The 57,671-nt window shown below is 53.5% G+C and carries 49 protein-coding genes and 3 tRNA genes (1 of these 52 running past the window's edge); 38 read left to right on the forward strand and 14 right to left on the reverse strand.

The features are described from left to right. The first annotated feature begins 75 nt into the window (after positions 1–75). Positions 76–7,908: a Calx-beta domain-containing protein gene (locus ACFQO0_RS06965; protein WP_382233293.1), complete on the forward strand. Its 7,833-nt coding sequence runs from the start codon at positions 76–78 to the stop codon at positions 7,906–7,908. A 138-nt stretch (positions 7,909–8,046) separates the two neighbouring features. On the opposite strand, the gene ACFQO0_RS06970 is transcribed toward ACFQO0_RS06965, so the two are convergent. Next, positions 8,047–9,948 (reverse strand): bifunctional diguanylate cyclase/phosphodiesterase, encoded by a 1,902-nt coding sequence (locus tag ACFQO0_RS06970; protein ID WP_382233294.1) that lies wholly within the window; start codon positions 9,946–9,948, stop codon positions 8,047–8,049. 32 nt (positions 9,949–9,980) lie between these two features. Beyond that, the gene (locus tag ACFQO0_RS06975) at positions 9,981–10,616 is read right to left on the reverse strand and encodes a transglutaminase-like cysteine peptidase (RefSeq protein WP_382233295.1); all 636 of its coding nucleotides are present in this window, start codon (positions 10,614–10,616) and stop codon (positions 9,981–9,983) included. A gap of 286 nt (positions 10,617–10,902) precedes the next feature. Between ACFQO0_RS06975 and ACFQO0_RS06980 the strand changes: the two genes are divergently transcribed. From ACFQO0_RS06980 to ACFQO0_RS07040, 13 genes are all read left to right on the forward strand, one after another. After that, positions 10,903–12,837 (forward strand): TolC family outer membrane protein, encoded by a 1,935-nt coding sequence (locus ACFQO0_RS06980; protein WP_382233297.1) that lies wholly within the window; start codon positions 10,903–10,905, stop codon positions 12,835–12,837. A 201-nt stretch (positions 12,838–13,038) separates the two neighbouring features. Continuing rightward, on the forward strand, positions 13,039–13,548 hold the full coding sequence (locus ACFQO0_RS06985) for a hypothetical protein (protein WP_382233298.1): 510 nt from the start codon (positions 13,039–13,041) through the stop codon (positions 13,546–13,548). Positions 13,549–13,676: 128 nt separating this feature from the next. Continuing rightward, positions 13,677–14,759, forward strand: a complete 1,083-nt coding sequence (hemE, locus tag ACFQO0_RS06990; RefSeq protein ID WP_382233299.1) for a uroporphyrinogen decarboxylase — start codon at positions 13,677–13,679, stop codon at positions 14,757–14,759. Positions 14,760–15,962: 1,203 nt separating this feature from the next. Then, complete coding sequence (locus ACFQO0_RS06995) at positions 15,963–18,011, forward strand: primosomal protein N' (RefSeq protein WP_382233300.1); 2,049 nt, start codon at positions 15,963–15,965, stop codon at positions 18,009–18,011. Positions 18,012–18,044: 33 nt separating this feature from the next. Then, on the forward strand, positions 18,045–18,296 hold the full coding sequence (locus tag ACFQO0_RS07000; RefSeq protein WP_382233301.1) for a DUF2164 domain-containing protein: 252 nt from the start codon (positions 18,045–18,047) through the stop codon (positions 18,294–18,296). 2 nt (positions 18,297–18,298) lie between these two features. Beyond that, positions 18,299–18,700 carry a lysozyme inhibitor LprI family protein gene (locus ACFQO0_RS07005; RefSeq protein ID WP_382233302.1) on the forward strand — a complete coding sequence of 134 codons (402 nt, stop codon included), beginning with the start codon at positions 18,299–18,301 and terminating at the stop codon, positions 18,698–18,700. A 16-nt stretch (positions 18,701–18,716) separates the two neighbouring features. After that, positions 18,717–19,190 (forward strand): GNAT family N-acetyltransferase, encoded by a 474-nt coding sequence (locus ACFQO0_RS07010; RefSeq protein WP_382233303.1) that lies wholly within the window; start codon positions 18,717–18,719, stop codon positions 19,188–19,190. A 162-nt stretch (positions 19,191–19,352) separates the two neighbouring features. Continuing rightward, on the forward strand, positions 19,353–19,823 hold the full coding sequence (locus ACFQO0_RS07015; protein ID WP_382233304.1) for a MarR family winged helix-turn-helix transcriptional regulator: 471 nt from the start codon (positions 19,353–19,355) through the stop codon (positions 19,821–19,823). Between the two features lie 109 nt (positions 19,824–19,932). Continuing rightward, on the forward strand, positions 19,933–20,460 hold the full coding sequence (ectA, locus tag ACFQO0_RS07020) for a diaminobutyrate acetyltransferase (protein ID WP_382233305.1): 528 nt from the start codon (positions 19,933–19,935) through the stop codon (positions 20,458–20,460). A gap of 62 nt (positions 20,461–20,522) precedes the next feature. After that, entirely contained in the window at positions 20,523–21,818 is a 1,296-nt protein-coding gene (ectB, locus tag ACFQO0_RS07025) for a diaminobutyrate--2-oxoglutarate transaminase (protein ID WP_382234053.1), read from the forward strand. Then, a complete protein-coding gene (locus ACFQO0_RS07030) occupies positions 21,815–22,264 on the forward strand; it encodes an ectoine synthase (RefSeq protein ID WP_382233306.1) in 450 nt (149 codons plus the stop codon). Before ectB ends, ACFQO0_RS07030 begins: the two co-directional genes overlap by 4 nt. Before the next feature lie 4 nt (positions 22,265–22,268). After that, positions 22,269–23,195: an ectoine hydroxylase gene (gene thpD, locus ACFQO0_RS07035; protein WP_382233307.1), complete on the forward strand. Its 927-nt coding sequence runs from the start codon at positions 22,269–22,271 to the stop codon at positions 23,193–23,195. A 79-nt stretch (positions 23,196–23,274) separates the two neighbouring features. Continuing rightward, entirely contained in the window at positions 23,275–23,889 is a 615-nt protein-coding gene (locus ACFQO0_RS07040) for a MarC family protein (protein ID WP_382233308.1), read from the forward strand. Positions 23,890–23,956: 67 nt separating this feature from the next. Here ACFQO0_RS07040 and ACFQO0_RS07045 read toward each other — a convergent pair whose 3' ends face one another. After that, complete coding sequence (locus ACFQO0_RS07045; protein ID WP_382233309.1) at positions 23,957–24,478, reverse strand: hypothetical protein; 522 nt, start codon at positions 24,476–24,478, stop codon at positions 23,957–23,959. Positions 24,479–24,813: 335 nt separating this feature from the next. On the opposite strand from ACFQO0_RS07045, the gene ACFQO0_RS07050 reads away from it, so the two are divergent. Beyond that, on the forward strand, positions 24,814–25,152 hold the full coding sequence (locus tag ACFQO0_RS07050) for a BON domain-containing protein (protein ID WP_382233310.1): 339 nt from the start codon (positions 24,814–24,816) through the stop codon (positions 25,150–25,152). Between the two features lie 97 nt (positions 25,153–25,249). On the opposite strand, the gene ACFQO0_RS07055 is transcribed toward ACFQO0_RS07050, so the two are convergent. Then, a complete protein-coding gene (locus ACFQO0_RS07055) occupies positions 25,250–25,723 on the reverse strand; it encodes an SRPBCC family protein (RefSeq protein WP_382233311.1) in 474 nt (157 codons plus the stop codon). A gap of 231 nt (positions 25,724–25,954) precedes the next feature. Here ACFQO0_RS07055 and ACFQO0_RS07060 point away from each other — a divergent pair, with 231 nt between their 5' ends. From ACFQO0_RS07060 to ACFQO0_RS07090, 7 genes are all read left to right on the forward strand, one after another. Further along, positions 25,955–26,605: a potassium channel family protein gene (locus ACFQO0_RS07060; RefSeq protein WP_382233312.1), complete on the forward strand. Its 651-nt coding sequence runs from the start codon at positions 25,955–25,957 to the stop codon at positions 26,603–26,605. Further along, positions 26,602–27,963: a TrkH family potassium uptake protein gene (locus tag ACFQO0_RS07065; protein WP_382233313.1), complete on the forward strand. Its 1,362-nt coding sequence runs from the start codon at positions 26,602–26,604 to the stop codon at positions 27,961–27,963. The genes ACFQO0_RS07060 and ACFQO0_RS07065 overlap by 4 nt, the downstream gene beginning before the upstream one ends. A 154-nt stretch (positions 27,964–28,117) precedes the next feature. Next, positions 28,118–30,172 (forward strand): UvrD-helicase domain-containing protein, encoded by a 2,055-nt coding sequence (locus ACFQO0_RS07070; RefSeq protein ID WP_382233314.1) that lies wholly within the window; start codon positions 28,118–28,120, stop codon positions 30,170–30,172. Positions 30,173–30,288: 116 nt separating this feature from the next. Further along, the gene (locus ACFQO0_RS07075) at positions 30,289–31,653 is read left to right on the forward strand and encodes a chloride channel protein (RefSeq protein ID WP_382233315.1); all 1,365 of its coding nucleotides are present in this window, start codon (positions 30,289–30,291) and stop codon (positions 31,651–31,653) included. Between the two features lie 33 nt (positions 31,654–31,686). Further along, positions 31,687–31,893, forward strand: coding sequence for a SlyX family protein (locus ACFQO0_RS07080; protein ID WP_382233316.1), 207 nt, complete (start codon positions 31,687–31,689; stop codon positions 31,891–31,893). 55 nt (positions 31,894–31,948) lie between these two features. Next, positions 31,949–32,275: a DUF2288 domain-containing protein gene (locus ACFQO0_RS07085; RefSeq protein ID WP_382233317.1), complete on the forward strand. Its 327-nt coding sequence runs from the start codon at positions 31,949–31,951 to the stop codon at positions 32,273–32,275. Positions 32,276–32,286: 11 nt separating this feature from the next. Further along, the gene (locus tag ACFQO0_RS07090; RefSeq protein WP_382233318.1) at positions 32,287–32,514 is read left to right on the forward strand and encodes a VF530 family protein; all 228 of its coding nucleotides are present in this window, start codon (positions 32,287–32,289) and stop codon (positions 32,512–32,514) included. Positions 32,515–32,561: 47 nt separating this feature from the next. Here ACFQO0_RS07090 and ACFQO0_RS07095 read toward each other — a convergent pair whose 3' ends face one another. Continuing rightward, positions 32,562–33,272 (reverse strand): hypothetical protein, encoded by a 711-nt coding sequence (locus ACFQO0_RS07095; RefSeq protein ID WP_382233319.1) that lies wholly within the window; start codon positions 33,270–33,272, stop codon positions 32,562–32,564. A 235-nt stretch (positions 33,273–33,507) separates the two neighbouring features. On the opposite strand from ACFQO0_RS07095, the gene ACFQO0_RS07100 reads away from it, so the two are divergent. The 3 genes from ACFQO0_RS07100 to dinB all read left to right on the forward strand — a co-directional run bounded on the left by ACFQO0_RS07100 (position 33,508) and on the right by dinB (position 35,806). Continuing rightward, a complete protein-coding gene (locus ACFQO0_RS07100) occupies positions 33,508–33,843 on the forward strand; it encodes a hypothetical protein (RefSeq protein ID WP_382233320.1) in 336 nt (111 codons plus the stop codon). 127 nt (positions 33,844–33,970) lie between these two features. Next, a complete protein-coding gene (locus tag ACFQO0_RS07105) occupies positions 33,971–34,420 on the forward strand; it encodes a hypothetical protein (RefSeq protein WP_382233321.1) in 450 nt (149 codons plus the stop codon). A gap of 231 nt (positions 34,421–34,651) precedes the next feature. Continuing rightward, positions 34,652–35,806: a DNA polymerase IV gene (dinB, locus tag ACFQO0_RS07110; protein WP_382233322.1), complete on the forward strand. Its 1,155-nt coding sequence runs from the start codon at positions 34,652–34,654 to the stop codon at positions 35,804–35,806. A gap of 90 nt (positions 35,807–35,896) precedes the next feature. Here the strand turns inward: dinB and ACFQO0_RS07115 are convergent, their stop codons facing one another. Next, complete coding sequence (locus ACFQO0_RS07115) at positions 35,897–36,583, reverse strand: epoxyqueuosine reductase QueH (RefSeq protein ID WP_382233323.1); 687 nt, start codon at positions 36,581–36,583, stop codon at positions 35,897–35,899. A 355-nt stretch (positions 36,584–36,938) separates the two neighbouring features. Between ACFQO0_RS07115 and ACFQO0_RS07120 the strand changes: the two genes are divergently transcribed. Further along, positions 36,939–39,098 (forward strand): TonB-dependent siderophore receptor, encoded by a 2,160-nt coding sequence (locus ACFQO0_RS07120; protein WP_382233324.1) that lies wholly within the window; start codon positions 36,939–36,941, stop codon positions 39,096–39,098. A 156-nt stretch (positions 39,099–39,254) separates the two neighbouring features. Here the strand turns inward: ACFQO0_RS07120 and ACFQO0_RS07125 are convergent. Both ACFQO0_RS07125 and ACFQO0_RS07130 read right to left on the reverse strand, forming a co-directional pair. Next, positions 39,255–39,331: transfer RNA gene (locus ACFQO0_RS07125), tRNA-Asp, on the reverse strand. A gap of 37 nt (positions 39,332–39,368) precedes the next feature. Further along, positions 39,369–39,444: transfer RNA gene (locus ACFQO0_RS07130), tRNA-Val, on the reverse strand. Positions 39,445–39,683: 239 nt separating this feature from the next. Here ACFQO0_RS07130 and ACFQO0_RS07135 point away from each other — a divergent pair. The 10 genes from ACFQO0_RS07135 to ACFQO0_RS07180 all read left to right on the forward strand — a co-directional run bounded on the left by ACFQO0_RS07135 (position 39,684) and on the right by ACFQO0_RS07180 (position 46,966). Then, positions 39,684–40,112: a PACE efflux transporter gene (locus ACFQO0_RS07135; RefSeq protein ID WP_382234055.1), complete on the forward strand. Its 429-nt coding sequence runs from the start codon at positions 39,684–39,686 to the stop codon at positions 40,110–40,112. 147 nt (positions 40,113–40,259) lie between these two features. Further along, on the forward strand, positions 40,260–41,231 hold the full coding sequence (pip, locus tag ACFQO0_RS07140; RefSeq protein ID WP_382233325.1) for a prolyl aminopeptidase: 972 nt from the start codon (positions 40,260–40,262) through the stop codon (positions 41,229–41,231). 111 nt (positions 41,232–41,342) lie between these two features. Continuing rightward, on the forward strand, positions 41,343–41,801 hold the full coding sequence (locus ACFQO0_RS07145) for a TonB family protein (RefSeq protein ID WP_382234057.1): 459 nt from the start codon (positions 41,343–41,345) through the stop codon (positions 41,799–41,801). 81 nt (positions 41,802–41,882) lie between these two features. After that, positions 41,883–42,653 (forward strand): YdcF family protein, encoded by a 771-nt coding sequence (locus ACFQO0_RS07150; protein WP_382233326.1) that lies wholly within the window; start codon positions 41,883–41,885, stop codon positions 42,651–42,653. Positions 42,654–42,850: 197 nt separating this feature from the next. Further along, the gene (locus tag ACFQO0_RS07155; protein ID WP_382233327.1) at positions 42,851–43,246 is read left to right on the forward strand and encodes a hypothetical protein; all 396 of its coding nucleotides are present in this window, start codon (positions 42,851–42,853) and stop codon (positions 43,244–43,246) included. Positions 43,247–43,488: 242 nt separating this feature from the next. Continuing rightward, positions 43,489–43,974 carry a hypothetical protein gene (locus ACFQO0_RS07160; RefSeq protein ID WP_382233328.1) on the forward strand — a complete coding sequence of 162 codons (486 nt, stop codon included), beginning with the start codon at positions 43,489–43,491 and terminating at the stop codon, positions 43,972–43,974. A 56-nt stretch (positions 43,975–44,030) separates the two neighbouring features. Beyond that, entirely contained in the window at positions 44,031–45,464 is a 1,434-nt protein-coding gene (locus ACFQO0_RS07165; protein ID WP_382233329.1) for a dihydrolipoyl dehydrogenase, read from the forward strand. Between the two features lie 358 nt (positions 45,465–45,822). Continuing rightward, complete coding sequence (locus ACFQO0_RS07170) at positions 45,823–46,125, forward strand: ElaB/YgaM/YqjD family protein (RefSeq protein WP_382233330.1); 303 nt, start codon at positions 45,823–45,825, stop codon at positions 46,123–46,125. 16 nt (positions 46,126–46,141) lie between these two features. After that, entirely contained in the window at positions 46,142–46,534 is a 393-nt protein-coding gene (locus ACFQO0_RS07175) for a phage holin family protein (RefSeq protein WP_382233331.1), read from the forward strand. A 15-nt stretch (positions 46,535–46,549) separates the two neighbouring features. Further along, on the forward strand, positions 46,550–46,966 hold the full coding sequence (locus tag ACFQO0_RS07180) for a hypothetical protein (RefSeq protein ID WP_382233332.1): 417 nt from the start codon (positions 46,550–46,552) through the stop codon (positions 46,964–46,966). 115 nt (positions 46,967–47,081) lie between these two features. Here the strand turns inward: ACFQO0_RS07180 and ACFQO0_RS07185 are convergent, their stop codons facing one another. After that, a complete protein-coding gene (locus ACFQO0_RS07185) occupies positions 47,082–47,630 on the reverse strand; it encodes a c-type cytochrome (RefSeq protein WP_382233333.1) in 549 nt (182 codons plus the stop codon). 203 nt (positions 47,631–47,833) lie between these two features. Between ACFQO0_RS07185 and ACFQO0_RS07190 the strand changes: the two genes are divergently transcribed. Next, positions 47,834–47,909 (forward strand) — tRNA-Arg (locus ACFQO0_RS07190). Between the two features lie 44 nt (positions 47,910–47,953). Here ACFQO0_RS07190 and ACFQO0_RS07195 read toward each other — a convergent pair. From ACFQO0_RS07195 to ACFQO0_RS07215, 5 genes are all read right to left on the reverse strand, one after another. Further along, entirely contained in the window at positions 47,954–50,308 is a 2,355-nt protein-coding gene (locus ACFQO0_RS07195; RefSeq protein WP_382233334.1) for a putative bifunctional diguanylate cyclase/phosphodiesterase, read from the reverse strand. Further along, positions 50,305–50,919, reverse strand: a complete 615-nt coding sequence (locus tag ACFQO0_RS07200; protein WP_382233335.1) for a methylamine utilization protein — start codon at positions 50,917–50,919, stop codon at positions 50,305–50,307. Before ACFQO0_RS07200 ends, ACFQO0_RS07195 begins: the two co-directional genes overlap by 4 nt. Next, positions 50,916–51,839 carry a DUF4394 domain-containing protein gene (locus ACFQO0_RS07205; RefSeq protein WP_382233336.1) on the reverse strand — a complete coding sequence of 308 codons (924 nt, stop codon included), beginning with the start codon at positions 51,837–51,839 and terminating at the stop codon, positions 50,916–50,918. Before ACFQO0_RS07205 ends, ACFQO0_RS07200 begins: the two co-directional genes overlap by 4 nt. A 334-nt stretch (positions 51,840–52,173) precedes the next feature. After that, entirely contained in the window at positions 52,174–54,741 is a 2,568-nt protein-coding gene (gene cphA / locus ACFQO0_RS07210) for a cyanophycin synthetase (RefSeq protein WP_382233337.1), read from the reverse strand. A 131-nt stretch (positions 54,742–54,872) separates the two neighbouring features. Then, complete coding sequence (locus tag ACFQO0_RS07215) at positions 54,873–57,044, reverse strand: cyanophycin synthetase (RefSeq protein ID WP_382233338.1); 2,172 nt, start codon at positions 57,042–57,044, stop codon at positions 54,873–54,875. 230 nt (positions 57,045–57,274) lie between these two features. On the opposite strand from ACFQO0_RS07215, the gene ACFQO0_RS07220 reads away from it, so the two are divergent. After that, positions 57,275–57,671: the 5' portion of a cyanophycin metabolism-associated ABC transporter gene (locus ACFQO0_RS07220; protein WP_382233340.1), read on the forward strand. It continues 1,862 nt past the right edge of the window; only the first 397 of its 2,259 coding nucleotides appear in the window; its start codon is at positions 57,275–57,277; its stop codon lies beyond the right edge, outside the window.

Consider the following 57,671-nt stretch of genomic DNA (forward strand, 5'->3'; position numbering starts at 1 on the left):
ACAGGTTTCGTATTAGCAGGCAACACGTTCTCGATCCCTGTACCAGGCAGCGGCCTGGTCGCCGATGGCGACAAAGTGATCGACGCGAGCGTGACGACGACAGATGCGGCGGGCAATAGCGCCACAGCGACCGACACCGAAGGCTACACAGTCGATGTCACTCCACCAGTACCAACGATTACTTTAAGCAGCAATATCACAGCCGATGACGTAATCAATGCAACCGAGGCTGGCCAAACCATCGCGATCACAGGCTCGGTTGGTGGCGATGCTAAAGTGGGCGACACAGTCACGTTAATAGTTAATGGTCATACCTATATCGGAACAGTAGCAGCAGGACTTGGTTTCAGTATCGACGTGCCGGGATCGGATTTGGTCGCTGATGGCGACAAGATTATTGATGCACAAGTAACAACGACAGATACTGCAGGCAATACAGGTACAGGCACAGACACAGAAAGCTATACAGTCGATACGACTGCACCCACTGTTGTGGTCAATATTGTCGATAGCGCGCTGAATCTTGCCGACAATGTGTCAGATGTCACCTTCACATTCAGCGAAGTGCCAGTCGGATTTACCTCTGGCGACATTACAGTTGCCGGCGGCACTATCAGCGGCTTGACGGCAACGGGCAATCCACTGGTGTGGACCGCGACGTTTACGGCGACTCCTGGTTATAACGGCACGGGTACGGTAACAGTAACCGCTGGCAGTTATACCGATGCGGCAAACAATGCGGGCGCAGGTGGTAGTGATAATGTGACTATCAACACTGCTCCTGCATTGCAAGTTGCGGTGAATGACGCACTCAACAACTACAACCTTACTGAAGGCAACGGTTTCGCGCACTTCACGGTTTCGTTGTCTGCGACCAGCTCCGTAGCGACCACTATTTCGCTGGCACTGAGCAACGGTACTGCCGCAGGTAGCGGCGTCGATTATGGTTCGACCGGCGCAAATAATCTGCAAGTGTCCTTCGATGATGGTGCGACATGGAGCAACGCGACATCGGCTACGATTCCAGCAGGATCGACGAGTTTTGTGGTGCGTACCCCAGTGATTGATGATGCCCTCAATGAGTTCAATGAGACATTCTCGCTGACAGCAACGAAAACTGCCGGTGTCACCAGCAACACCAGCGATAGTGCGACAGCCACAATTCTGGATAACGATTACACCGCGCCTAACATCACGATCAATGATGTCAGTGTGAATGAGAGTGCCGGCACAATTACGTTCACGGTCTCCTTGTCTTCTGCTAGCGGCAAACCGATCAGCGTCGATTATGCGACACGCGATGGCAGCGCAACAGCAGGTCAGGATTATGTCGGAGGCAATGGCACGGTGAACTTCGCCGCAGGTGAAACAACAAAAACCATCACCATCGGTATTAACGAAGATGTGGTCTTTGAAGGCAACGAAAGTTTCTTCATCGATCTGTCGAATGCTGTGCACGCGCAGATTACCGATCCTATCGGGCAGGGTACGATTTTCGATAACGAAGGTGCACCTGCCATCAGTGTCGGCAATGTATCTGTGCAGGAAGATGGTGGCTATGCCGTATTCACAGTGTCACTATCCGGAGTCAGTGGTAGCGCAACCAACTTCTGGTTAGGATTGAATAACGGTACTGCAACGCTGGGTCAGGATTTCACCAGCGCGCTGCAAATTTCGATTGACGGCGGTGCGACTTGGACGACAACGTCGAACGGCAGCATACCCGCCGGCAGTAGCAGTGCACTGGTGCGTGTGCCTGTTATCAACGATACCTTGAATGAAGTCGGTGAAAATTTCACGCTGACAGCCAACGTTACTTCGAGCAATACCAGCAATGCATCTGCAAGCGGTGTCGCAACGATCGTCGACAACGATGCGCAACCAAGCCTGTCGATCAACGATGTGACAGTAAATGAAGGCGCCGGTACCGCGACCTTCACGGTGACCTTGAGTGCAGCTTCCGGTCAAACGGTTACTGTAAGCTACAACACCAGCAATGGTACGGCTACGGCAGGCAGTGATTACACTGCTGTAGCGAATACGCTAACCTTTGCTCCTGGCGAAACTACCAAGACCATTACCGTCAATATTACGAATGACACTGTGTATGAAGGTACAGTAGGGGAGACATTTAATGTCAATCTGACCGCGCCAACTAATGCAACCATCGGTGACAATCTTGGTGTAGGCACGATTGTCGATAACGATGCCGCACCAGTGATCAGCAGTATCAGCAGCCCGTCGGTAGTGGAAGGTGGAGCGTTGGTGTATACCGTCAACGTCACCGGCACTTCCAGTACCGGCACGACCTTCACCTACAACCTGGGTGGCGGGTCGGCAACGGCAGGTACTGATTACACGGCGACACCAACCTTTACCAATGGCGTAACGCTGGTCGGCAACGTCTTGACTGTACCTGCAGGGGTCACCAGCTTTACCGTTTCTATCCCAACGGTCAACGACGTATTGAACGAAGCTAGCGAGACGGTTCCATTGACGATTGGTGCGGCTACCGGAACCGGAGTTATTACCGATAACGATGCGCAACCAAGTTTGTCGATCAACGATGTGACGGTCAACGAAGCAGCAGGTACCGCGACCTTCACGGTGACCTTGAGCGCGGCTTCTGGTCAAACGGTCACAGTTGGCTATAACACCAGCAACGGTACAGCGACCGCAGGTAGCGATTACACGGCCGCTTCCAACACGCTGACGTTTGCTCCTGGTGAAACAACGAAAACCATCACTGTCAGCATCATCAACGATACGGTGTATGAAGGCGCCACTGGTGAGACATTCAATGTCAATTTAACGTCGCCGAGCAATGCGACCATCAGCGACAATCTGGGTGTAGGTACCATTACCGACAACGACGCTGTCCCAGTAATTGGCAGCATCACGAGTCCTTCGGTAGCCGAAGGTGGTATCTTGGTTTATACCGTCAGCGTTACCGGCACTTCCAGCACCGGCACAACTTTCACCTACAATCTGGGTGGTGGGTCTGCGACTGCCGGCACCGATTACACGGCGACTCCAACCTTTACCAATGGCGTCACGCTGGTTGGTAATGTGTTGACTGTGCCGCCGGGTGTCACCAGCTTCACGATCAGTATTCCTACCGGGAATGATTCACTGGTTGAGCCGGATGAGACCGTGAACCTCACTCTGGGTGGCGTGGTTGGAATCGGTACTATTCTCAACAACGACTACGCGCCAGTGCTGGATCTGGATGCTTCCGGTGCCGGTACCGGTTACACCACGACCTTTACCGAAAACGGTGCTGCGATTTCGATTGCTGACATCGATATCTCGATTACGGATCTGGATGGCTCGAATATTCAGGGCGCAACCATCACGTTAACCAATCCGCAAACCGGCGACTCTGGTAATTTCGGCAGTCTGCCAGCCGGCATCACCGGCAGCATTGTCGGCAACTCGGTTGTACTGACCGGCTCTGCAAGTCTGGCTGCTTATCAAACCGCGATTCGTTCGCTGACCTTTATCAATACCAGCGAAACCCCGGATACCACGCCACGCGTGATCACCGTCGTTGTTACCGATGGCACCAATACCAGCAACACCGCGACAACAACCATCAACGTTATTTCCGTCAATGATGCTCCAGTGAATACGGTGCCGACTTCGATTGCAGTGACCGAAGACGTTGCAACCAAGCTGACCGGTATCAGCGTAGGTGACGTCGATGCCGGCTCCACCAATCTGCAAGTTACCCTGAGCGTACCGACTGGCACCTTGACCTCCGTTGCCGTGCCTGGCGTAATCGTTAGCGGTTCTGGTACTGGCACGATTGTGCTGACCGGCACGCAAGCCGCGATTAACAGCTTCCTTGCCGGAACGGGCGTAAGTTACACGACGGCTGCCAATGCAAACGGTAACGTCAATCTGACGATCACCACCAACGATCTGGGCAATACTGGTAGCGGCGGGGCGAAGTCGGATACAGATACCGTTGCGTTGAACATCACACCGGTCAACGATGCACCTATCGGTACGGATGATACCTACAATGGCGCGAATAGCGTGGTTGAAGGCAAGACTGTCGTACGTGGCAGTGTGCTGATCAATGACACGGATATCGATTCCGCCACCTTGACCGTAGGTCAGTTTGCCAGCAACAGTGGTGCGACTGCAGCGACGGCGAATGGCAGTAATTCGATCACGACTGCTCTTGGCGGCACCGTCGTCATGAACGCCGATGGCACTTTTACCTATACCGCACCGGTGCGCAATCACGCAGATGCTACCGCCGACGTCGATAGTTTTGTCTATCGTGCATCGGACGGCAGCCTGAACTCCGGCTGGACCACCGTCAATATCAACATCACGGATTCAGCCCCGGTCGCAAATAACGACGTGGACAGCGTTGGCATCGGTTCAAGCATTACTGGCAACGTCATTACAGGTGCGGGTGGCAATGTGGTCGGTGGCGCAGATACCTATAGCGACGGACCGACTACCGTCACATCCGTCACTTTCGGTGGAACCAGCTATTCAATTCCGACCGGTGGACGCACGATCACGACAACCAATGGCGAGTTGGTGATTCAGCAGGATGGTAGTTATACGTATAGCTCTACCTATCAAACCAATGCACTTGCGGCAAGCGGAACTGCGAGTGTGAGCGAGTGGACGAATGCTGGCTTCACGGTATATGGCTTTGAAGGGCAAACCCTGTATGGCAGTAACACAAATAGTATTGTTACCGCCAATCTTGATGGCGCTGCTGCGGGGCGCGTGAGAGTAAGAAATGAAACCGGAACAAATGATGATGGTATAGGGGTTGATAATAGCAACACTACAGGCACAAACGCGCGCATCCAAAGTGGCGAAAATCTGGTCATTGATATTGGCTTCTCTACGAAATCGTCAAGCGTCACGCTCACCTCCTTGAGTAGTGGCGAGACAGCTGTATGGCGTGCATATAACGCTAGCGGAGCTATCGTTGGCAGTGGCACGATTGGCGGAGCTAACGGTGATATCGTGACGTCGACAATTGCAACGTCAAGTGGTTATAAATACTTGGTGTTTACATCAACATCGAGCGGAACGAATTATCTCGTCAACGGCCTTACTGCGCAGCCAGATTTGTCCAACATCACGCCGGATCAATTTGGATACACATTGACTGATGGCGACGGCACATCATCCAATTCTGCCACCTTGACGGTGACCACCGACAGCACGATATCGGCAACAGCGGATAGTGCAACAGTGTATGAATCCGGTCTTGCGTCTGGTACGCAGCCTGCTGCGGCTTCGTTGCCAACGGTTGCGACGGGCAATCTCTTTGCCAATGATGCGGGTATTACATCGAGCACAACGGTGACCAGCATCAATGGCACTGCAGCATCCGGTGGCACGATCACGATTACGAATGCCACAGGTACATTGGTTGTCAACTCAAGCACAGGCGCTTATACCTACACGCTAAATGCAGCGACGACCGAAAGTGTAAATGACAAGCCTACTTTCAGTTATACGTTGCAAGATAGCGTAACGGGCCAAACCACCACTGCGAATCTGGTAGTAAACATTGTCGATGATGCGCCGATAGGCGGTGATATAACTCAGACCTTGCAAGCCGCTTCGAATGCTGCCTTGACCTACAACTTGGTGATTGTGCTGGATCGCTCTGGCAGTATGACCACGGATGCGAACGGCAATTGGTCGAACGAGGCTGGATTTGATCCAACTACTGTTCGTATGGATATTGCCAAAGAGGCGCTGGCGAAACTGATCGAGCGTTATGACGGTTTGGGCAACGTCAACGTGAAGATCATCGACTTCGCTGATGGTGCCAATGAAACCAGCTGGTTCATCGACGACAAGAGCAATGCGATCAGCTATATCAATACCGTACAAGCCGGTGGTGGTACGCAGTATCAAACAGCGCTGAATGAAGTCATGAGCGGTTTTACCAAACCGGTAGCGGACAAGACACTGGTCTACTTCATTACTGATGGTCAACCAAGCGATGGCGGTTTGAATACCACGACATTGCAAACCAATTGGCAAAATTTTGTCGCGGCGAACGCCGATATCTCATTCGGTATCGGTATCGGTAGCGCATCTCTCGCAGCGCTGTTGCCAATTGCCTATCCAAACACAGATGCGGATGGCAATGGCAGTGAAGATTATGCGATCAAGGTTGCTAACGCGGCCGATTTGACCGATACCTTGCTGGCCACGGTCAATTCCGGCATCGTACAAGGCAACGTGACAGTGTTGACGGGTAACGGCACCAGCGGTTTCCTGCTGGGTGCAGATGGCGGCACGCTCACCAGCATCGAAGTGGATGGGATTATCTATAGCTACAACGGTACCGGTACCAGTGTCTTTGTCATTGATACAGCCAAGGGCGGTGAATTGACCGTGGATTTTGTCACCGGTACATACAATTACGAATTGACTGTCAACAAGACGATTCAAAATCAACAGGAGACCTTCAAAATCACGGCAGTGGATGCCGATGGCGATGCCAAGACGATCAACCTAAATGTCAATCTCGACTATATTGCCAACCTGGATGCGAACCAGGACATCATCCTGACCAACGTTCAGAACGGTACGCCAATTGTTGTCTCTTCCGACGCGCTATTGCATAACGATTCAATAGGTAGTAGCGCGAGCGTCACCAGCTCACAAAACGCAGTGAACGGCTCGGTAAGTGGCAGCACAAATATCACGTACACCCCGGGTACAGTGCCGACGCAGACCATCAGGGTATTGACCGAAGCGCCTTATGACGCATCGTCGCAGCGTCAAAGCGATGTGCGTGAAAACGCGATTGACTTGACTGATCGCAGCAAGTTTGGCACTCAGATTCCTGCTGGCACGAATACCTGGGCGATAGATGCAGGTGTGACCGGTTACACGCAAGTGTTCAAAGGAAATTTGACCAATAACGCTACCGGTACTGCTGGTCGCGATATAGATTTTGTTGCGGTTCACTTGTATGCCGGTGAACGAATTTATGTCGATGTCGATAATAACAGCAACACGATCAGCAGACAGATTCAGTATCAGGACGCGGCAGGTGTGTGGCAGACGGCATCCCTTGGTACGACGGATGGTTGGTATACAGCGACGGTGAGTGGAGAGTTCTACATCCAGCTGCAGACAAACAATACCAACACCAACAATACTAACTACAGTACTGCTTACGATCTGGTGCTTACCATCGATCAGGTCAATGGTCCAATTGGTCCGGATGCAGGATCGTTCGATTACACCGTGACGGAAAACGGTTTAACTTCCGGCGCGACTGCTGAAGTTATTCATGTGGCCGGCAACACGATCAATGGTACCGATTCCGATGAAATCATTATCGGCGGCGGCACTAACGACATTCTGCGCGGTGGAGGTGGTAACGATGTATTGATAAGCGGCGATGGAAACGATCAGTTGTTTGGTGGTAGCGGTGTTGATCGTCTGGAAGGCGGCGCAGGTAACGACACTCTTGATGGTGGTACCGGCAACGACATCCTTATAGGTGGCGCGGGCAACGATATGCTGACGGGTGGTTTGGGTGCCGATACCTTTAAATGGTCGTTCGCAGACAAGGGCGCGGCTGGTACGCCAGCCGTTGATACCGTCACTGATTTCGATACGGCGACTGGCAGTGACAAACTTGATTTGCGCGATTTGTTGCAAGGGGAAATCAGTCAAGGCGTGGGTAGCAATCTGGATAGCTACTTGCACTTTGAGAAGTCAGGTACTGACACCATCGTGCATGTCAGCACCAACGGTGGTTTCCATGACGGCTATAACGCAGCGAATGAAGCGCAAACCATCGTCTTGAAAGGTGTTGATTTGATGGGCGGTATGACTACCGATCAGCAAGTCATTCAAGATATGATCACGAAGGGCAAGTTGATTACCGACTGATCCATCTGCGCCAAGTTGGTAAATAGAAAAAGCCGTTCAGGTTTAACTGAACGGCTTTTTTATTAGTGGAAGTAAAGTAATCAGTTTTGCTGAAACCAGCAGCCTGGCACCTTCTTTATCGGTTGTTCGTTGCGCTACTTATTTCACAACCGGCCCAGTGATGCCATCAAAGCCCAGCGTCGCCAGCATGTCGACTTCTTGCTGCGAGATCACACCTTCGGCAAATACTTTCATGCCGATATTGTGAACAATATTCGTCAGGCCTTTCAAAAATACCTGATTGCCCTGGTTGTCTTGAATATCACGAATAAAGCTCGCATCGATTTTCAGGTAATCGAGTCCGAGGTCGTGCAGCTTGCCAATGTGGCTGAACTGATTGCCAAAATGTTCGATGCCGAGGCGGCAGCCGCTGCCTGCAAGCTGTTGGCAAAAATTACGGAAGGCCGGCAGATACGCAAGTGCGCCATATTCCGGCACTTCCAGCCATAGGCGCTTGCTCGCCGAAGGTTGCGTTGTCAGCAAGGCGAGCAGTTTTTGGCAGAATGCGGGCTCATGGATGGAATGGCCGGAAAGATTGATCGCAACACCTGGCAGTTGTGGATCTTTTTCCAGCTCTGCCAATCCGAGTTTCACCACTGCCAAATCTAGTTTCGCAGTCATGCCTATGCGTTCTGCCGCAGGCAGGAAGCGGCCGGCCGGCAACCATGGGCTACCCGGCGTCAACATCAGACGCAATGCGCTTTCTCTGTGGATGAGCTGGCCGGAAAAATCCACGACCGGGAACAAGGCGATTTTAGTCAACGCATTATCCAGCGCATGCTCGATTTGACGTCCCCATTGCTCGGCACTACTAGGCCCATCATCACTATGAGAAACAGCTTCGCGCAGATTATTGACGCCAGTTGCCTCGGCGCTGGCCATCGCGCTGTCAACCTGTGTCAAGAGTTCACCCATCGCATGTTGCGGATGGAACGCGCCAGTACCGATAAAGGCAATCGGCTCATTTTGCAAAAAAGCGCGGCTGCCGTCGATCAGTTTCTGCAGTAATTCATCACCCATCGCAAGCGCATCCCATTGTCCGGGCACCATCAGGGCAAAATCTGCGCCGTTCAAACGAGCCACCAATGCATCAGGCAAGCCGGTGCCAAACTCCTCGATAGTTTTGCCTGCGGTTTGCAGTAGCGCGTCGGTGGATTCGCGACCCAGGCGACGATTGATTTCAGCCAGGTGGGCGATACGGATCAAGAACAATTGACCGCCCGGACCTTCTTCCGTTTCCAGTGCGGCGCGCAGGCGCGCCATGAAATAGTCGCGATTGGCGAGGCCGGTCAAGGGATCGTAGTTAACTTCCTGGCGTACTGCCTCCAGACGCCTGGCTTCCTCGTCAAACATGCTCTTCAGGCGCACAACCGAGGAGTTCATGGCGGCGACCAGCTGGCGTAGTTCGGGTACCTTGGGTTCCGGGGTGGTGAAAAAGCGTCGCTCGCTAATGCCGCGCGCCTGTTCTATGACTTTTGCCAGCGGACCTTTCAGACGGCGCAAAATCAGTGTGCCAAGATAGCCGCCCAACAAGCCCGCAAAGAACAATGCGGCCATTAATTCCTTGGTCGCCGCCCATAAAGTTTTGTATGCGTGCGATGTCTGGCTCGACAATACGACGGTGCCCAGTTGTTTCCAGCCGTCGGTAATATTTGCCACGCCCGGTTGCGCCACGATAGGGAGACTGCTCACAAACCATTGTGGCGCGCTGTCCTGAACTTGCGCTGCAACGCGTTCAACGATGACTGCACCTTTCGGGTCGAGGATTCTGATCGATTGAAAATATCCGCTATCGAACAGTGCGGCAGCACTCAATTCCATTTCGATTGCATCGACACCGCCGCGACTGAGCGACAGCGCCAGTGCGGCGGCAGTGTCATTGTTTTTCAGTCTCAGCTGTTCTTCAAGATAGACGCGCGCGCCGAGCGTCGATGCGAGAAAGCCCCCGACCAGTGACAGCGTCGTGCTGAGAATAAGTGCAAGCCAAAGTTGGCGGTACATCGACATATTGGTGCCCCTCTTTGTTACATGAATCAATCGAAACCTTCAGCGCGCGCACGTTGCAATAACTCGCTCCAGCGTGACAGTTGCGTGACGCCGCCTGTCTCCGGTTTGGTTTTTGCGTCGACGCCCCTGAAGATGCCTTGACTGTTAAAACTGAAAACCGGCGACAGATCCATGCGGCGTGATGCCGGCCGTATATCCGTAATCAGATTATCGAGAACCTGTGGTTCTGCATCCGGCGATTCGTAATAAGCAAGCACCATGTGTGCCTGTTGCAGATTGCTGTTCATGCCGCCTATGCGTGCCTTGACGTAGATCAGGCGCAGTTGCTCGACTGGGACACCAGCGTTCAGCAAGGTAAAATATTTTGCAATAGTGAAGTCTTCGCAGTCGCCCGCGCCCTTCGCCAGAGTTTCCATCGGGGTCGCCCAATAGTCCGATTGATGCCAGATTTCCTGGTCGCTGGAAAAACGGATGCGACGGTTGAAAAATTCATTGACGCGCTTCAGACGGGCGGCGATGGGAAGTTCTTTACTTTCCTGCAGCATCTGCTGCCAGTCGGCTAAGGACTTTGGATTGCCGCCGAGTTTGCGTAAGCTGGCCTGTAGCTGTGACACATCAAATGCGGCGACCGGATGCGGAGGCAGCAGCAGCGTACCCGCCATGATGAGCAGCAGGATGTGCAGCAAGCACGGCGATCGTCGGATGCAATTGATCAAGGGAGAGAGCTGGGTGAATGCTTGCGATGTCTATGAATGCTCGAGCAATTTGATCATAGCATTCGCCGGAAAAGGCGGGTGTTACGGAGCATTTTCGCCATATGGATAGTACAAGAAGCGTCGTATTATCGATACGCTATTCACAAAAATTAACATTCCACCATCGAAATGTCTTGTATAAAGAAGGAATTTTATTTTCGTCAGTCTATTGGACAGACACAAGTAAGGCCCTATGCGTAAAATTTACTGGAGTTTATTGCTGCTGCTACCGCTAGGCGTGTCGGCGCAGACTTTGAAAGATGCCGCGCAGCAGGCGGTGCTCACTAATCCCGAAATCGAAGCGCGGGTTCACGCGTTTGAAGCCGCCGACGGCGAGCGCGATGTGGCTTTCGGTGCTTTTCTGCCGCGGCTGGACGTCGCGGCCGGTGTTGGCCGCGATCAGTATCAGCAGCCGGTACAGACGCGCAGCAACCGCAATTCCACAACGGTTACGTTGACGCAGCTGATTTATGACGGCTTTGCTACCAGCAATGAAGTCGATCGGCTGGATTTTGCGCGTCGCGTGCGCCTGTTTGAGTTGTACGACATGACTGAAAGCACGACGCTGGAAGTCGTACGTGCCTATGCGGACGTGTTGCGCCATCGCGCATTGACCGCCTTGTCTGAAGAAAACTACGTACGGCATCGTTCGGTATTTTCGCAAATCAGTGAGAAAACCAATGCTGGTGTGGGCCGTCGCGTGGATCTGGAGCAGGCCGCCGGTCGTCTTGCCCTCGCCGAATCGAATCTATTGATCGACACTTCTAATTTGTACGATGTCAGCGCGCGCTTTCAGCGTCTGGTCGGCACCGCCCCTGGCCAAAATATGGCAATGCCCGGCGATTTGAACAAGAACATGCCGCCAAATCTGAATGCGGCATTGAAAATCGCCGACCGTAATCCGGCTTTGCTGGCGGCGATCGAGAATGTCCGTTCCGCCAACAGTTCGGCAAAAATCCGCAATGCTGCCTTTCAGCCGCGTTTCGATTTTCGTTTGCGTAGCGATCGAGGCGACAACCTGTCGAGTAATACCGGTCCTACCGGCGAAAGTAGAAGCAATTCCGCTGAAATCGTCATGACCTGGAATCTGTTCAATGGCGGCAGCGATCGCGCCCGTGTGCGTCAGTACGCAGAGCAGATCAACGTTGCGCGCGACCTGCGCGATAAAACCTGCCGCGATCTGCGCCAGACCTTGTCGATCGCTTATAACGATACCCGCAAGCTGACGGAGCAGTTGATCTATCTGGACCAGCATCAGCTATCGATTGAAAAAGCGCGCGATGCCTATCGCATGCAGTTCGATATCGGCCAACGTAGTTTGCTTGACGTGCTGGATACCGAAAATGAATTATTCCAGGCCAAGCGCGCCTATGTGAATTCCGATTTTGATTTGAGTGTTGCCTATGCACGTACCAACGCCGGCATGGGTACTTTGTTCGCCAGCCTTGGCCTGGCGCGCCAGGCGGTATCCAAATTGCCGGATATTTCAGAAAGCGGCGAAGCGCCGTCCGGTTGCCCGCCATTAGGACCGGACAGCTATGTCGTCGACAAAGATGCGTTGAACGTACGTGCAGAACAATTGGTACGTGAATCGGCGGCTGTTGCAGCATCGGCGGCCGCAGCGCGCGCAGCGGCCGCGAACTCAACCACGCCTAATGGCTCGATCGCAGTACCTGGCACTGTTGGTACGTCGGCGACAGCGCCGGTTGTTGCGCCGCTGGTTGCAAGTCAGGATGTAAAACCAGCAGCAAAGCAGGATGAAAGTCCAGCTGCATTACGTAAAGCATTGATCGAATCAATGTCGGCATGGGTGCATGCATGGTCTGGCCGCAATGTTGCCGATTACCTGCAGGCGTATTCCAAAAATTTCAAACCGCCACGCGGCATGACGCGTGATGCATGGGTTGCCCAGCGTACAGCATCGATTTCGAACGCACAGAAAATTGAAGTTGTGCTCAGCGATATCAATGTTGACGTCAAGGGCGCAAAAACGGCGACCAGTACTTTTGTACAAAATTATCGTTCCTCGTCTTATAAGGACACTGTGCAAAAAACATTGGAATGGGAAAATCTCGATGGCCGCTGGCAAATCATCAGCGAGACCAGCCAGCCGGTGGTCGCAAAATAAAAGACAGAAACTCGACATGCATCATGGATAGGCCTCAAAAATACGGTGCTCAGGCGCCGTATTTTTTTGTCTGCCGATTTTTGGTCGCGATGGATGTGGCGTTGAGAATCGCTGCCGGGATCGCTGTTGTGACCAGATACAGCGCACGATGACCGATGCGCACGGTACACTGAAGTTTCTTCTGACCTGCCACATGCACACATGAATTTCATACTGGATCCGGGATTCTGGGAACTCGCCAGCTTCGTAGTAACGGCGCTCGCCTTGCCGTTTGCAATATTTCTTTTTCTCTACGAACAGCGCAAGGAGCGCGACTCCGAAGATGAAGAGGCCTATCAGCTGCTGCAAAATGCGTACAACGATTTCCTGAAGATCGTGCTCGACAATCCGGACTTGCAATTACGCAGCGCCACGTCGAAGACGGACTTGAGTGAAGAACAAAAAGAACGTGCGCTGATTATTTTCGAGATGTTGATTGCCTTGTTTGAGCGTGCCTACATCGTTTCATACGAGCCCGATTTGCGCGGCTTGCCCTTGCGGCGCTGGGGTTCGTGGGACGATTACATGCGGGAATGGTGTCGACGCCAGGATTTCTATTATTTGCTGCCTCAATTGTTGCGCGGTGAAGATGAGGACTTTGCCAACTACATCCGCGCCATCGCAGAGGAAGAGCGCGCCGACAAATTGCTCAATATCGGCCACCGGGAATAAATCTGCAGCCTCCGCAGAGGCACCGCCAGCCGCATTGCGGTCCCGGCACACCCTCTTTCGGCGATAATAGCGGCTCGTTTCCAGATCCAACCTCATGCCATGTATTCATACCGAGAAACTCAGTCCTGATGCCTACACAATTTGCTCCGCTCCAGAACGACACCTTTCTACGTGCATTACTGCGTCAACCGACCGAATACACGCCGCTGTGGCTGATGCGGCAGGCAGGACGCTATCTGCCTGAATATCGCGCCACGCGCGCGCGCGCCGGCTCCTTTCTTGGCCTGGCGAAAAATCCCGATTACGCAACCGAAGTGACCTTGCAGCCGCTGGACCGTTACGATCTGGATGCCGCAATCCTGTTTTCCGACATTCTGACAGTGCCGGATGCCATGGGGCTCGGCCTGTATTTCATCGAAGGCGAAGGGCCGAAGTTCGAGCGTCCTTTGCGCGATGAAAAAGCGGTGATGGCGCTGAGCGTTCCGGAGCTGGGTTCGCTGCAATACGTGTTCGATGCCGTGACGCAGATACGCACCGAGCTTAAGGGGCGTGTACCGCTGATCGGTTTTACCGGCAGCCCCTGGACGCTGGCGTGTTACATGGTCGAAGGCGGCGGTTCGGACGACTTCCGCACGGTCAAGGCAATGCTGTATAACCGCCCGGATCTGATGCACCACATCCTGCAAACCAACGCCGTCACGATTGCCGGTTACCTGAATGCACAGATTGATGCCGGCGCCCAGGCGGTGATGATGTTCGACACCTGGGGTGGCGCTTTGGCCGATGGCGCCTATCAACAGTTCTCGCTGCATTACATGCGGGAAGTCATGAAGCACGTAAAGACGGAAAAAGACGGAGTGCGTATTCCTAGCATCGTCTTTACCAAAGGTGGCGGTTTGTGGCTCAACGACATTGCCGATGTCGGCGCCGATGCGGTGGGTCTGGATTGGACCGTGAACCTGGCGGCAGCGCGCGCGCAAGTGGGTGATCGGGTTGCCTTGCAGGGCAATCTGGACCCGACGATCCTGTTTGCGCAACCGGATCAAATCCGGGCGGAAGTCGCCAAGGTGCTGGCATCCTATGGCAAGCACGCGGCAGGCTCCGGCCATGTATTTAATTTAGGGCATGGCATTTCGCAATTCACACCGCCGGAAGCGGTCTCTGTCCTGGTGGATGCTGTGCACGAATTCAGTCGTCCTTTGCACGCATAAAGTCCGTTGCGCATGTTCGCGGAGCATGCGCACCATATGCAAGCCCTGGTGTTTGGCAAGGCACAATAAAGCACAGACTTGACCCTATGAACGCTCGGTTTTGGCGCGCAGTAATTAACCTTATGCACAGAAATTGTAATTAGACAGAGTGTTGTCAATTTGTATTGTGTTTAACGATTCTTAACAAAGTGAATTTTTTAAGTCTTTGATTTTAATGGAAAAATATTTTGCTTTTTGTTTTGGCATTTTATTGAAACCCGCATGGAATCTGGCAAAAATGGGCATTTTCCGGGCTTATCCACAAAGTTATCCACAGGAATTGTGGATAGATAAAAAAGAGCTTTAGAAACGTGGAGTTAGCGCATTTGCTGATACTTCACATGAGGTGTGGCCAGCGCGTGTTTCATCGCGAATAGTTAACATCCAACGCGAGCCGTGGAAAAAAAGATGCACTAAAGCAGCACTTCACAATGTGAGCGGAAAAGAGTATTTAACAAAAAGCTTGCTTAATAGATATTTTAATGACGGTAACCTTACTAGCTTATTCACAAAATAGTGCGAGGAGCTAACAAGAATACTTATTATCTGGATATTGTGTTGCATCAAGGTATTTTCAGTAAATCCTTGATTTATATAAAATTATTTATTGTCTGCACGTGGATTAAATATCGCGCATCAAATTGTAGAAGTTGCCTGGCAGAATGCCGCCCGATTTGTCCACAAAGTTATCCACAGGAATTGTGGATAGTTGGTAAAAACCATACAAAATCGGGACTTAGCGGATTTTCTTCATCCCGCATCAAGCTCTTGTGCTCTTTCAAGAAAACGCCTGCCGGCGCTTTTTGTTAAGTGGAAACAATGGCGTGTCAAAACAGTAATTGAAAATGCATATTTAATTTGTTTTGATGACATCTTTTGTCCGACAAACAAAAACTTATTCACAAAAAATAACTTGTGCGTAGCAACATGATTTATTTCGTAAATTTATTAATTATAAAAATCTCTTATTTGTAAGTCATTGATTAAATACAGTTAAATTTATGCTTTGGTTTTAAGCAATCTGTTGAAGCCCGCATAAATACTGGCCTCTCCGGCTGTCAAGGGGCTGTTATCCACAAAGTTATCCACAATCGCTGTGGATAGATAAAAAAGCGCTTATGAAACGGGTAGTTAGACCACTTCCTCAGGTATTACATTAACTCCGTGGAACATTGCATCCTTAAAGTCGCTCTCGACACACCGCTTGATTTCTGCTTCGACTATGTTTGGCCGATCGAGGATGGCCTTGTTCGGCCATTGCCCGGCCAATTGGTACTGGTGCCTTTTGGTCGGCGCGAAGTAATGGGCTTGATCGTTTCTGTGCACGATACGACGGATGTGCCGCTGGACAAGCTCAAGCAGGCTATCGCAGTGCGTACGCAATTAACGCCGCTGTCCGCCGAGTGGATCGCGTTATGCACATTTGCCGCTGATTATTACCAGCGGCCTTTGGGCGAAGTTGCGATTCCCGGCTTGCCGAAAAATCTGCGCGCGCTCAAAACCACATCGCTGGATAAAGCCGTCAAGAAGCTGGGTAAGGTCGGTGCCGCGCATGATGCCACGCCGCTTGCGATGCCGCAGCTGAATCCGGCGCAACAAGCTGCGGCTGATGCAATTGCCGGTGCGCAGGGTTTTGCGCCGACCTTGCTGTACGGCGTAACTGGCAGCGGCAAGACCGAAGTGTACTTACAGGCAGCCGCACAAATTCTGGCGCACAGCATAGACGAACACAATCCGGCGCAAATTCTGATTCTGGTGCCGGAGATCAATCTAACGCCGCAACTGGAAGCAAATGTGCGTGCGCGTTTCCCCGGTGTTGCGATTGCCACCCTGCATAGCGGTCTGGCCGAAGGCGAGCGGATGACGCATTGGCTGGCCGCCCATCTGGGTCAGGCACGCATTATTCTCGGCACGCGCCTGGCGATTTTGTCATCGCTGCCGCATCTGAAGTTGATCATCGTCGATGAAGAGCATGATCCTTCCTACAAGCAGCAGGAAGGCTTGCGCTATTCGGCGCGCGATCTGGCTGTCTGGCGCGCGCATCAATTGAGTATTCCGATCGTGCTCGGTTCGGCCACGCCATCGCTGGAAACCTGGCATCATGCGCAGTCCGGGCGTTATCGCAAGCTGGAATTGCGCGAGCGTGCCGTCAAGGATGCGGTATTGCCCAAAGTCGGCCTGATCGATCTGGAGCGCAAGGCGCCGCGCGAACAAATGGTCGAAGGCATCAGCGCTACCTTGATCGCGGCATTGAAGTTGCGCATGGAGCGCGGTGAACAATCGCTGCTGTTCCTGAATCGACGCGGTTATGCACCCGTGATCTCTTGCGATTCCTGCGGCTGGGTCAGCAATTGCACGCGTTGCAGCGCCTTCCTGGTTTTGCACAAACTCGACAAGCGCTTGCGTTGCCATCATTGCGGTTTCGAACAGCGCATCCCGCGATCCTGCCCGACTTGCGGCAATGTCGATCTACAGCCTCTCGGACGTGGCACGCAACGGGTCGAAGAAAACCTGCAGGCAATATTTCCCGAGGCACGCATCTTGCGCATCGATGCCGATTCGACGCGGCGCAAGGGGAGTGCGCAGGAAGCCTTCGATAGCGTGCACCGGGGCGAGGTCGATATCTTGATCGGTACGCAAATGGTGGCGAAAGGACATGACTTCCAGAATCTGACCCTGGTCGGCGTGCTGAATCCTGATACGGCCTTGTTCTCGCATGATTACCGTGCCAGCGAGCGCCTGTTTGCACAATTGATGCAGGTGGCAGGGCGTGCTGGTCGCGTCGCGCAGAAGGAAGGGGGCAGCGTGAGTGAGGTGTTAATACAGACACGTTATCCGCAACACCCCTTGTATGCAGCGGTGCGCGCGCACGACTACGATACCTTCGCCACCGAATTGCTGGAAGAGCGGCAGCAGGCTTGCTTTCCGCCTTTCATGTATCAAGCCTTGCTGCGCGCCGAAGCGAAAGAGTTGCAGATCGCGCTCGACTTTTTGCATCAGGCGATCAATTGCGTCGAACATGATGGCATCACGATGAACGATCCGATTCCGATGACGATGACACGGGTGGCAAATATCGACAGGGCCCAGTTGCTGGTCGAATGCGTCTCCCGACCAGCCTTGCAGGCATTCCTGAAAGTCTGGATTTCAACTTTGCGCGATATGAAGTCCCGCGTGCGCTGGTCGCTGGAAGTCGACCCGGTCGATATCTAAACAGACAACCCTGGCTTTTAACCCGATATTCTCATGGCTATCAAACTGAATCCGGAAACCGAAGAACGACTGATCGGCTCACTCCAACGCTATTTCGACGTCAATATGGACGAAGGCATAGGCGACCTGAAGGCCAGGCTGTTGCTGGATTTTTGCGTGAAGGAATTGGGCCCCAGCATTTACAATCAAGCGATTCTGGATGCGCAAGCAGCCATGCACGACAAAGTCGCAGAATTGGACGTCAGCTGCTACGAAGCCGAATTTTCTTATTGGGGTAAGAAATGAAAATGCGCCGCTTGATTGTCTGTACCTTGCTTGCAGCAAGTGCACCCGCGTTCGCGGAGGGCCAAGGCTTGTTGCAAGAGTCGCTAAAAGACTGTGACAAAAATCAATTGGCAATGAATGTCTGCGCCAGCCATCGTTTTGACCTTGCGGATCAGGCGTTGAATCAACAGTACAAGCAAAACCTGGCTACCTCGCAAGATGCTGCCACCCTAACCCGTTTGCGTGAAGCGCAGCGCGCCTGGCTTATCTTTCGCGACAAGGATTGTCTGGCCGATACCGGCCCGCGCGCAGAGTCCGGCTCCATTTGGCCTTTGCTGCATTTTTCCTGCCTGGAAAAACATACGATGCGCCGAACGGAAGACTTGAAATTGCAAGCTTGCGGCTTGGAAGGTTGCGTAAAGTAAAGCGCGGGCAGGCAACATGCAAAGTCAAAACGAGAGTGCAATGATTACATGGCAGTGGTCCGCATTTGACGAACTGGATGCCGCGACCTTGTGCGCGGTGCTTGCTGCAAGGCAAGACGTCTTCGTGCTGGAACAGCAGTGTCTGTATGCCGATATCGATGGCAATGACCCGCGCGCCTATCACCTGATCGGGCGACAAGAGGGCACGCAACAACTGGCGGCATATCTGCGCTGCTTTGCGCCTGGCGATCGATATCCGGAAGCGGCGCTGGGTCGCGTGCTCACAGTGCGAGCCATGCGCGGCATTGGTATCGGTCAACAACTGATGGCAGAGGGCATACGCCGTGTCGAGCAACATTTTCCCGACAGCGCTATCCGCATCTCGGCGCAAGAACATCTGGCGCGGTTTTATGGCGCATTCGGCTTCCGTCAGGTCTCAGCCGCTTATCTGGAAGACGGAATCCCCCATATAGAAATGCTCAGGAAATAATTTGCTCAAGTATCATTCGTATAAGAATGATTTGACATCGAAGCATGCGGGGGCTAAAATGACGGCTCGTAAATCAAGCACCCGGGATATCAAAAACAGGAAAATGTGAGCTTGTAGTGATGCAGCGCGACAGAATGAAAAGATGTCGCTAAACTCGCGGTCATGAATGACATCACCAAACTTGTTGCCGTAAATGATTCGATTCGCATATTGCAAAGCGTGCGTCGCATTGCGCAATGTGTAGAGCACCATTCAAAGCGTTTAGCCGTCACACACAACATCACATCGCCACAACTTGTGGCACTTCTTGCAATTGCGGAAATGGGGCCGAGTACGCTCAAAAGTATCGGGCGCGCTATTCAACTCAGTCCCAGTACCGTGGTCGGCATTGTCGATAGGCTGGAAGAAAAAGGTTTGGTGCAACGAGAGCGCGATACGCGTGATCGTCGCAATGTATTTGTCGCAGTGACAGTGGCGGGCCAACTGGTTCTTGCCAATGCGCCGTCGGCATTACCGAACGGATTTGGCAGTGCACTTGGCGCTTTGCCAGAAGACGATCGCCAGGCGCTAGTCGTAACGCTAGAACAATTCGCCTCTTTGCTTGAAGCAAAAATACCTGTAGAGCCTGTGTAGAACCTTGCAGTTTCTGGTTTCTGCGCAAACCTGATTTCCCTTTTTACCGACGAGTGTAACTGTAGCCAAGCTGGCTGCGGGGATCGCTTTTCGCACAAAAGGAGAAAGCATGAACGCACGAATACCTACTTCCGCCGCAGCCAATCTCATTGGGTTGCGTCAGCCGGATCGTCGTGACGGCGCACATCTGCATGAGCTGATCGCTCGTTGCCCGCCGCTAGATCTCAATTCTCGCTATGCCTACGTGTTGCTGTGCGAGCACCACGCCAACACTTGCGTGGTCGCGGAGTTTAACGGCGAGCTGGCGGGTGCCATTACCGCCTACATTCCACCGGAAAAACCGGACACATTATTCATCTGGCAGGTCGCGGTTGCCCCCAATATGCAAGGCCAACATGTGGGTTCGCGCATGCTCGACAGCCTGACAGAGCGTTGTGCGCAGTCGCTCGGTTTCCGGATGATCGAAGCCACGATCAGTCCGAGCAATATCGGTTCGCAGAAATTATTTGCCAGCTACGCGCGACGTCACGACACAGAAATTAACGCCGTCCCTTACTTCACTGTCGCTGATTTTGGCGACGGCCAGCATGAAGAAGAGTGGCTCTATCAAATTGGTCCTCGCCTACACGTCGCGTGATCCACGCAGCTTGATCGGGTTTGCCCGGACCATTCCATCAACCATCCATCAGGAGAAGCATGATGCGCATCTTTAATCGACTTGAATCAGAAGTTCGCGGATATATCCGCTCGTTCCCAACCATCTTTACGAAAGCAAAGAATGCAGTGCTGACCGACGAAGGTGGCAATACCTACATCGACTTTCTTGCCGGCGCAGGGTCGCTGAACTACGGTCACAACAATCCGATAATGAAGCAGGCACTTGTTGAATATCTTGCGGAAGACGGCATTGTGCATGGCCTCGACATGGCAACCAGTGCCAAGAAAGCGTTTTTGCAAACGTTTGAAACCCATGTGCTCAAGCCGCGCAAGATGCAATACAAGATCCAATTTACAGGCCCGACCGGTACCAACGCGGTGGAAGCCGCAATCAAGCTTGCGCGCAATGTGACTGGTCGCCAAATGGTGATTTCATTTACCAATGGTTTCCATGGCGTTTCGCTCGGCTCACTGGCCTTGACCGGTAATCGCAAGTTCCGCGATGCGGCTGGTGTGTCGCTGTCTGATGTTCACCGTGCGCCCTACTCGGGTTACTTCGGCATGAATATCGACACGATCGCAATGCTGGACAAAATGATCGCAGATCCAAGTAGTGGTGTGGATCTGCCAGCAGCGATTATCGTCGAATGCGTACAGGGCGAAGGCGGTTTGAATGTCGCCGGATTGAACTGGTTGAAGAAGCTGGAACAGCTGTGCCAGCGTCACGAAATCTTGTTGATCGTCGATGACATCCAGGCAGGTTGCGGCCGTACTGGCACCTTCTTCAGTTTCGAACCAGCGGGTATCAAGCCGGACATTATTACCTTGTCCAAGTCTTTGTCAGGCTTCGGTTTGCCGATGGCAGTGCTGTTGATGAAGCCAGAGCTGGATGTATGGAAGCCGGGTCAGCATAACGGTACCTTCCGTGGCAATAACATGGCTTTCGTCACCGCCACAGCGGCCCTGGAAAATTATTGGAGCGACAATAAATTCCAAGCTGCAATCCAAAAGAAGGCGCTGACAATTGAAGTTTTCCTCGACAAGCTGGTTGCTAGCTATCCAGATGCAAAGCTCACACGTCGTGGGCGCGGCATGATGCAAGGCATCGCTTGCGAGGACGCGGCAGTCGCTGATCGTATTACCACGATTGCATTCCAGAACGGCTTGATCATTGAAACATCCGGTGGTGAAGACGAGGTCGTCAAACTACTGATGCCGCTGACGATTGAGCAGGAAACCTTGCTGGCCGGTCTGGATATTCTGGAGCATGCAGTGGCAGAAGCGGTCGGTGAAAAGGCCGATGCCCGTGTTGAATCAGATAAAGAGGTGACTGCATGATCGTACGCACACTGAAAGAAATTATTGATACGCCGCGCGACGTCAAGGCGCAGAACTGGTGCAGCCGCCGCCTGCTGTTGCAGGAGGATGGCATGGGATTTTCGATGCATCACACGGTGATTTACGCCGGCACCCAAACACGCATCTGGTACCAGAATCATCTGGAAGGCGTGTATTGCGTCGAGGGTGTCGGTTCGGTCGAACTGATTCCTTCCGGCGAAACCTTCCGTATCGAACCCGGCACCCTATACGCACTCAACAAGAACGATGAACACTGGTTGCGCGCAGAAACCGATTTGCATTTGATCTGCACTTTCAACCCGCCGCTGGTGGGCAACGAGACGCATGATGAAAACGGTGTGTACGCGGTAGTACCTGCGCCCGCCAGCAAATTTGCAAAAGCAAGTGTCGGCAAGGAAGTCCAGGCCGACGTGATCGACGCTTAAGGAGATGATTATGCTTTCTCAGGATGCTTACCCCACACGCACGCAGAGCAGCGCCGCCATCCTCGCGCGCCATGAGCCTGTCGTGTACGAAGATGAAATACGAGCAAATGAAAGTGCGTGTCTGACCGCTACGCAACGTAGTTCCTATCAGCAGAACGGCTTCCTTTTGATGCCCGAGCTATTCAATCAGGAAGAAGTCGGCTATCTGTTCGATGCGATGCAGGGCATGCGCGAAGAATTCACGCATGCAGGCCGCAAGGAAGTCATCGCAGAACCAGGCAGTGGTGAAGTACGCTCGATTTTCAATGTACATAGATTGAATGAAATCTTTGCGAACCTGGTACGCGATCCACGTGTGTTAGATGTGGCGCGCGAGATTCTCGGTAGCGAAGTCTATATTCACCAATCACGCATCAACTACAAACCGGGCTTCACTGGCAAGGAGTTTTACTGGCACTCGGATTTTGAAACCTGGCACAGCGAAGATGGGATGCCAGCGATGCGTGCCTTGAGTTGCTCTATCTTGTTGACCGATAACAGTGATTGCAACGGCCCCTTGATGCTGATTCCCGGCTCGCACCATCACTATGTTTCATGCATGGGCGAGACTCCGGACGAAAACTACAAAACTTCGTTGAAAAAACAAGACGTCGGCGTGCCGGACCAAATTCTGTTGCGCTATCTGGCCGATATGGGAGGGATCAAATCCTGTTCGGGCAAGGCTGGTTCGGTGGTGTTTTTCGACTGCAATACGATGCATGGTTCCAACGGCAACATCACGCCTTATCCGCGCAGCAATGTGTTCTTTGTCTATAACAGCATTGAAAATCAGCTCGAGTTGCCGAAAGGTGGCTTGACACCGCGCCCCGAATTTGTCGCGACCCGTGAAGGCATCGCACCGCTGTCGCCGCGGGAATTGGCGATAGATTGAATGCGTTTGCCTTTGCCGTGCTCATATAAAGTAGCCGCGTTGGCAATGGCATACCGACTAAATCCGGCATAAGGAATTGATGGAAGAAACCTATCTGCGTTCTTTTGCGTTGTTCTTTGCGCTCTTCAATCCCTTCTTGATGAGCATTTACCTGCTCGATTTGATACGCGGCTTGCCTACCCCGACGTTCGCGCGTGTACTGATACGCGGCAGCCTGATCAGCGCTTGTGTATTCACTTTGTTTGCATGGGGCGGGGAAGCTTTTTTCCGTGATTACCTGCAGGTGCGATTCGCATCCTTTCAAATCTTTGGTGGAATCATCTTCTTGCTGATTGGTTTGCGTTATGTGTTCTCTGGCGCGCATGCGATTGAAAGCATGCGTGACAATCCCGCCGCGATCGCAGGCAGCATTGCGATGCCTATCATGATTGGTCCTGGAACAGTGAGTGCGGCAGTGGTCATAGGAACGCGACTGCCGCTGCCGGGTGCTGCTGCGGTCATTGTCGGTACCCTGGCACTAACGGTCGCGATTCTGGTTGCAATGAAGATTGCACATGACAAACTCAAGCAAAGACATGCCGCGATTACGGATCGCTATATCGATCTGGTGGGCCGCATGTCTGCCTTGTTGATCGGCACAATTGCGATCGACATGATCGTGACAGGTCTGGAAAGTGTCGGTTTCATCGGCTGAGGCTGACGCACTGAGGTACACTTCATACCCCCGTCAGCCGGATTGAAGCCGGTATCTGTGTGACCGCTTAAACGAATTGTGGTGACGACAAGGGATCGAAGTCCGTCCAGTCACCATTCACAATTTGTCCTTGTGCCCGCTCCAAGCACGTGGCGCCTACTGCGCGCAAGGTAGCGATGGCTTTCTCTTCCTCTTCTTCGCTGGTAGCAGTGACGGCCACCAGCATGCCGGCCTGTCGCAACGGCGGGATGTCTTTGTTTTCATCGGTGCCCGATAGGGATCCCATCAGCGAGCCGATGTGTGCGCCAACCAGAGCGCCGGTAATCGCGCCCAGCGGTCCGGCTGCAGCACCCGCCGCACCGCCTATGACGCCGCCTGCGCCTAATCCAGCTGCCGTGCCTTTGTCGCTATCTTCAGCGCCTGGCGATTCATCTCGATCACCACCTATCGGGTAGAGATCATGCTGCCCCGGCGGATTGACGTAAAAGGAAGTGATCTGGTCGGATGGTGCTCCTGCGCGTTGCAACGCAACAATCGCTTCCTGTACCTGGTCTTGTTGTGCAAAGCGTCCGGCGATGATGACGGTCATGGCAAGCTCCTCGATTGATAGTGGTTACTTGACTATCAAAATGGGCCGCGAGTTCCAAAGTAGTGCGCCACTGACGGTGCTTGTTACGGCGTAGCCGGACTATTGTCGGCAGGCGCTGACAGAGGATTTTTCAAACGGTTGAAAAGGATGTTGCTGGCAAGCGACATAAGCGAGGATAGACGCTGATCAAGGTCAATTTCGACAAAAAAAATAGCCATGACATTCCCCCTTTTCATAAATGCTGTGGCTATACTAATTCCGGAAGCAGTTTTAGCTTTCAATAATAGGTTGTCTCAAAAACCAATAACGTCCAAAAAAATATAGAGGAGCACACTATGAAACAGATTCACAGCGCTTTGGCACTGGTCGCTTTTTCTGCAGTTCTGGCAGGTTGCGCCACCACTGAAGCAGAAGCGCCAAAAGCAGCGCCTGCACCTGCTGCTGCGGCGGCTCCGGCGGCGGCACCAGATGCTGCATTGACCAACGCGGTAACAGCCGCTCTGGCCAAAGAAGCGCAATTGGCTGGCACCAAAATTACTGCCGCCGCTACTACTGATGGCGTAGTGATGTTGACCGGTACAGTCAAAAATGACTGGCAGCAGTATTTGGCTGGCGATATCGCCAAGAAAACAGCTGGCGTTAAATCAGTTAAAAATTCGGTCAAAGTACCTTGATCAATTTTTACGCTTAAAAAGCAAAACGCCGGGCATGCCCGGCGTTTTTTATTGTTCTCTGAAGATCGTTTGCGTTGCTCAATTCTTCATCGTTTGTTCAGATCGGTAAGCCCAGGCGGCCTTCTTCAGCCATTTGGCGGATGATGCGTATCGTATCGATATCTGCTTCCTGATAAGCCGAACGACGGAATTCGTTATAAAACGCATCCATGTCATCATCGGGTAAACCGCTGTCATATTCAAAACGCACAAACAAGGCGCCCGGCTGCGGTTCTTCTATCGTTACGATTAGACTGGAGGCGGGGATGTCTTCCTGCGCCGGCACATCGTAATGTACTTTTTCCTGTGGCGTGAAGGTGACGTGATCGTGGATCAGTAATGCGTTGTAGCGCAATACGCGCGACAGCACATTGTCCTCGCGCCCCAGCAGGCTGCACTCATCCAGCCAGGGGATGAACAGCTTGGGCGCTTCTGCGCGCAACACCAGTCCGCGCCAAAGCTGATCGCGCGTCAGCGTATCGATCAGGGGATTAAGTGGGTCATTGATTTCAATCAAATGCTGGAATTGCATGGCGTACGGGCTTCATGAAAAATGGTAAAGGGCACGAACCGGTACGCTAGTGTGCTGGTGATATTGGCGTACCGATACGACGTCGGTGTCATTGTACTGTGCAGTCGATGCCGCCGGGCGTGAAGCAGCGAACATTCGCCATGATATTGCCGCCTGTAGGTGCGTGCAATTATGCTTTAATGCGGGATTCCATTTTCTCGCTTGCGTCCATGCGACGCGACCTACATTGCCATGAAACGTACCTTTACCGTTATCGGACTCGGAGCATTCGGTTCCACTGTTGCACGCGAGCTGGCGCGGCTGGGCAACGACGTGCTCGGCATCGATCTCGATCCGGCCCACGTCAACGACATTGCCGACGATATTACGCAGGCGGTGGTTGCCGATGCGCGCAATGAAGATACCTTGCGCGACCTTGGCGTGCAGGACTGCGACGCCGTAGTGATCGCCATAGGCGAGGATCTGGAAGCGAATATTCTGGCCACCTTGACCGTCAAGAACATGCCCAAGCCGGAAGTATGGGCCAAGGCATTGAATCATAATCACCATCGCATCCTGCACAAGCTGGGGGCTGATCATATCGTGCATCCGGAACATGAAATGGGTTTGCGTCTGGCGCACGCCATGATGTATCCGGAAGTGGTCGATTACATCAGTCTCGGCCATGACTTGTTCACAGTCGAAGTGCGCGTGTCTGAGAAACTTGCAGGCCAAACCGTCGCGTCGCTGAATCTGACCGAGCGCGGTGTGCAACTGTTGCTGGTAAAGCATCAACGCGAAATGCTGACGGCCTTGCCTGGTGACTATGTATTCCGCCTCGGCGATCAAATGGTGATGGCTGGCCCGCTGGATAATCTGCGCAGTATCTCCGGCAATTTATGAGGCGCGGGTTTCAACCGCCCATGCTGTATCGGCAGGTCAAGCGGCAGGTAATGCATCTGACGCCGCCGCAGGCATTGTTATTGTCCTTCGTCGGACTGTCGCTGGTCGGCATGTTGTTGCTCAAGTTGCCGATGGCCAGCAATGCACCGACTTCATGGATGCAAGCACTGTTCACGGCGGTATCGGCTTCGACCATCACCGGCTTGTCTGTCGTCGATATCGGCAGCCATTTCACGCTGTTCGGACAATGGGTGTTGCTGGTGTTAATCCAACTGGGCGGCATCGGACTGTTGAGTTTTGGCGTGTTGATTATTCATTTGACCAGCGGTCGCCTGACGTTGCGCAATCGCGCTGCGATGCAGGACTCATTCAATCAAAGCGGCCGGCTCGACATGCGCCGATTATTGCGCGTGCTGTTTGGCTTCATCGTATTGATGGAAGTGCTGGGTACCGTGTTGCTGGCCACGCAGTGGGTGCCGGAAATGGGTTGGTCGCGGGGGTTGTTCTATAGTTTCTTTCACGCAGTGTCGGCTTTCAATAACGCCGGTTTCGGCCTGGCTTCGCACAGCCTCGCCGCCTATGTCGGCAATCCGCTGATCAATTTGGTGATTTCCTTTCTGTTCATTTCCGGCGGCATAGGGTTTGCCGTGATTGCCGATCTGCGCGCCAAACGCCGCTTCCAGGAATTTGCATTGCATACCAAGCTGATGCTGGTCGGTACTGTCGTCATCAATCTGGTGGCGATGCTGACCTTGTTCATCCTGGAGTACGGCAATCCCGATACCTTGGGCGGATTGCATGGCCTGGGTACAAAATTGTGGGCCGCCTGGTTTCAGGCGGTAGCGCCGCGTTCGTCGGGTTTCACCACCATGGATACGGTCGGCCTGACACAAGCGAGTACTTTTTTCATCATGATCCTGATGTTCATCGGTGCTGGCAGCGGTTCGACCGGCGGCGGTGTCAAGCTGACGACTTTCATCGTGTTGCTGGTGGCGACGCGCACTTTCTTGCGCCAGCAGCGCCATCCGGTTTTATTTGGGCGCAGCATAGAAGCGAGCATGATCTTGCGCGCATTGGCGGTGACGGTGATGGCATTTTTTTGCGTGATTCTTGGTACGTTCATCCTGATGCTGACAGAAGACCGTCACTTCCTCGATCTCGCATTTGAGGTGGTATCGGCGGCGTCTACCACCGGCTTGTCGCGCGATGTCACGCCGACACTGTCGATCGCTGGGCAATGCGTGGTGATGGTGGTGATGCTGATAGGCCGGGTGGGGCCGTTGACGCTGGCCTTCACGCTGGCAAATCCGCAAGGCGCGGATATTCAATACCCGGGCGGGCGCGTCAATATCGGATAACTGTTGCCCATGTATTAAGCAAGTTATCAAGCAAGTTGCCGGGATGCCATGCTGGCGGCTCAGGCGGTCCCGGCGCCGGGATTTGTGGACGGGATCGTAGCCTGCGCTGATACAATGGCCTGCTTTAATTCCCGGCTCGCTTGCACTTTTTCTGATGTCATCTCCCCCGAATTCCTCCTCGCACGGTCTGAACGCACCGCAGCGCGAAGCGATCCAGTATATGGATGGCCCGTGCCTGGTGCTGGCCGGTGCCGGCTCGGGCAAGACGCGCGTGATCACGACCAAGATCGCGAACCTGATCGAAGAGCATGGCTACGAAGCGAAAAACATTGCGGCGCTGACCTTTACCAACAAGGCTGCGCTGGAGATGCAGGAACGTATCGCCAAATTGCTGAAAGAGCCGAAAAAAGCCAAACAATTGACGGTCAGCACCTTCCATTCGCTGGGCGTCAAAATCCTGCGGCAGGAAGCGAAGGAGCTGGGCCTCAAGGATAGATTCTCTATCATGGACAGCGACGATTGCTTTTCGCTGGTGCAGGATCTGGCGGTCACGACAGACAAGCAGCTGATACGTCGCATCCAGAGCGCGATGTCTTTGTGGAAAAACGGCTTGATCGATCCTGATGCCGCGTTGAATCAGGCGAAAGATGAAGACGAGGCGCAAGCTGCGCGCATCTATCGTAGCTATGTCGCGACCTTGTCCGCCTATCAGGCAGTCGACTTTGATGACTTGATCCGCCTGCCGGTAGAACTGTTTCGCAGCAACGAAGCGGTGCGCGACAAATGGCAGCGTCGCCTGCGTTATCTGCTGGTCGATGAATATCAGGATACGAATACCTGCCAGTACGAACTGGTCAAACTGCTGGTCACCGGCGTCGGCAAGAAGCCGATGTTCACGGCGGTAGGTGACGACGACCAGGCGATCTACGCCTGGCGCGGCGCAACGATAGAAAACCTGAAGCAGCTGGAAGTCGATTTCCCCGACCTGAAAGTGGTCAAGCTGGAGCAGAATTACCGCTCCAGCACGCGTATCCTGCAAGCGGCCAACTCGGTGATCGCCAACAATCCCAAACTATTTGAAAAAACCTTGTGGTCCGAGCACGGGCTCGGCGATCCGGTCAAGGTCATGGGCATGCAGGACGATGATCAGGAAGCGGAACAGATCGCGATCATGCTGTCCGCGCACCGTTTCGAGCGTCGTGCCAAGTTTTCCGATTACGCGATTCTGTATCGCGGCAACCATCAGTCGCGCGTCATCGAGCAGGCGCTGCGCAAGGAACGTATCCCGTACACGATCTCCGGCGGCCAGAGTTTTTTCGACCGTGCCGAGATCAAGGACATCATCAGTTACCTGCGCCTGATTGCCAATCAGGACGACGATCCGGCCTTCATTCGTGCCGTCACGACGCCCAAGCGCGGGGTCGGCCAATCGACGCTGGAAACACTGGGTGCGTTCGCCGGGCAATGGCAATGTTCATTATTCGAAGCAGTGTTCAAGGGCGGGCTGGAATCCAAGCTGGCCGACAGGCAGTTGACGCCGCTGCGCGAGTTTTGTACCTTCATCAACAATCTCGAAATGCATGCACATCGTGAAAGTCACGCGGGCACGCTGCTCGACGACATGATGAAAGAGATTAATTATGAAGGCTATCTGTACGACAGCTTTGACGACAGGCAGGCTCAGTCGAAGTGGCAGAACGTGATCGATTTCACGACCTGGCTGAAAGAAAAGGGTGCTGGCGGCAAGGATGGCACAGATGCCGAAAGAAGTTTGCTCGACCTGACACAAATGGTCGCGCTGATGTCCATGCTGGAAGGCAAAGATGAAGAGCCGGATGCGGTGCGTATGTCAACGCTGCACGCATCCAAGGGGCTGGAATTCCCGCATGTATTTCTGGTCGGTGTCGAAGAAGGCATTTTGCCGCACAAGGGCGATCCCGATGCGCCGATCGAAACACTGGGCGCGCGGATTGAAGAAGAACGTCGCCTGATGTACGTCGGTATCACGCGCGCGCAACGCTCGTTGCATGTGACATGGTGCAAGAAGCGCAAGCGCGCACGCGAACACGTGCATTGCGATATTTCACGCTTCATCAAGGAAATGAAACTCGATGAAGGCGATGCCGTACCTACCGAAGATGAAATCATGACGCCGCAAAACCGGCTCGCGAATTTGAAGGCATTGCTGCAAAAACCAAAGGTTGCGTAATACCTGCCCTGTCGTATGGACCTGACAGAGATCACGACGGGCACGGATTATGCGTCGAGATGAGTACGTCCGGCCCTGCTTGCGACGTATTCATTTTGTCGACTTCCATTTTTTGAATGATGACTGACCGCCGCTTACCTCGATCGATTAAAAAGCCCGCGCGCCATACGATGCGGATATCGCGCCATTCTTTCCGCATTGCTGTCTTTCTCGGTGGTGCCGCATGCGTGGCAGTTTTTTCATTGGGTTTTGCCTGGCTGGCGGAAAAAATGCTGGAGTGGAATCGCGAGCTGACCCATGCCTATTGGTGGAGCGCGCTCTTGCTGTTGCCCTTTGCGTTCGCCGGCATACGCTGGATGACGATAAGACTGGCACCGGAGGCGCGCGGTAGCGGCATCCCGCAAGTGATCGCGGCAATGTCGATGCCGGCAGGAGCGGCGCAGGGTTCGTTGGTATCCTTGCGGCAATCGCTGTGGAAAATCGTGTTGACTGCCGCCGGCTTGTTGGCTGGTGCATCGATCGGTCGCGAAGGACCGTCGGTGCAGGTGGGGGCCGCGGTCATGCTGGCGTGGGGCCAGTGGTGGCAAAAGCGACCGCGCCTTGCCGTCGGTTTTCGCCCTGAGGCATTGATTGCTGCCGGTGCTGCCGGCGGCCTGGCTGCTGCTTTCAATACACCGCTGGCGGGGGTCGTATTTGCGATTGAGGAGCTGGGTCGCGGTACGGCAGTGCGCTGGGATAGATTGGTCATGTCGGCGGTGCTGTGCGCCGGCTTCATCGCACTGGCGGTGGTCGGCAATAATGCGTACTTCCATATTGAGCAATCGATACTGGCACTGCATTCTTCATGGGGCGCGGTGGCCTTGTGTGCGACGGTGAACGGTGTGCTGGGCGGCTTGTTTGCCAAGGCATTGCTGGCGGGGCCAAAAGCGTGGCTGCCTGCGGCGCAGCGCAGCTGGCCCGAGCGTCATCCGGTTTGGCTGGCAGGTATCTGTGGATTGTTGGTCGCGCTCCTGGGTTTGCTGACGGCTGGCGCGACTTACGGCACCGGTTACGAACAGGCGGCGGCTTTGCTGAACGGTCATCCCGGCGATAGCCTGATGTTTGGTATTGCCAAACTGGGCGCGACGATACTGTCTTACTTCGCGGGTATTCCCGGCGGCATTTTCACGCCATCGCTGGCGATTGGTGCCGGCATCGGCGACAATATCGCTCTGTTGCTGCCCGGTACCTCGGACGGCCAGTTGATTGCCTTGCTGTCTATGGCGGCTTTTCTTGCTGCTGCCACCCAAGCGCCGATTACGGCTAGCGTCATCGTGATGGAAATGACGCGCAGTCAGGATGTGACCCTGCTATTGCTGGCCACGACCCTGACCGCATCCGTGATCTCGCGGCAATTTTGCCCGCGCCCCTTTTATCACACTGCTTCACGCGGTTTTCGGCGTGAAGCAATGCACAAGCATCAGGCCGTGCCGACGGCATGAGCTGTGGTCCAGCCCTAAGAAAGAATATGCAGCATGAATGAAGACCGCGTTATTGACATCGAAATCAAGCTGACACGCCAGGAAGATCTGGTCGATGCGCTGAACAAGATGGTGTACGAGCAGCAAAAGAAAATCGATGAACTGGAAGCGCTGTGCGTGGCGCTGGCCGGTCGCCTGAAAGAAATCGCCAGTGGCGGCAACCAGATCGGTGCCGCGCATGAGCGACCGCCGCATTACTGATAGGCGCGCATTTTTCGCAGTCAGATCGAACCCCGTTATTTTGCCGATTGAATTGATGATGACTACAGAAGACCAGGCGAATCAGGAGCAAAAGCTCTTGCACGCCAAACTCAATATGGAAACCTCGCAGATTGTGTGGTCGGAATTGCTACGCTATTTTGCTGGCGGTTTGGTGATTGTCGTAAGCAACGATCTTGATCTGGTGGATGTGGCCGCGCGCTTTTCCATCGATGATAAAGCGACGGTTGAACAATGGCTGCTTGGCGGTAAACTTGCCAAGGCGACGGATGAGCAGGCGACCGCATGGCTGGAAGTCGATACCTTGCTATGGGCAGTCGTGGCGCGGCCATGGGTGCTGGTACAGGAAAACAAGCTGCTCTGACGGCAACCACAATGAGCGAACAAGCACACAAAAGTAGCGACCCCTTGCACGGCCTGAGCCTGGAGAAAATTCTGCTGGCGCTGGTCGAGTGTTATGGCTGGGAAGAGCTGGGCAGGCGCATCGACATCAAGTGCTTCAATATCGACCCGAGTATCAAATCGAGTTTGACGTTTTTACGTAAAACCCCGTGGGCGAGAGCCAGGGTTGAGGAATTGTTTATCGCGATGTCCGATCACTGACCGGATATCGCGATGGCAAAGCGTACAGCCAGATAGACGGACGACGATTACAGTTTTGATTGATGGTGTATCGCGACGAATAGCGTCGCCAGCGTCGACAGCACGGAGGTGAAATGCGCTTCCGGTTCGGTGTTGTCCCAGATGTAATGCGCCATTACTGCTTCAAATTCCTTGCTGCGTTTTTTAGTCGTGACCGAATGCGCACGCGTGATCGCCTTCAAAAACTGCCTGCGCATATTCGGCAAAACAGTGATGTGTTCACTATCGTCCAGAAATTCAAAGCCATTTGGCAGCGAGCCGCCTTTCATCTGAAATTCCAGGCGCTCAAACACTGCGGGTGGTAAATCCTTTACCAGTTCGCAAGCACTTTCATTGAGCTTCAATACCATGCTGAAACCGGCAGGGTAAATTACATCTTCATCTTCGCGTTCCGATAAAAACACGGCAAGGCGCAACGAGTATTCCGCATTGAATGCATCATCTCGCGTGCTGTTGTTGCTGGTGCGTGTGGCCGGCCAGAAAATCAATGTGCCCGGCGTACTTTCGTCGTCCGGGTCGGGGAAAAATTCGGCCGAGATGTCATTGGCGGAATCGCCGGCGACCGACAGCATTTTCAATACAGGTGCGGCGAGCTCGCTCAATATCGATGCGGCAATCGCGCTGCTGGTAGCGATATCGGCGTTGGTCAGATCTTCGACGATGTAGCCATCCAGAGGTTTCAGTAATGCGTTTGGGTCGAGCATATGCGGTGTGGTCATGTTTAAATTGATGGGGTTTGTCGCTGCCGATCATGCGGTAACTATGCAGCAATCGTCCGGCAACAGGAGTCGTTGCAATATAACTTAAAACACGACGTCAACGAAATGGAAAAGCGCGCAGAGAGCTGAATTAGCACTGAATTTATCGCGTGCGGCTGGCTCTGAACGAGATATCCACTGATATGGCCCATACTAGGGCGATCACACACATCCGCAATTCAAAGCAAGGATAAATATGTATACATGGCTGCTCCCCGCCGTCAAGGCGATACTGCCTTATGTAGGCGACATTGTTAATGCGGCATTGCCGGTATTCAAAAGCCGCAAGATCGATGAAACCGCGGCAACCCAGGAGGCTTTGCTGCAAAAGCAAATCAATGAACTGCAGGAAGTAGCGTCCCTGAATGCGGTACACATCAAGGATCTGGCCGAGCAATTGCGGCAGATGGTCGTCACGCTGGAGCAGGGCGTCATCGCTAACGAGCGACGCTATCGGCGCATGTCTGTGCTGGCCTGGACAGCCATCGCCTTGTCGCTGACAGCAATAGGATTATGGCTGGGAAGCAATTAAATATATGGTTTAAAACGGCAATAACTTGCCGCATGGATATTGCCTCATGGAAGTAAAAACGAGAATAAGATGAACTTCTGTTAACCACCCGAGTCTGTAATAAGGAGTGCAGTGTTAACCAAGTTGGTTGACGGCATCAATTTCCATACGAACACTTCGTATCGGTTTCTTATTACAAGGAGTTGCCATGATAAAACTACGTACAATCCTCGCCGGCACGGCAGTGGCCATGTTTACCCAATTCGCAGCGGCGCAAGCCAATCCGCCGGGCACGATCGTCGTTCCAGCCTCGCAAGCACCTTCAAACCCGAATGACCCTGCTTACACTGACCAATCACGTCTGAATCAGACCAATGATCCTTTCGTGAAAAAACGTGTGGCGGTCAAAAAAGCCAAAACTGAATACAAGGCTGAAAAGAAAGCTGCAAAAACCGAATACAAAGCTGACAAAAAAGCTGCCAAGGAAGAGTACAAGCAAGAGAAAAAAGAAGCTGTGCAAACCCGCAATTCCGAAGTGCAGCACATGAAAATGGAAAAGCCGGTTGATCCCGGAATGCCGGCTTCAGCTCCGAAGTAAATTTATTTAGTTGAAAAAAGGCGGAATCGCGCGAGTGATTCCGCCTTTTTTATTTTGTACTGAATAAAGATGATGGTCGGGTGCGTCATCTTACGTTGAATCCAAGTATGTGCAGATCCATTCGAGAGACAGCGTCTGATGGTGTGAGGATCATCATTCGAGGCTGTACTTACTGTTTATTTGTACAGTAAATGATATGCTGCGTTCATTCCGTTTCGACGCTGATTTTTCATGATTCCATCGCAAAGCCATATCGCCCATCTTGATATGGATGCTTTTTACGCATCGGTTGAGCTGCTGCGTTATCCCGAATTGCGTGGTCAGGCGGTCGTCATTGGTGCGGGTTCTGCACATCAGCCTGTATTGCAGGCCGATGGCTCGCGCAGCTATTCACGCTTGCGCAACTATGCGGGTCGCGGCGTGGTGACGACGTCGACATATGAAGCGCGCGCACTCGGCGTGTTTTCCGGCATGGGTTTGATGAAGGTCGCGAAGCTGGCACCGGATGCGATCTTGTTGCCTACCGATTTCACCGCGTATCGCCATTATTCAAAATTATTCAAGGCTGCAGTAAGCGCGCTTGCGCCCAAGATGGAAGATCGCGGGATTGATGAAATTTATCTTGATCTGAACGATCAGACCGACGATATTGCCATCGTCGCGCAACGCATCAAGGATGCCGTGGTTACCGCGACCGGCTTGTCTTGTTCGATAGGCGTCGCACCGAACAAGTTGCTGGCAAAGATTTGCTCCGATCTGGAAAAGCCGAATGGCTTGACGATACTTTCGGTCGCCGATATTCCTACCCGTATCTGGCCTTTGTCGGTGAAGAAAATCAACGGCATCGGTCCGAAGTCAAGCGAGAAACTGGCGGCGCTCGGCATATTGACTATAGAACAATTAGCTGCATGCGACCCGGCTGTACTGCAGGCAAATTTCGGACGCGTCTATAGCGCTTGGTTGATGCGCGTGGCGCAAGGCATCGATGAGCGGGAAGTGGTGACGCGCTCCGAGCCCAAGTCCATCAGTCGCGAATCAACCTTGGAGCGTGATCTGCATGCCAAACTGGATCGCAGCGAGCTGAGCGCTTTGTTCACTCACTTGTGCGAACGCGTAGCAGATGATTTGGTGCGCAAGGATTATCTGGGCCGCACCGTCGGGATCAAGTTGCGTTATGCCGATTTCAGTACAGTCACGCGGGATCTAACTCTACTCGATCCCACGAATAATGCGCAAGCGATACGCCAGGCCGCTAGCGAATGTCTGCGCCGTGTACCGCTGGACAAGCGTCTGCGGCTGCTGGGCGTGCGTATCAGTTCTTTGTCGAAGCCCGGGGACATATTGCCTGCAGTGGTAGGGCAGGGTGAGCTGTTTGCTGCGGAATAGCGTCCAGGGAGAATTTATCTCGCCTTGCAATAGCGATCTCGCAAGCGCTGTCGCTACAAGATCGAATGGGCCGTGCTGGACTAAAGAAAATTACTCGTCGATTTTTCCGATCGTGTCTTGCTTGCCGTAAAACTGTACGCCCATCGCGATACGTTCGCGACCGCTTTCGCGTCTGTGCTTGTTGGTGTCACGCAATGAATACACGCAGCCGCAATATTCCTGTTGATAGAAATTCTCGCGCTTGGAGATTTCAATCATGCGCGCCGAGCCGCCTTTTTTACGCCAGTTGTATTCCCAGTACAGCATGTCCGGATACTTGGCCGCAGCACGTACGCCGCAGTCATTAATCTGATTCATGTCCTTCCAGCGTGAAATCCCTAGCGAACTCGAAATTACAGGGAAGCCGTGTTCGTGCGCATACAAAGCTGTGCGCTCGAATCGCATGTCGAAGCACATGGTGCAGCGTATGCCACGTTCAGGTTCGTTTTCCATCCCCTTGGCGCGCTCGAACCAGTTGTCGGTGTCGTAGTCGGCGTCAATGAAATCAATGTTGTGCTTTTCCGCAAAGCGGATGTTCTCTTCCTTGCGCAACAGATATTCTTTTTCCGGATGGATGTTCGGGTTGTAAAAGAAAATCGCGTAATCGATGCCGGAAGCCAGCATCGCTTCCATTACTTCCCCTGAGCAAGGCGCGCAGCAGGAATGCAGCAATACCTTGCCGGGTTTGCTAGGAAGAGGAATCGGATCGCGTTTGAAATCGGGCGTGGAGTCGGTCATCGTGGTTCTCGCTTGGTGCTTGTTGCACCGGCATTTACATTCTCGTACGGCAGCTTCTAAAGGCAAGGAAAAACCCGCTTTAAATTTGCTCAGGGCGCTATGGTAGCAGAAGCATATACATCAGGATTCCTGATGCCCTTCAGTGCCTAGGATTGCCATACTATTTTTAGGCAATATTTGGCGGCATTGCTTTCAATCCGTGGTGAATATGTAACGTAATGCGATGTAAAGGCAGTAAAAAGACAGCATCGTTTGCTAATGAGAATTATTCCGAATTAGAATTGCGCAAGCTTCTCTTCATTTATCCCGCATCAGCCAGCCAGCCGTCAGCCAGTGCATTTCCAAAGGAAATACTGTGCTGCATCGTAAAACACTTGCGCTGGCCATCGGCCTCGCCTGTCTCACCATGTCCGCTTCCGCGTTTGCCCAGGAAGGCAGTGTGCCTGTACCTGAAGCCAAAGCTATTGAAACGTTGCCGGAAGTTCAGGTTACCGCGACGGCAGATGACAGCAGCGAATCGACTCGTTCTTATGCGGCGCATGCAGTGACGGTAGGCAGCAAGATTGCGCAAACTCTGAAAGAAACGCCGCAATCCATCAGTGTGGTGACGCGTCAGCGGCTGGATGATCAAAACATCACCAAGATTGAAGATGTCCTTAAACAAACCACGGGCGTCAACGTCACGCGCCTGGATGGGGCAGGCAATTTCAACACGATTCAAGCCCGCGGTTTTGATATCGGTAGTATCCAATTGGACGGCCTTGCGATTAGCCAGGGCGCCAACTATTCCACAGCGTTCGATACCGCAATTTACGATCGCATAGAAGTGTTGCGCGGTCCGGCAGGCTTGCTGCAAGGTGCGGGCGAGCCCGGAGGTACGATCAATCTGGTGCGTAAGCGTGCGCGTAGAGATTTGTCCGGTAGCGCAGGATTCATGCTGGGCTCGTCGGATACGCGCCGCGCAGAATTTGATGTGACCAGCAAACTGGATGAGGCAGGCCGCATTCGCGGGCGCATAGTCGGTGTGGTCGACAACCGTGAAAGCTTTGTCAACGCGGTAGAAAGCAAGAAATTTCTTGGATACGGTACGGTAGAAATCGATCTGTCGTCGCGGACAACATTGTCGCTCGGTGCGACCCATCAAAAAATAGATTCCGTCGTGGATCAAGGGCTGCCAGCGATGGCAAACTACACGTTGCCGAAAGTACCTCGCTCAACTTTTGTCGGCAGTAAAAATAATGTCCAGGACATGGAAACGGATGATTTGTTTGCGGAATTGGAACACAAATTCGATGACGGTGGCCGTTTCAAGTTTGCCGCGCGCCAGGTGGATCGCGGCATGATTTACAAAGCCTTGCGGGCAAATGGCCTGGCGAACGTGGCGACCGGCGATGTCGCATATCAGACAGTAAACTTCCAGCAAGCCACCAAGAATCAAAATCTTGATGCCTACTATGCCGGTCCCTTTGAGCTGGGAGGCCGCACCCACCAAATTCTGCTGGGCATCAATCACAGCACCGAGGATGCAAAAAATCGGTCTATTTACGGACCAACCGGCACGTTTAATATCTACAATCCAAACAATGACATTGCTTATCCGGCGCTGGATCTGGGCAACTATACAGGCGGCACGCAACAGACTCAGACCGGTATCTACGGACAAGTGCAACTTAAGCCGTTTGATCGCTGGACTTTCTTGCTGGGCGGTCGCCTGGGACGCTGGGAAACCCAGTCATTTAATCCGAGTACGGGAGTAATCAGTTCCACTTCCAAGCCGGGTACGCAATTCACGCCATTGATGAGCGTTATCTATGCGCTGACCGATAATTCTTCGCTCTACGGCAGCTATGCTGAAACCTTTGTTGGACAAACTGCAATTGACAAGAATGGCCTTCTTTTGTCGCCGCGGACCGGCTTCCAAATAGAGCTGGGAGTAAAAAGTGAATGGCTCAACAAGCGCGTCAATAGCAGTTTTGCCTTGTTCAGGATCATTGATAAAGATCGCGCGATCGAAGACACAAGCACGCCCCTCAACGCCAATGATTCGATCGCAGGCGGCAAAGTCAGGAGCGAGGGGCTGGAAGCGGAAGTGAGTGGCCAGATAGCACCGGGCTGGGAGTTGATCGCTGGCTATGCCTATACCGCGACAAAATACCTGCAGGCACCGATAGCTCAGGTGGGGCAGGCATTTTCTACGATCACACCGCGACATAGCTTCAATCTCTGGACCAAGCATAGCTGGACGAGTGGGACGTTCAATCGCTGGAGTCTGGCCGGCGGCTTGAAAGCAGTCAGTGATTTTTCATCGGGAAGCGGCGCAACACGCGTCGTCGGCGATGGCTATACGACGGTGAGCGCGCAAGTGGGTTACCAGATCGACAGTTCGACCACGGCCAGCCTGACCATTAACAATCTCTTCGATAAAACATACTACGAAAAAGTCAGTAATTTCGGGCGCCAAAACTTATACGGCGAGCCGCGCTCGGTCATGCTGGCTGTTAAAAAGATGTTTTGATGGGCGGGTGATTCTGCGTGTGTAGCGGCAGATATAAAAACCCTCCGTTAGTCCAGTTGTCAGCCGCGTTGTCGACCCAGGCCACTTTCCTGAGTCGCTGCGGAGCAAAGGATGAACGGAAAAGAAAAATGCCCGCTTGCGCGGGCATTTTAAATTTGGCGGAGTGGACGGGACTCGAACCCGCGACCCCCGGCGTGACAGGCCGGTATTCTAACCAACTGAACTACCACTCCATACTACTAAACTGATCCAGGACTGCGTTTGACTGATTGGTGGGTGCTGACGGGGTCGAACCGCCGACCTACGCCTTGTAAGGGCGCCGCTCTACCAACTGAGCTAAGCACCCGCATATTGCCGCTTACTCAGTCAAACAATTGTTGGCGTCGACCAACATGCCTGAAGGGGCCGAAGTATAGAACAGTTTAAAAATTTTGTCACCATTGTTTGCAGAATCTTTTTTGATGGAGGGTATTGAGGCCGTCTTTTCTGTTTTGGATGCGCGGACAAACTGCCCATCTATCGACACCTGATCAGGCTGTATCCGGCGGATTATAATGAGCGGCTATCTTCTTCCCAGAGCTTGTTATCAATACATTATTCCGCCGCATTCTTCACGCCGTCCTGTTTGAAATCTGCGCCCTAATCATTCTGGTTCCCCTGATGTCTTACGGCTTCAATATGGATATGTTCCATTTTGGCGCGTTGGCATTGATTCTGGCCGTCTGTGCGATGTTGAGCAATATGATCTACAACCATTTCTATGAAATGGTCGAGCATCGCTACGGCTGGCGCCGCACGGTAGGCATGCGGGTGTGGCATACCCTGGGCTTTGAGGCTTTCTTCATGTCGATTGCCTTGCCCTTGACAGCCTGGTGGTTGAATATTTCGCTACTCGATGCACTGGTGCTCGATCTGGTTTTTTCAGCCTTCTTCATGCTGTATGCGTTTTGTTTCAACTGGGTGTACGACATTGCACGACACAGGTTGGCATTGAGGCGAACCACGCAGGATTGATCAAGACGCCCCGGTCCCTATCCGGACCGACTGATCTGTGCGCGGCATTGCCGGCGGCACTTGGGATGCGACGTGCGGGAAGGCATTAATCCGCCGCTGAAATCCGCCAACCTTGGTTACAATCAGGCATTCGTTTTCAAGGTATGCATGGACGCTTCCATATCCGTTCCCCCATTGTTTCCACCTCTGCAACCGTATCGCAGCGGCATGTTGCCGGTCGATGAATTGCATACCTTGTACTGGGAAGAGTGCGGCAATCCCGATGGCGTGCCCGTGCTGTTTTTGCATGGCGGTCCCGGTGGCGGCATTACTGCGATACATAGACAGTTTTTCGATCCTGCGTATTACCGCATTGTTTTGTTCGATCAGCGCGGTTCGGGCAAATCGACGCCCTTGGGCGAAATACGCGATAACAGCACACCCTTGCTGATTGCAGACATAGAAGTGCTGCGTCGCATGCTCGATATCAAGCAGTGGCTGCTGTTCGGCGGCTCGTGGGGCGCGACGCTGGCGTTGGCGTATGGGCAGGCGCATCCGCAAGCGTGCCTCGGCTTCGTATTGCGCGGGATTTTTCTGTGCACGCAGGCCGAGATCGACTGGTTCCTGTATGGCATGCGCACGATTTTTCCCGAGGCGCACGAGGCATTTATTGATGAGATTCCAGAACATGAGCGCACGGATTTGCTGCACGCGTATGCGCGCAGATTGTTTGGCGACGATACTGAACTCGCCACGCGCACCGCGCGTAACTGGAGCCGCTATGAAGGTAGTTGCCTCTTTCTGCGGCCACAGAAAGAAACGATAGATGCGTGTGGCAGTGATGCGATTGCACTTGGCATCGGGCGGCTGGAAGCGCATTATTTTCTGCATCAGGGTTTCATGGCACAGGACCAACTGATCAGCGGGATTGATCGCATCCGTCACTTGCCGGCGGTGATCGTGCAGGGACGTTATGACGCAGTGTGCCCGCCGGTTTCCGCATATCGATTGCATCAGGCGTGGCCGCAAGCCAAAATGCATATCATTGAAGATGCCGGACATGCGGCGATGGAACCTGGCACGACGGCAGCACTGGTCGCCGCAACCGAGCAATTCAGGAGGCAACAAGCGTTTGACTAGCGGGCGCCGCTTTTTTATCGCGGCCGCCGGTGTACATGATTAACAGATGGGAGCGGTATATTCGCTTCTTAGCCTAAACCCAGCTATCAACCTGATGTGAAGATCAAAATGATGAATAAGCGTATCGGTATCACCATGCTGCTGCTGGCTCTGGCCGGATGCGCCGGCAAGGACGGCTTGCAACGGACTGAGATAGAGACCACCGCAGACGGCACCTCCACAGCCGATTCCGTCGGCGATTACAAAATCGCATTGGCGAATCGCATTGTCCAGGTTAATTCCACCAAGGTGTATATCGGCCGTCCACAGGCATTGTTGCGTTCGGTCGTCGTGGTCAAATATGTGGTCGATGCCAATGGTAGTTTGTTGCGCAGTGAAATCATGCGCTCCAATCGCGATCGCACCACAGAGGCCACTGCACTGTCCACTTTGCGCAGCACGGCGCCGTTTCCCAAGCCAGCATCCTCCCTGTTGCGTCATGGCAGGCTCGAGTTGATGGAGACCTGGCTATTCAACAACGATGGCCGCTTCCAGTTGCGTACGATAGCCGAAGCGCAAATGGATGAGTAGGCTGCTAGTAGCCTGCCAGCGCTTTGGCTTGCATTCAATTTCAACCCTGCTCCATCAATTACACATGCAAGAACGCACGCAATGAGTTTCAGCTGGTTAATGAATGCAACGATGGGCGCATTCCTGCTGCCGCCGCTGAATTTGATCCTGATGTGTGGCCTGGGTTTGTGGATGCGCCGCCGCTGGCCCCGTCTCGGTCTGGGTGTATCGATAGTGGCATTAGTTGTTTTAACGCTGATCAGTACGCGCTTCGGTGCCTCTTTATTCATCACCCCTCTGGAGCGATTGAATCCTCCTTTGCTGTTGCCGAAGGACGCCAATGCGCAGGCGATCGTTGTATTGGGTGGCGGGCGCATCGCCGCCGCGCCCGAATACGGTGGGCAAGATATTCCCAGCTCTGCCACCCTGCAAAGAATACGGTACGCGGCAACACTGCAGAGAGAGACCGCTTTGCCGGTGTTGGTAACCGGCGGCCAACCTGAAGGCGCATTGGCCTCGGAAGCATCGATCATGGCGCGCGTGTTGCAGGAAGATTTCTCGGTGCCGGTAAGATGGATAGAGGGCGCCTCTAACAATACAGCCGAGAATGCGCAGTATTCTTTTCGCATATTGCATGCTGCGGGCGTGCGCCGCATTCTTCTTGTCACGGATGCGCTGCATATGCAGCGTGCGAAACTGGTATTCGAACAGATGGGCCTGGAAGTGATTCCGGCACCTACCATTTTTATTAGTACGATGCGATCAACGCCGGCGGATTTCTTGCCAATGAGTTTGCACAATGCTTCTTATGCAATGCACGAATGGCTGGGACTCGCATGGTATGGCTTGCGTCATCGCAATCTTGCGCAGTAAAACAGGGCGATTGCAATGGTAATTCGCATCGGCGTTACATACTCTTACACTAGATAAAACTCTTCCTTTTCAAAGGCTTGCGTAAATTCCCCGGCGATATTGCTGATTAAATTTTCGCTTCATCGAACGACTCTGCCGTAGAGTCCTCCAACTTCTGCTTGTGATTAATAAGCTTTCATTCACTTCAGGAGTTTCCTATGAACTTGAAAAAAACTATTCATGCCATATCGTTTGTTGCTGTCGCTTCTCTTTCTTCCCTCGCAATGGCGCAGGGAGTCGGTGTTGGGGTAGGCGTGGGAGCAGGCGCAGGTAGTTCTGAATCCGGCTCCGGTGTTTCCGTCGGTGGCAAGGCAAATGTAGATACTGGAGCGCACGTTGGTGGTACTGGTGCCGCAGGTCGTGCCGATGCAGGTGCCGATAGCAAAGTGCGCGTTGAAAAGAAAGGTGCGCATCGATCAACGCTGGATACCAAGGCCGGTGCCGCTGCTGATGCCAATGTGCATAGCGCAGAACAGAAAGCCGCACGAGAAAAACGCGGTGTCGAAGCAAAGACCGATCTTGATGCGCGCGTCAAGGCACAACGGGGCAATTAATATCCCGGTATGCTCGGGGATTGCTTGAGCAATTTCCTGGGTGTGTAGCAAACAAAAAGCGACTTGCGGGTCGCTTTTTGTTTGATGGTTTTGTTTGATAAATCACGGCATCGACTGCACGCAAAAAGGATGTTCCTGTGCGCCTGTGCCGGCATTCCGCAGATTGATGCAGCACGTCTCTATCAATCTGCTTAAAATGAGAGGCCTGATCGCTTGATCATTACCATTTTTTAGGACGCAGCATGACTTTGATCGATAGCAAACGTCCTTCCAAGCTTTATTATTTTTCGGAGCGCAGCAGTCTTGAGCGCTCTTTATCTCTGGGCGAATTTCGTTTGAGCCCGCCGGCGCCAGATCCGACGATGCAACATGCAACTCCAGGCCATTATCTGGTGCTCGGCCTGATGCAAAGCTGGGATGGCAGCTTGTTCGATACCCAGCCGCGTGTCGACTCCTACCTGGTGGTGCACGACGCGGAGGAGTTCGGCGAACGTTTGCATAAAGCTGTGCAAAGAATGTTGCCCAACTGGGCCGGCATTGATGCGGCAATTTCATACGGTGCGCCCAGTCCTTTGGGTAAAGTGTTTTCGAAGGCCAAAAGCCTTGCCGGCGAAGACGAATGGCGTTTCGCCTGGCGTCCTATGCAGGCTGGCGCATCTGTCCATCCTGTCGTGATTAAAATCGGCAGCATTGAAGATATCGCCGAGCTGCATAGTCGCAACGATTGATCAGAGCATAAAGCGACTGCGCCTCACCATCCGATGGTCTTTCTAAGATGAATATCATGAAAACTCTGGAATTTGATGTGGCAGTGATAGGCGCCGGGAGCGCAGGTTTGTCGGCGTATCGTGCCGCCAAGGCCCACGGCAAGAGCGTGGCACTGATAGAGGGCGGCCCGTACGGCACCACTTGTGCACGCGTCGGCTGCATGCCGAGCAAATTGTTGATTGCTGCCGCAGAAGCTGCACATGCGGTAGCCGAGGCACCGGGTTTCGGCGTGCATGCGGGCGACTTGCGTATCGATGGCAAAGCCGTCATGCAACGCGTCAAGAGTGAGCGCGATCGCTTCGTCGGTTTCGTCGTCAAGGGCGTCGAGCATATCGATGCCGCCGAGCGCTTGCGCGGCCATGCACGTTTTATTGCTGCTGACAGGCTGCAGCTAGATGATCACACCGAGGTCATGGCGCGGCGCATGGTGATCGCCACCGGCTCCAGTCCGCAGATACCGCAAGAGTTGCGTGATCTGGGCAAGCATTTAATCGTCAATGATGATGTATTTGCCTGGGACGACTTGCCGGAATCTGTGGCCGTGATCGGCACCGGGATCATCGGCCTCGAGTTGGGCCAGGCCTTGCACCGGCTTGGCGTACGCGTTGCGATTTTTGGCCGCGGTGGCCGACTGGCTCAACTGAGTGACGATGTGATCAATCAAACGGCGATTGATTGCCTTGGCGGTGAACTCGATCTGCGTTTGAATACGACGCTGGTCAGTGCGAAACTGGCCGGCGAGCAGGTGGTGGTGCATACACGCAGCGACGACGGCGGTGAGCGTACCGAGCATTTCCAGTATGTACTCGCGGCGACCGGTCGTACGCCAAATATCGCAACACTGGAATTTGCAGCGACCGGCCTGCAGCTTAATGAGCGCGGTTTGCCTTTGTTCGATCCGCTGACGATGCAGTGTGGCGATAGCGCGATTTTTATGGCTGGCGACGTCGACAATGACAGGCCGCTGTTGCATGAAGCAACAGATGAGGGGCGTATTGCTGGCGACAACGCGGCGCGCTTTCCCCGTGTGGTGCAGGGTTTGCGGCGGGCCGGTTTGGGAATCGCCTTTACCGATCCGCAGATTGCAATGGTTGGGCAAACCCGGCGTACCTTGAAGCAAGGGCATTTCCAGACCGGCGAAGTGTCTTTTACGGATCAGGGGCGCAGTCGCGTCATGCGGCAGAATCGCGGTTTGCTGCGCGTGTATGGCGAGCGCGGCTCGCATCGCTTTCTCGGTGCTGAAATGATAGGTCCGCGTGCCGAGCACATCGCGCATTTATTGGCGTGGGCATGTCAGAACCAAATGACCGTGGATCAAATGCTCGATATGCCGTTTTATCATCCGGTGATAGAGGAGGGTGTGCGCACTGCTTTGCGGAATTTGAAAGAAAATCTGGTAAACCACGTCAGCGAGATCGAGCACTGCACAGATTGCACTCCCGGCGTTTGATCTGGATAAATTCAGATTTTCACGATTTATTTGCATCTAATGTGCGGTAACGCCTAGTCGGAGCGCTTGGAAATATGATAAAACTTAAGCAAGCATTCGGCAGGGCAATCTGAATGTTTGGCATTTGCAACTATTGACTAGCGCGGATGTCACACAGCTGACGATCACTGCATTCGTCCGATTGACGGCAATATGTATATAGGCCGCATAGAATTCCGTTGTTGGTCGCTGAAGCAGTCGTAGTCAGCCCGCAATAAGCCGAAGAGTATTCAATCCGCAGCACCGTTCTACAGATTTTTATCGAAGGCGGGCCGTGGTTTGTTTTGACCGTTTTGATCTGATAATAAGGGGCATCCACATGAAAGCATCTACCTTGAAAACCACACGGAGCGATATGAAAACTTTAGTTAAAGACGCGCAAGAACTTTTCCGTGAAGCGACCAGCGCGACTGGTGAACGGGCAGATGAGTTACGTAATCGAGGCCTGCAATTGCTGGATTCCGCCTTGACGCGTGCGCATGAAGTGCAAACGGCTGCGATTGAAACAGGCAAGGAAATTGCAGAAAAAACCGACGATTACGTGCATGAAAATCCATGGCGCGCAGTGGCGATTTCAGCCGGTGTGGGCGTGCTGGTGGGACTTTTGATTTCACGCAAGTAAGCGAGCGGATCAGACTATGGAACAGCCAAGCTCCCCTCCGCAAGATACTCGTCCTGGCTTGATTGGCGGCGTCGTCGAGCTCGCCAAGAATTCCTTCGGCTTGCTGATGAGCCGCATAGAACTTGCTGCGCTGGAGCTGGCTGAAGTCCGTACGCATCTGTTGCAATTGGTCGCCCTGTTCGCTCTGGGGACCATCGTTGCGTTTTTTGCGATTGGCTATTGGACAGTGCTGATTGCGTATCTCAGCTGGCCGATATTGGGCTGGAAGATCCTGCTTATTCTCGCCATCGTGTGTACGGTGATCGCAGCTGGCATTCTTTTCTACATTCAATCGCTGATCCGGCAAGGCAGGCTGTCCATGCCGGCCACAATGCAGGAATTGCGAAATGATCACGACGCATTGTTGTAATCGAAGAGGCTTTGCATGACACAAGATAATAAGCCGGGAAAAGTAGAGACGCTGGCGCAGCAAAAGCAAAGATTGCTGCAGCAGTGCACTGTATATCGTGCCGGTATTGGTCGCTCACGCAAGATAGTGCGTGACCATCTCGGCCCCGATGAACTGGCCAGGACCGCAATTGGTCTGGTCAGCATGCGTGCACAATCAGCCTTGGCTAATTTTTCCGATATGTTTGACCTGAAGAGTCTTTCCACCGCCAAGCTGCAGCGTTTGTTGCCACTGGTCGTCAGCGGCGTATCCCTGCTAGCCAAAGGTTCATTATGGCGGTCGCTTTTGCGCGGAGCGGCTGTCGCCGGTATCGGAGCGACGGCGATTTATTTTGTTACGCGCAAAAAGAAGACGACGAGTCACGAGCATGTCGCCTTGCATGAACATTTGTGACGTGCTGTGAAGTGGTCAAATATTGATCAAGCTTAAACGCATAGCTGTAGCGCATTAAAGCAAGCCATAAAAAAAGCCGACTGCAAGTCGGCTTTTTTATTGTCTGCAGAAGTGCTTACTTTGCAGGGGCCGCTGCATCTGCGGCTGGTGCAGCGGGTGCTGGCACTTTAGGCTCCGCAAACTTGGCTCCCGCGCTATTAGCCATCAATACAACCACGCGTTCCACTTCCACATCGTCCAGATCAGGGTTGCCACCCTTTGCCGGCATCGCACGTATGCCGTTGATGGCATGCTTGGCTAGAGTTTCGTAGCCTTGTGCAATACGTGGAGCCCAGGCACCGGCATCGCCGAGTTTAGGTGCGCCAGCTGCGCCCGTGGTATGACATGCAGCGCAAGCCATTTTGTAGACTTCCTCACCGGTTTTCAATACTTTTGGTGCATTCACATCCTTCAATGTGAAGCCTTCATCAGCAACCGGCTTGAGCCGCGCGGCCACTGCTTCAGGTGACAATCCATCGGATCCTGCCCCTATGGATTTGTCGTTGGTGACGTAAATCACTAACAAAACGATACAGATGATGGGGACCAGAAAGCCGGCCAGGATGGCTAAAATGAGTTGCTTAGGCGTTTTAATCGCTGATTCTTCGTGGTGTGCGTCGCTCATTATTCCCTCAATACAATTTCGAAAATCGTTAGACGGCGCATGCAGCCGATGATGATTGCGCGGTGCATGGTTTTAGCTCATGCCTTGCCAAACCCTTGATTATAGTCACAAAGTAGTCGATATGGAACGCTAAAACGTGGCTTTACGTGGACGGAAAGTCAGAAAAACGGTATCCTGCAGACCTCTTCAAGGGTTCCCCTTATGCGGCTGTAGCTCAGTGGATAGAGTATTGGCCTCCGAAGCCAAGGGTCGCTGGTTCGATTCCAGCCAGCCGCACCACGTATCCATCAGCGTTGTTAATTATTCAAACGGCTATCAAATAGCTAGATAGATGCATTCCAGCGTGCCCGCCATTCAACGAATTCGTCGAATGGCATGGGTTTGGCAATGAAATAACCTTGCGCTTCATCGCAGTGCAGTTCACGTAATTTATCCAGCAGCACCTTGTTTTCCACGCCTTCGGCGACGACCGACAGGCCCAGATTGTGGGCGAGATCGATGGTTGATTTGACGATTTTGGCGTCGCTTTCATCCTTGTCCATCGCCATCACGAATGATTTGTCTATCTTGAGTTCGTTGACCGGCAGGCGTTTGAGGTAAGCGAGCGATGAAAATCCTGTGCCGAAGTCATCAATCGATAGCTTGAATCCCTGCTCCGATAATTTATACAGCGTGGCTTCCGCGCGCTGCGGATCATCCATGATCGCGCTTTCGGTAATTTCGAGGCAGAAGGCGGATGGGGATACGTCACTTTCTTGCATGATGGAGCTTAAGCGCTGCGGGAAATCCGGATCCATCAAGTCGCGTGTGGATAAGTTGATGGCGATGCGCAAGTGTCCTTCGGTCGGTTGCAGACCGCGCCATTGTTGTGCCGCCGTTTCAAACATCCAGATGGTCAGTTGCCGTACAAAGCCGGTTTGTTCGGCAAACGGGATGAACTCCATGGGTGGTACCAAACCGCGCTGCGGATGCCGCCAACGAATCAAGGCTTCAGCTGCGACGACTTGTCCGGTGGCGGTTGCCACCTTGGGTTGAAGGAAGAGGCGCAGCTCGCCATTTTGCAAGGCATACCGCAAATCACTGAGCAGGGACAAGGTCAGCGAACTGGAAGAATCCAGTGCCGGCGTGTAAAACAAAACACCGGCAATTTTGTTCTTCGCCGCATGCATGGCGATTTCTGAACGGCTCAATAGCAAATCTGCATCCGTTGCATCGGCGGGCCAGCATGCCACGCCCATGCTGGCGCTAAGATCGACAGTTTGCTCATGCAGCGCCAATGGCACTTCAAATGCCTGGGTGATCTGCTGTGTAATTGCCAGTGCGCCTTGCGCATCCGACATCGATAGCAGAATGGCAAATTCATCACCTGCAAGGCGCGCAACCAAATTACCTTCGCCAGAAACTTGCTGCCGTAACCGTTCCGCCACTGCTTTCAACAATTCATCGCCAAAGGCGTAGCCGAGCACATCATTGACATGCTTGAAGCGATCCAGATTCAGGGTAATGATTGCCAGTGATGCATTACTGTCTTGATAGCTGTTGATTGCGGCTTTGAGCGTTTCACGAAATTTCTCCCGGTTAGGTAATCCGGTCAAGCGGTCCCAATAAGCAAGCCGCAAAATTTCGTCTCTTTGTGCTGCAATGCTGGTGCGCATGCTATCGAAGCCGTTCGCCAATAGCCCGACTTCATCGCCACGCTTTTTTCCGGTCACGGTAACGTCAAAATTCCCCGATGCCAGAGCCTTGGCCAACAGTGTGAGCTCTTTTAATGGCTGCGTAACCCAGCGCGCAGCTTGCTGGCTGCCGACAGCAAACAACAAGACGCCGCCCAATGTAATCAAGCCCAGCATCCACTGTAATTTGGAAAAAGGTGCATTCACTTCCGCAATCGAACGCATCAACACAACTTGCAGAGGTTCACCCAGGGTATCGAGGGAAACATAACGTGCGACCAGTTGGTCACCATTGATAGATATTTCCTGCGCGCCGACTTGCGCCGCGCGCAGGATGGCATCGCGCTGCTCGGGCAAGGTCGTCAGTTTCAGGTCGTGCATGGCTGCGTTTTTGCCGGAGAGCAGGGTCACGTGCACACCGGACAAACGTTTCAGATCGGTCAGCAAGGGTTGACTGACGGGGAAGCCCATCAATACCCAGCCGACCGTCAGGGGGGCGCGTACCGGAATCATCACAAACTGAAATACGCCGCCATTCACGAGTGCGATCCGGCTGCCATCCACATCCTTGGACAGCGTTGCGCCGATATCGCTTAAAACATGGGCAACCATGCCATCGTTGCCGCCCGCCTGACTGGAGCTGACTAGTCGCAGACTGGGGTCCAGCAGAGCCGCAATCGAGGCGCCTATGCGCTCTCCGCTGTTTTCCAGCGCAGATGCGATAGTCTCCTGGTCGCCCGTGGTAACTGCAGAACGGAAGCCGTAGTCGGCGGCGAGGACAATGGATGCTTCGCGCAAACGCTGTGCGTTTTGTTGCAGCAAGCGATCCCAGATACGCGCACCGACGGTAAGATCGGAAGAGATTTCATTGCGCACCTGACGTTCGACCGCCGCGCGCACGGCCCAAAAGCCGGCGATCTGTACGGCCAGCAGCAAGCCCAGCATCACGATGACGATGCGGGATGACAAGCTCATGTTGTGCAGCCGTTGTTTCCAGACACTCATTGCGGCCCTAATCCTTTCAGGGTCACATTGATAGCCGCGTTGTTGGCATCCAGTTTCAACACTTGTTTGGTAGCGGGGGCGCCGACCGGTAAACGACTGTGCCAGACTCGCAAGCTGTACTCGCCAGGTGGCACATCATTGATGGACAACAGCCCGTTGGCGGTCGCCACTCCATAAAACGGCGTGTCGACGACGAGAATATAGGCAATCATCTGGTCATGGATATTGCACCCCATGACGACCACGCCTGCCTGATCGAACTGGACAGGATTGGTTGGCGTACCTACATACAGCTTGAGTTCAAAACGTTTGGCGGGCGAAAATGAATAAACATGGTGACGCACCGTATCGAGATTGGGAAACGACACGTTGGTGCCGGCAGGAATAACCAGCAGCGACGGGATAAAGGCTTTATCCCTCTGTGCCATTTGTGCAAGCGGTAATGGCTTGACCATGCGTTTGGCTTGCGCAGATTCGAGGAAAACCACCGCATCGCGCAAAGGTTTGCCGGATTCATCGAGGACTGTCACGCCGAGATTGCCAGCCATGGCGCTACCCGCAATCAAGCAGCCGAGCAGCAGTCCTGCCAAATATACGGTCGTGCGGGTCATGGTTCTATCGCGAGCCCTGTCACCGCTTCACCATTGCCCAGGATGCCCAAGGATGTCGCATGTCCTGATTTCAAATCAATTTGCACCAGACGTGTTTGTTTCGATTTGGCAGTGCGGACCGCAGCCAACGGTGTATTAGCCAGATCGGAAATATCAAAGGATACATCTTGCAACTTCCCGAGTCCGAGCGAGCCGATGGTCGTCAACTGCCCCAGATTGGGCGACACGACAGGTTGCGAATTTTCCTCTGATCCTTGCATGAGCAATGCGCCTAAGGAGCCGTCGATGGCGTAATTAGTCGTCAGTTTTTCATTCTTTTTGTTATAGGTATACGCGGCAGCAACGACATTAGGTTTCTTGCCGAAATTGGTATCACCGGCAGCAAATGTCAGAGAAGGGTCTGCCTGTACGCCGTCCGTTTTCGGATCGAAGTCGACTTGAGTGCCGGTCTCCGGATGAAATCGCAGATTCATGCCGCCGGATGAAACGACGCGAATACGATCTGCCGCCGGATTGAAATCAAACCCTATCGTTTGCGCCTGCAAGCCAGGGATCGCGACACTCGCGCCAACTGGCGACAAATCACCAGTAACGGTATTGATGGTGTAGAGGCGTCCGATCTGCGTCAAGCCAAACAACACGCCGCGCGAAACGCGGTAATCGATCCCCACCAGATTTTCCCCGTGCATCAGTCCTTTGATCGGCTTGCGTTGCAATACCTTTCCTGGCGCTGCGGCATTCACCTGAATCAACTCATTGGTCGTGGTGACCGCCCACACTGAAGAGGGTAATGCAGATCCCGAAAGTTTCGGTGTTTGTGCCAGCGCATGCGTCATCACAACAGTACTGAAGGCAGTCATCATCGAAAGGCACAAACAGCGATTCAATGGGGTACGTGAAGGGCTTTGTACTTTCGGCATGACAGAGATTCCTTAGGGTCGTGAGGCAGATGAAGTAAGTGACGTATTTCAAACGTACGCCTGACAAACAGGCAAACCATGTAAATATGATGCGTCAAAGAATTTAAATACTACAGGAAAACAATGGGTTTCTCGCTGGCGCACCATGCTCTTTTCTCATATTGATGGCATGCGTGAGCGCATTTAAGAAAATGGCAATATCTTTGCAGCAGAATCTGTTTTCAATTATCGAGAATGCAACTCTCAACTTTTTACATGCCGGTAGCGCTCAAAAAGAAAAAGCCGGCTTTGAAGCCGGCTCTTACTTGTATGTGCATGCCGAGGCATGGTTATGTCAGTTTGTTACGCGCGCTGCGATATGCGCCAGCGCTTCTTCCACCTGATCAACCAGTATCAGGCAAAGATCGCCGTCTTGCAGGCTTTCAAGGGCAGTATCGATGGCAAGGAATTCGCCGCGAATTTCTGTAACGGATTGCACGCGCTGGGCTTTGGTTAGGCCTTCGCGCAACAAGCCCAGTACTTCGCCGTCGGCGCGACCGCGCTGGCATTGATCTTCGTACAGGATCACATCATCGAAAGCATCGCCAAGGATTTCAGTTTGACGACGCAAATCGTCGTCGCGTCGGTCGCCCGCGCCGCTGATGACAACCATGCGGCGCTTGGCCGGCATGGCTTCCACTGCACGTGTCAGCGCTTCAATGGCATCCGGATTGTGACCGTAATCCGCAATCACAGTCGCGCCACGATGCGAGAAAAGATTGAAGCGGCCTGGTGTAGTGGCAGCGCTGTTCTCAAATGTGCGCAAACCAGTCAGCACGATATCCCAGTCGAGGCTCAAGCCCCATGCCGCGCCGATTGCTGCCATCGCATTTTCAACCTGAAAGCCGATCAAGCCATTGTGCGTGATAGGAATGTCGGCCAACTTGATCCGATGCTCGAAGTTGCCTTCGGACGCAACAATGTCAGTGCCGTCCAGATAGATTACGCGATGACCTTGTGCGCGGTGCGTTGCGAGTACTGGCTGATGGACGTCCTTTGCAAAAAAAGTAATGCTGCCTGAGCAGCTGGAAGCCATATTGGCGACCATGGGATCTGCAGCATTCAAAACGGCGCTGCCATTGGGCGCGACGTTTTGCACGATGACGCGTTTCACGACTGCCAGATCTTCTACGGTTGAAATGAAGTTCAGGCCGAGATGGTCGCCGACGCCAATGTTCGTCACTACCGCGACATTGCAACGGTCAAAGCCCAGGCCTTCGCGCAATACGCCGCCACGTGCGGTTTCAAAAACTGCTGCATCGACATCCGGGTGCATCAATACATTACGTGCGCTGCGCGGGCCGCTGCAGTCACCGGTATCGATGCGTTCATTTTCGATATACACGCCATCGGTAGTGGTCATGCCGACCCGATGTTGGTTCGCTTGCAGGATATGTGCGATCAAACGGACGGTGGTGGTTTTGCCATTGGTGCCGGCTACCGCGACCACCGGGATACGGCCATCGTCACCTGCGGCAAACATGGTGGAAATAATCGCTTCACCGACAGGACGGCCTTTGCCGAATGAGGGCTTGATGTGCATGCGCAAGCCAGGAGCGGCATTGACTTCGACGATGCCGCCGCCTTGTTCTTCCATGGTCTTGTTGACGGTTTCGCACACCAGATCCACGCCGCAGATATCGAGGCCGATCATTTGTGCTGCTTCGATCACACGCGCCGCCATTTCCGGATGTACGTCGTCGGTGACATCGGTCGCGATGCCGCCCGTACTCAGGTTGGCATTGTTGCGCAGCAGGACCGGTGAACCTTTGGCGGGAATGCTGGCCAGGTTGTAATTCTGCTTCTCCAGCGTCGCCAGGGTCGTGTTATCGACTTTGATCTTGGTCAAAGGCGTGGCGTGGCCATCGCCGCGCAAAGGGTCGAGATTGATCTGGTCGATCAATTGCTGGACGGTTTGCACGCCATCGCCGATGACTTCCGGCGGGGTGCGACGGGCCGCCGCGATCAATTGTTTGCCGACCACGAGGAAGCGGTAATCCTGTCCCGATATATAGCGCTCGATCACGACATCGTCGCAGATGACTTGTGCTGCCGCAAAACCGGCTTCGATCTCTTCGCGGGTTTTCAGATTGACGGAAACGCCTTTGCCCTGATTGCCATCACGCGGTTTGATGACCACGGCGGCGCCGATTTCGGTAGCAGCCAGCCATGCATCTTCTGCCGTGGTTACCGAGCGGCCATCAGGCACCGGCACGCCAGCTGCGCTTAACAGCAGCTTGGTCATTTCCTTGTCTTGTGCAATCGATTCAGCAATCGCGCTGGTGAAGCCGGTTTCCGCAGCTTGAATGCGCAATTGCTTGCTGCCCCAGCCGAACTGCACCATGCTGCCTTCGGTCAGGCGGCGATACGGAATACCGCGCGCCACTGCTGCATCGACGATGGAGCCGGTTGAAGGTCCGAGGCGGATGTCTTCGTCCAGTTCGCGCAGTCTTGCCAGTGCGGTGGCCAGATTGAACAGCGTATCTTCCACTGCGGCGCGGCAAAGTTCTTGCGCCAGTTCAAAGGCAAGGCGACCGACAGCTTCTTCGGTATATTCGACAACGACTTGATAGGTGTCTTTTTCGACGGTTTCAATCGTGCGGCTGAACGTCACCGGGCAACCGGCTTGCGCTTGCAAGCCCAGTGCTGCGAACTCGAGCACATCGGCCATTGAGAACGCTTGTTTCGGACGCGCGCTTTCAATGAACTTGATTTCCGGGAAGCGAGCGCGCAAGCGGTCTTCGAAGCCGGGAATTGCAGCAATGTCTTGTTCCGATTCATTGCACGACACAATGGCTTCGATCGACGTGTGCCGGCTCCAGAGGTTGGGGCCGCGCAGGGCGCGAACGCGGGATATTTCCATGGACATCTTCCTTCTTGGCGCAGCCGCCCGTTTGGGCTTGGCTTTGCGCGACACTTTGTTATTGGATGCAGAAGTGTAAACCGCATCGGTCTGTTTATTATCGTGATATGCGAAAACAGTGCTCATGGCGTTTAGGCGGCGATGGCCGCTTCGGTTGGTTCAAACGATTCAATCCCGACGCGCATCAAGTCGGGGCTGACGCCAAGTGCCCATGCGGCTGCAATGGCGGCTAATACAGTTTCGATATTCAGGCTGGCAACATCTGGTGCTGCATGCGGGATCAGGATTTCTTCCTTGCCTGATGCCAGCACAATCTGACCATCGCGCAAGAAAACGGCACGTTGGCCTTCTTCCAGATGCGTAGCGATTGCGGCGGTACCGGCTGAAGCAGCGAAGAAAATCACGCTACCGTCACACAAAGAAGCGAGTTCTGCGACGCGTGCATCGGCGGCATTCAATACTGCGACACCGGTCGGCAATACGACATCGACCTGAGTACGCGCCACGCGGCTCATCTGGTCGGCATCATCGATATAGAACTCTGGCAGGCTGCCAGCCGGATCAATATTCGTGACAACGCCGATTTGACACCAGTCGTAGGCAAGGCCTTCAGAAAGGATGGCTTTGCTGTCATTTTCAAACACGGCGGTTTCGACCATGCGGTTAATCAGGACCTGGCGCGAGGCATCCCAGTTGTCGCTGGATTTTTTGGTAACCTGGCGTTGGTGCAGGAATAGGCCGTCCTTGCAGGCGAGACCGACATATGTGCCCTGCAGGTGCAACAGCCATGCGATCAGACGCGAGACAGCGGTGGTGCCGTGCGAGCCGGTGACGCCAACGATAGGGATGCGACCACTTTCATCTTCAGCAAACAAATGATCGACGATGGCGCGGCCAACCGGACGAGCCGGGCCATCCGCTGGTTTCAAATGCATCAGCAAACCGGGGCCGGCGTTGACTTCAACGATGGCGCCACCTTGTTCATTCAATGGTTTGGAAATATCTTCGATCACCATATCGACGCCGGCGATATCCAAGCCGACGATACGGGCCGCCAGCGCTGCGGCAGCGGCTACGGTTGGATGGACCTGGTCGGTCACGTCGCAGGAGACATTGCCGTTGCGTTGCACCAGAACGCGTTCGCCTTCTTTCGGCATGGATTCGGTCGTAAAGCCCTGACGTGCTAGTTGTAGCAAGACTGGGCGTGGATCATCGTCCGGATCGGTCAAGATCAGATTGAGTGGGTGCTCTTCGCTACTGCCGCGACGTGGGTCGCTATTGAGTTGACTTTCAATCAGTTGCATGACGGTGGATGCACCGTCGCCGGTGATCCAGGCTTCTTCGCCGCGCGCTGCTGCAACCAGCTTGCCGCCGACGACCAGCAGACGGTGTTCGTCGCCGCGTACGAAGCGCTCGACGATGACGTCGCTGCTTTCCTGCTCAGCCAGCTCAAATGCGGCGCGTACTTCGGCTTCGGTGTTGAGGTTAATCGACACACCGCGACCATGGTTGCCATCGAGTGGCTTGACCACGACCGGTAGGCCGATACTTTCTGCCGCATCCCACGCCGCATTCGCTGAATCGACAATGCTGCCTTCAGGTACGGGCACGCCACAAGACTGCAGCAGGGTTTTGGTCAGTTCTTTATCGCGCGAGATGGTTTCGGCAATCGCGCTGGTCTGGTCGGTTTCGGCGGTCCAGATGCGGCGCTGCTTGATGCCGTAGCCGAGTTGCACCAGATTGCCATCGTTCAGGCGCATCGATGGAATACGCCTGTCGGTTGCCGCCTCGACGATGCAGCCGGTACTTGGACCCAGGGCGACGGATTCCAGAATACTGCGCAGATGATCTACTGTCGATTTGACATCAAATGGTTTGTCTTCGATGGCGGCCATCACCAGATCGCGGGCGGCAACCAGGGCGGCGCGGCTGACTTCTTCATGGCGGGCGCGAACGACGACTTTGTAGACGCCGCGTTTGGATGTTTCGCGTGCCTTGCCGAACCCGCTTTGCATGCCGGCCAGATTCTGCAGTTCGATCATCACGTGTTCCATGATGTGACCGGGCCAGGTGCCTTCACGCACCCGCATCAAAAAGCCGCCGTGTACGCCGACGCCGCAATGATGCTCAACCAGGCTAGGCAGCCAGGCTGTCAGGCGTTCATAGAATCCCGGGATGGTATTGGATGGCGAGTCTTCCAGATCGCCTATGTCCACCCAAGCCTCAAGCACCGGGCGATACGTCCAAATATTCGGTCCACGTAGACTCAGCACATCGATGATATCGATGGTTTTATTGTTCATTTTATAATTTGTGGGTGAGTGTTCAAGCCAAAAATTCTATGGCTAAAATTGATGTAACGCTGTCGGCGTTATTTGGTTTACTTGTTTCGCGATTATATTTCACACGTTGCTAAATACGCAGCAACAAGTGCAGGTGTTTGGATATACTGGCCGCAATTTGAGATAAAACCATATATTCTGGTTGCAAGTTCAATCAACATCCGTTCTTCACGAAACACCTTCCTGCCTTGATGAAAACCGCGTTTCCACCACTATTGTCAACAAGACATGCTATTCCTGCTCTCTGGCAGGATGTCAATGGCCAATTGAGCAACGACGAAATCATACTCGCTCATCTGGAACTTGATCTTGACCTGAGTTTGCATTTCGTACCTGGCATCGTCATTCTGACCAATTTGCGCCTGTTAACCCGCTCGCTGGGCGAAGCCGGCTGGCAAAGCTGGTCTTGTCATACTGCCGATCTGGCGCTCAAACATTACGACCATGCCGGTGTCGGCACACTGGAATTGCAGGACGCCACATCGCGGCTGGCAAGCTGGCGCTATACGCTGGCACAAAACCCCGATGCTTTGGCCTTGTTGACGCAATTCGATCGTTTGCGCGTGGAAATCACTACCGGCGTGAAGG

It is taken from the genome of Herminiimonas aquatilis (assembly GCF_042665175.1).
GTDB lineage: Bacteria > Pseudomonadota > Gammaproteobacteria > Burkholderiales > Burkholderiaceae_D > Oxalicibacterium > Oxalicibacterium aquatilis.

Excerpts from the sequence above, each read along its gene's own strand:
- ACFQO0_RS07150 (WP_382233326.1), top strand. The coding sequence starts at position 41,883 with ATGAGTTTCAGCTGGTTAATGAATGCAACGATGGGCGCATTCCTGCTG.
- ACFQO0_RS07160 (WP_382233328.1), top strand. The coding sequence starts at position 43,489 with ATGACTTTGATCGATAGCAAACGTCCTTCCAAGCTTTATTATTTTTCG.
- ACFQO0_RS07060 (WP_382233312.1), top strand. The coding sequence starts at position 25,955 with ATGAAACGTACCTTTACCGTTATCGGACTCGGAGCATTCGGTTCCACT.
- ACFQO0_RS07170 (WP_382233330.1), top strand. The coding sequence starts at position 45,823 with ATGAAAGCATCTACCTTGAAAACCACACGGAGCGATATGAAAACTTTA.
- ACFQO0_RS07145 (WP_382234057.1), top strand. The coding sequence starts at position 41,343 with ATGAATAAGCGTATCGGTATCACCATGCTGCTGCTGGCTCTGGCCGGA.
- ACFQO0_RS07065 (WP_382233313.1), top strand. The coding sequence starts at position 26,602 with ATGAGGCGCGGGTTTCAACCGCCCATGCTGTATCGGCAGGTCAAGCGG.
- ACFQO0_RS07180 (WP_382233332.1), top strand. The coding sequence starts at position 46,550 with ATGACACAAGATAATAAGCCGGGAAAAGTAGAGACGCTGGCGCAGCAA.
- ACFQO0_RS07070 (WP_382233314.1), top strand. The coding sequence starts at position 28,118 with ATGTCATCTCCCCCGAATTCCTCCTCGCACGGTCTGAACGCACCGCAG.
- ACFQO0_RS07030 (WP_382233306.1), top strand. The coding sequence starts at position 21,815 with ATGATCGTACGCACACTGAAAGAAATTATTGATACGCCGCGCGACGTC.
- ACFQO0_RS07010 (WP_382233303.1), top strand. The coding sequence starts at position 18,717 with ATGCAAAGTCAAAACGAGAGTGCAATGATTACATGGCAGTGGTCCGCA.
- ACFQO0_RS06975 (WP_382233295.1), bottom strand. The coding sequence starts at position 10,616 with ATGGCGGGTACGCTGCTGCTGCCTCCGCATCCGGTCGCCGCATTTGAT.
- ACFQO0_RS07040 (WP_382233308.1), top strand. The coding sequence starts at position 23,275 with ATGGAAGAAACCTATCTGCGTTCTTTTGCGTTGTTCTTTGCGCTCTTC.
- ACFQO0_RS07095 (WP_382233319.1), bottom strand. The coding sequence starts at position 33,272 with ATGACCACACCGCATATGCTCGACCCAAACGCATTACTGAAACCTCTG.
- ACFQO0_RS07155 (WP_382233327.1), top strand. The coding sequence starts at position 42,851 with ATGAACTTGAAAAAAACTATTCATGCCATATCGTTTGTTGCTGTCGCT.
- ACFQO0_RS07175 (WP_382233331.1), top strand. The coding sequence starts at position 46,142 with ATGGAACAGCCAAGCTCCCCTCCGCAAGATACTCGTCCTGGCTTGATT.
- ACFQO0_RS07205 (WP_382233336.1), bottom strand. The coding sequence starts at position 51,839 with ATGCCGAAAGTACAAAGCCCTTCACGTACCCCATTGAATCGCTGTTTG.
- ACFQO0_RS07195 (WP_382233334.1), bottom strand. The coding sequence starts at position 50,308 with ATGAGTGTCTGGAAACAACGGCTGCACAACATGAGCTTGTCATCCCGC.
- thpD (WP_382233307.1), top strand. The coding sequence starts at position 22,269 with ATGATTATGCTTTCTCAGGATGCTTACCCCACACGCACGCAGAGCAGC.
- ACFQO0_RS07080 (WP_382233316.1), top strand. The coding sequence starts at position 31,687 with ATGAATGAAGACCGCGTTATTGACATCGAAATCAAGCTGACACGCCAG.
- pip (WP_382233325.1), top strand. The coding sequence starts at position 40,260 with ATGGACGCTTCCATATCCGTTCCCCCATTGTTTCCACCTCTGCAACCG.
- ACFQO0_RS07045 (WP_382233309.1), bottom strand. The coding sequence starts at position 24,478 with ATGACCGTCATCATCGCCGGACGCTTTGCACAACAAGACCAGGTACAG.
- ACFQO0_RS07090 (WP_382233318.1), top strand. The coding sequence starts at position 32,287 with ATGAGCGAACAAGCACACAAAAGTAGCGACCCCTTGCACGGCCTGAGC.
- ectB (WP_382234053.1), top strand. The coding sequence starts at position 20,523 with ATGCGCATCTTTAATCGACTTGAATCAGAAGTTCGCGGATATATCCGC.
- ectA (WP_382233305.1), top strand. The coding sequence starts at position 19,933 with ATGAACGCACGAATACCTACTTCCGCCGCAGCCAATCTCATTGGGTTG.
- ACFQO0_RS07200 (WP_382233335.1), bottom strand. The coding sequence starts at position 50,919 with ATGACCCGCACGACCGTATATTTGGCAGGACTGCTGCTCGGCTGCTTG.
- ACFQO0_RS07165 (WP_382233329.1), top strand. The coding sequence starts at position 44,031 with ATGAAAACTCTGGAATTTGATGTGGCAGTGATAGGCGCCGGGAGCGCA.
- ACFQO0_RS06985 (WP_382233298.1), top strand. The coding sequence starts at position 13,039 with ATGAATTTCATACTGGATCCGGGATTCTGGGAACTCGCCAGCTTCGTA.
- ACFQO0_RS07100 (WP_382233320.1), top strand. The coding sequence starts at position 33,508 with ATGTATACATGGCTGCTCCCCGCCGTCAAGGCGATACTGCCTTATGTA.
- ACFQO0_RS06970 (WP_382233294.1), bottom strand. The coding sequence starts at position 9,948 with ATGTACCGCCAACTTTGGCTTGCACTTATTCTCAGCACGACGCTGTCA.
- dinB (WP_382233322.1), top strand. The coding sequence starts at position 34,652 with ATGATTCCATCGCAAAGCCATATCGCCCATCTTGATATGGATGCTTTT.
- ACFQO0_RS07050 (WP_382233310.1), top strand. The coding sequence starts at position 24,814 with ATGAAACAGATTCACAGCGCTTTGGCACTGGTCGCTTTTTCTGCAGTT.
- ACFQO0_RS07055 (WP_382233311.1), bottom strand. The coding sequence starts at position 25,723 with ATGCAATTCCAGCATTTGATTGAAATCAATGACCCACTTAATCCCCTG.
- cphA (WP_382233337.1), bottom strand. The coding sequence starts at position 54,741 with ATGGAAATATCCCGCGTTCGCGCCCTGCGCGGCCCCAACCTCTGGAGC.
- ACFQO0_RS07000 (WP_382233301.1), top strand. The coding sequence starts at position 18,045 with ATGGCTATCAAACTGAATCCGGAAACCGAAGAACGACTGATCGGCTCA.
- ACFQO0_RS06980 (WP_382233297.1), top strand. The coding sequence starts at position 10,903 with ATGCGTAAAATTTACTGGAGTTTATTGCTGCTGCTACCGCTAGGCGTG.
- ACFQO0_RS07185 (WP_382233333.1), bottom strand. The coding sequence starts at position 47,630 with ATGAGCGACGCACACCACGAAGAATCAGCGATTAAAACGCCTAAGCAA.
- hemE (WP_382233299.1), top strand. The coding sequence starts at position 13,677 with ATGCCTACACAATTTGCTCCGCTCCAGAACGACACCTTTCTACGTGCA.
- ACFQO0_RS07085 (WP_382233317.1), top strand. The coding sequence starts at position 31,949 with ATGATGACTACAGAAGACCAGGCGAATCAGGAGCAAAAGCTCTTGCAC.
- ACFQO0_RS07115 (WP_382233323.1), bottom strand. The coding sequence starts at position 36,583 with ATGACCGACTCCACGCCCGATTTCAAACGCGATCCGATTCCTCTTCCT.
- ACFQO0_RS07215 (WP_382233338.1), bottom strand. The coding sequence starts at position 57,044 with ATGAACAATAAAACCATCGATATCATCGATGTGCTGAGTCTACGTGGA.
- ACFQO0_RS07075 (WP_382233315.1), top strand. The coding sequence starts at position 30,289 with ATGATGACTGACCGCCGCTTACCTCGATCGATTAAAAAGCCCGCGCGC.
- ACFQO0_RS07005 (WP_382233302.1), top strand. The coding sequence starts at position 18,299 with ATGCGCCGCTTGATTGTCTGTACCTTGCTTGCAGCAAGTGCACCCGCG.
- ACFQO0_RS07015 (WP_382233304.1), top strand. The coding sequence starts at position 19,353 with ATGAATGACATCACCAAACTTGTTGCCGTAAATGATTCGATTCGCATA.